Here is a 54,868-nt window from a genome sequence, read left to right on the forward strand (position 1 = left end):
GAGGTCGACCGCGAGTTCGCTCATGTTCTTCATCAGAACGATCGCGTCGACCGCACGCTCTAAGTCGTCGATCGCGGGTTCGACCGGGTCGGGAACCGCGTAGGGCTCGCCCGTGATCGACTCGTAGACGGGCGGGAGGTTCTCCTCGGCCCCTCTGAGGAGCGCGACGTCGCCGGCCTCCAGACTCGTCTCGTGGGTCGGATCGAGCAGCCACTCGCCCCCGCGCCGGATCGCGATCACGCGGACGCCAGTCTCGGTTTCGAAGGTGATCTCGCCCAGCGTGCGCCCGGCAAACCGGGAGTCCTCCCCGACGGTCGCCCGGACGATCGACTCGACGGCCTCGGGCAGCGAGGCCCGCATCGCGTCGGGGAGACCGATCTCCTCTAACACCACCTTCGCGATGTCGCCGGCGGCGTCCGAGATCTTCTCTGCGGCGCCGACGACGCCCAGCACGGGCGCGAGCTGTTCTGCGTCGTCGGTCGTCCGGGCGGCCATCAGCAGGCTCATCCGGGCTTGCATCTGGAGGAGGTCCATCCGCTCTTCCAAGGCGAGGACCTCCTCTGCGACCCCTTCGCTACCGAACAGCACCGCCGAGTACGAGAGGTCGATCAACAGCTCGGCGGTGTCTTTCATCTCCGCGAGCACCTCCTTGACGCTCGCGGGCCGGTACTCCACGTCCGGAGACGGGCTCATACGCCGGGCTTGCGCGGCCGACGAGAAAAGCGTTGTCGCCTCCCGAACCCAAGCCGACCGGAGACCCAACGTTCGTCCGGAACTCCCGGACGGACCGACACCCTCTCCGATCATACCGGGGCGAAAGCGGACGTTCGTCGCCGATCGGCCGCCTCAGCGACCGAACGGCAATACTTTTCCACCCCGGAGGCAACACTGGCGTATGGCCGACGAGATACGGAAAGGGCTCGAGGGGGTACTGGTCGCCGAATCGGGACTCAGTTCTATCGACGGCGACGCGGGCCGGCTCGTCTATCGCGGCTATACGATCGACGATCTCGCGGCGGGGGCGAGCTACGAGGAGGTCCTCTACTTGCTCTGGCACGGCGAGCTTCCCGACGAGGCCGACCTCGCCTCGTTCCGGGAGGCGATGGCGGGTGCTCGCGAGGTCGACGACGCGGTTCTCGACACCGTCAGGGCGCTGGCCGACGCCGACGAGGAGCCGATGGCGGCGCTTCGGACCGCGGTCTCCCAGCTCTCCTCGACGGACCCCGACGCCGAACACGATCCGGCAGACCGGGAGGCGAACCTCCGGAAGGGCCGGCGGATCACCGCGAAGATCCCGACGATCCTCGCGGCGTTCGAACGCGCCCGCCGGGGCGAGGAGCCGATCGAACCCCGCGAGGACCTCGCACACGCCGCGAACTTCCTCTACATGCTAAACGGCGAGGTGCCCGACGACGTGCTGGCCGACGTCTTTGATCAGGCGCTCGTCCTCCACGCCGACCACGGGCTGAACGCCTCGACGTTCTCGGCGATGGTGACCGCGAGCACGCTCGCGGACCTCCACTCGGCGGTGACGAGCGCGATCGGCACTCTGGGGGGTAGTCTCCACGGCGGCGCGAACCAGGACGTCATGGAGGTCCTCAAGGAGGTCGACGCCGCCGAGGCCGACCCGGTCGACTGGGTCACGGAGGCCCTAGAGGAGGGGCGGCGGATCCCCGGCTTCGGCCACCGCGTCTACAACGTCAAGGACCCGCGGGCGGTCATCCTGGGCGAACAGAGCGAGTCCCTGGGCGAGGCCGCCGGCGACCGCAAGTGGTACGAGATGAGCGTCACCATCGAGGAGTACGTCAAAGACGAGAAGGGCCTGGCGCCCAACGTCGACTTCTACTCGGCCTCGACGTACTACCAGATGGGGATCCCGATCGACCTCTACACCCCCATCTTCGCGATGAGCCGGTCGGGGGGGTGGATCGCCCACGTCCTCGAACAGTACGAGGACAATCGCCTGATCCGTCCCCGGTCGCGCTACGTCGGTCCCGACGAACGGGAGTTCGTTCCCGTCGAGGACCGGTAATCCTCGTCAGTCGGTCGCCGTCCCCCGCTCGTCCATCATCCGTGCCGCCTTCTCCGCCCAGCCCCCGTAGCGAAATCCCGCGGCGACGACCGCGAGCGCCCAGACGAAGTTGAGTACGATGCCGACGGCGATCCCGGTCACGCCCCACTCGAGGGAGGTGACGGCGGCGTAGGAGAAGCCGACGTAGAAGATCACGAGCCCGCTGATCCGGGCGACCATCGGCGTGATCGTGTCGCCGGCGCCCTGCAAGGCCCCCGCGAGGACGATGTAGGTGACGAGGAAGGGCGCGCCGATCCCGTAGGCCCGTGCGAAGGTGGCGGCGTACTCGATCGTCTCGGCGTCGTCGGTGAAGACGTCGACGAACCGGTAGGCAAAGCCGGCGAGGACGACGCCGATCAGTCCCACGGTCACGAGCCCGAGGCCGGCGATCGCCCACCCCGAAAAGCGGGCCTCCTCGGGGTTGCCTTCGCCCAACTGCTGGCCGATGACGACGCTCGCGGCGACGTTGTATCCCCGCGAGAGCGGGCCGGTGATCTGCTGGTAGAGCCGGCGGCCGACCTGGTAGGCCGCGTTGACCTCGGTGCCAAGGAGGAGGAGAATCGAGTTGAACGGGAAGTCGAGAGCCGTAGCCATCCCCCCTTCGGCGATCCGGGGGGCGCTCACGACGAGGAGCTGTTTGGTGATTACCGGATCCGTGGGCCGGACGAGCGAGCCCTGGCGCCAGGGGCCGGCGATGACGACGACGAGGACGACCGCGGTGAAGACGTTCGCGACCGCGGTCGCGATCCCGACGCCGACGATCTCCAGTTCGGGGAACCCGAAGTATCCCAGACCGAGGACGACCGAGCCGGCGACGTTGAGCAGGTTCGAGACGACGTTGACGTACATCGGCGAGCGGGTGTCGCCGGTCCCCTGGAGCGAGCGGGCGGCGATCAGCCCGACGTGGCGCGCGGGCGCCGTCGCCATGACCGTCCCGAGGTAGAGCCCGCCCATCCGGGCGACCTCGCTCTCGGCACCCAGAATCGCGATCGCGGGCTCCCCGAGGAGAAAGCCGAAAGCGATGAAGGGGATCCCCGCGAGCGCGCCCAGGAGGAGCGACTGGGTGATCGCCTCGTCGCGGGTCGCGGTCGCACCCGTGCCCGTGTCCTGGCTCGAGAGCGCGATGGCACCCCCGCCGAGTCCGAGGCCGATCCGCAGGGGGAGACGGGCGTAGAGGTCTGCGAGACCGATCGCGGCGATCGCCGCGGGCGAGAAGAGGCCGGTGACGATGATGTCGACGGTCCGCATCAGCGTCCGGGTGGTCTGCTCGGCCATGATCGGCCAGGCCAGTCCGAGTACCTGCTTCCAGGTCGCTATGACGCGGGCCCGGACCGACCGGTCAGCCTCCATACGAACCGACACCCGCCGGGGGGTGTTGACGCTGACGGTAGACGAAAGTGACTGGCCGACGCAGTTCGGGTATGCTCGTCTTCGTCTACGGAACGCTCACCGACCCCGAGCGCGCCGAAGCGGTGCTCGGTCGCGCCTCGGGAGTCGGCGGTCCGACGCCGGGCGAGGGGATCGAGTACGAGTACTTGGGAGAGGCGACCGTCGAGGGCCTTCGGCGGATCGAGGGCGAGTATCCGACCCTGGTCCCCGGCGGGAGCGTCGAGGGGCGACTGCTCTGGACCACGCCTCAAGGAATCGAACGGCTCGACGCCTACGAGGGGGTCGATCGAGGGCTGTACGTTCGCGTTCCGATCCCCCGCGAGAGCGGAGGGCGGGTCCGGACCTACGTCGGCGACCCCGACCGTCTGGAAGTGAACGCCGACTGGCCGGGCGAGGGCCCCTTCCGCAATCGGGTGCTCGCGACCGTAGACGGCGGTGTCACCCTTCACGAGTCGTAGTTTCACTTTCACCGCGCGTGGCGCGGGTTTATCCCCGTAGCGTCCCTCGCTTCGAGCGCACGACCCTGTCACACGCCGTGCACTGTCCTGTACCCTGTCGCTGCCCTCGGGCAGCACACCTTTGGACCCGCCCCCGATACTCGATGGTATGCTCGAGCGTTCGGACGTGCTCGCGGCCGAGGATCGGGTCCGCGAGACCGCACGACACACGCCGCTGACGCACTCGTACACCTATTCGGCGATGACCGGCGCCGACGTCCGTCTGAAACTGGAGAACTTCCAGCGGACCGGCTCGTTCAAGATCCGCGGGGCGACCAACCGGCTGGCGACGCTTCCCGAGGGAGACCGGGAGGCCGGCGTCGTCACCGCGAGCGCGGGGAATCATGCCCAGGGCGTCGCGCTCGCGGCTTCCCGGATCGGGGTCGATTCGACGATCGTGATGCCCGAGAACGCGCCGATCTCGAAGGTCAAGGCGACGAGAAGCTACGGCGCGGAGGTCGTCCTCGCGGGGGTCGACTACGCCGAGGCCGCCGAACGCGCCCACGAGATCGAACGCGAGGAAGGGCGAACGTACGTCCACGCCTTCGACGACGAGGCGGTGATGGCCGGCCAGGGGACGATCGGCCTCGAGATCGTCGAGGACTGCCCCGAGGTCGAGACCGTCGTCGTCCCGATCGGCGGCGGCGGCCTGATCTCGGGGGTCGCGGCCGCGATCAAAACCGAAACGCCCGACGTCCGCGTGATCGGCGTCCAGGCCCAGGGTGCATCGAGCGTTGCCGACTCGCTGGAGAAGGGAGAGGTCGTCGCCCGCGACTCGGTGGACACGATGGCCGACGGGATCGCGACCCGGAGCGTCGGCGAGCGCACCTTCGCCCACATCCGCGAGTACGTCGATGAGGTCGTTTCCGTCCCCGACTCCGAGATCGCGATGGCCGTCGTCTACCTCCTCGAGCGCTCGAAGACCGTCGTCGAGGGCGCCGGCGCGGTCCCGCTTGCGGCGCTGCTGTTCGAGCACTTCGAGGTGAACGAGGGCGAGGTCGTCGTTCCCGTCATCTCGGGGGGAAACATCGACCTCAACACGCTGACGACGGTGATCATGCGCGGCCTGGTCGAGACCGGCCGCTACGTCAAGATCCGGACGGTCCTGGAGGACGAGCCCGGCGCCTTAGAGAAGTTGCTGGCGGTGCTCTCGGCCCACCGGGCGAACATCTACGGCATCCAGCACGACCGGACCTCCCGGGACATCGGGATGAGCGACACCGAAGTCGAGATCGACCTCGAGACCAGGGGACCCGACCACGTCGAGGAGCTGATCGCGGCGATCGAGGAGCGGGGGTACGCGGTCGAGGTGCTGGTGTAGCCCCTATCGGGTGATGCGGTACCGGATCGTCAGGAACTGGCGCCCGCAGAGCCACATCTCGTGGACAGCGACGAGATCGGAGTCCTCGGTGGACGGCCGAACATCCCCGCCGTCCGCCGAATCCAGCGGCAGCACCCGAAAGCGCTGGTCCATCGGAAGTCGAACCGCTCCGACCGGGGTCACGAGATAGAGGCCCCCGTCGCCGGGGCCGCGGGTCGTGAATCTAACCCCCTCCCCGTCGTGTTCGGGACGGAGCACGGTCGAGAGATTCGATCCCGGCAGCGGGACGGCGACGTTCGCGTAGGTGACGTCCTCGCTGGTATGGATCGCGTAGACGGCGACGAACACCGCCCGCCCGTCGGGGTCGGTCCGGGTCCAGACGCGGGACCCCCGTGGGTCCACTTCCCGGGGAACGGCCGCGAGCTCGCTCTCGAGGCTTCGGGTCCGGTCGTCGTTTCGCCCGGGCAGGTTCAGTTGCTCGAGGCGGCTCGTCACGAACGAAGAGAGCCAGGCCCCGAGGCGAAACCGCGGGTGCCACCGGGTCCGATACTCGAGGTCGTAGTCGCCGGTCTCCTCGTAGAACCGCCGAATCTCGGGATGAATCCGTTCGAAATCGAACCCCGGACGGTCGTAGATCGAGAAGCGTTCGACCTCCCCGGCGACCGGTTCGCCCGTGATTCCCCGACGGGCGGCCCAGTCGGCGCCGATCCGGCCGCGGCCGTAGACCGGAGCGAAGGGGATTCCGGCGGCCCGACGGATCCCGGCACGGAGGCCGGCGAGCGCGAGGGCCGGAAGGAGAACCGCGAGCCAGCGACCGACTGCGCGAGCGGCGGGGAGGGCCATCGGGCAACTGTCGGGAGCGGAGCGGCTTGGCTCCGGCGGTCCCGACCGCCCCGGCGGGCGATCGCCGGCTTTAGAGCCGTCCGGGGCCACGACCGAAACGTGATTCCGAGCATCGAGGATCCCGGCGGCAGACGGCTCGCCTCCGCGGCGCTGTGGGGCGCCGTCGGGGTCATGAGCGTCCTGGTCGCCGTCCAGGGGTACGCTCTGCTGGCCGAGCCCCTGCTCTCGATTCCCCGGGCGGCGGCGCTCGCGCTGGCGGTCGGAGTCGCCACCACGGCCGTCGTCTACGCGACCGAACGCCGGGTCGCGGCGTGGGCCGCCTGGCGGGCCGGCCGGAAGTAGCCGGACAGGAGCCATCAGGCCGTCGGCGCCTCCGGCGGGGTTCGCCGCTGTGCCCGGTCGTGTTCTCTCCAGTGACCACGGAGGTCCAGCACCGTCTTGACGAGGACCATCACGACGAGCGCGCCCGCGGGGGCGCCGATCCAGGCGACGGCGAACGCGCCGACGACGATCGTCAGGTGGAGCACGAACACCCGGCGGTAGGGCTCGACCATCAGCGTCACGGGCCCGTTTCGCTCGTACTCACTCTTCCCCACGTAGTTGATCCGGTAGGACGCGACGTGGTAGGCCGCGAGCGCGACGACAGAGCCCGCGACGGCCGACGGGGAGGCGGTCGGCATGGGGAACATCGTCGGGAAGACCAACACGAAGAGGCCGTGGACGACCCAGAACCCCCCGTAGTGGGTGGCGAAGAAGCCCGCGATCGCCCCGTTCGACCGGCCGACGAACGACGCGACCGGCGTGTCGTTGAGCGACAGCGACGGCAGGTCCTCGGGGTCGTCCTCGCCCTCGGCACGGCGGATCTTCGCGACCGACTCGACGCCGACGGCGCCGCTCTCGAGCCAGTAGATCACCAGCAACGAGTGGAGGTTCCAGCCGAGGAAGACGACGCCGACGAGCGGAACGGCGTTGGCGAGGACCAACGCTACGGCGACCGCCCGCGACTCCTCCCACCTCTGGCGCATGGATGACTCTCCGATTCCGTGAGAATAAAGCTATCTGCAGGATCGCGGGTCATAGGGTCGGAGACGAGTCAGTGCGCCGTCGGTCGCGACACGGTACCGCGACCGAACGGTAAATCGTTGTCTCCGACCCTATCAGGGAAACCTGAACGTCTCCAGGTTCCGGGGCTGGTGGGTCCGGACGTCGTACTTCTGGTAGAGCGCCGAGGAGAGCTGGTCGGTCGCCCGGTCGTCGCCGTGGACACAGAGGATCGTCTCCGGGCGGGGGTTCATTTCGCCGGCGAACTTCTCAAGGCCCTCGCGGTCGGCGTGGCCCGAGAAGCCGCTGACCGACTCGATCCGACAGTCGAGGGTGAGCCGATCGGGGCCCCGTCGGCCGCCAAGCGAGACCTCGACCCGGCCGCTCTGGATGCGCCGACCCAGCGTCCCCTCGGCCTGGTAACCGACGAACAGCAGGGTGTTTTCGGAGTCGGGTCCCAGGAGCTCGAGCCAAGACATGATCGGGCCGCCGGTGACCATCCCCGACGTCGAGAGGATGACGCAGGGCTCGCCGCCTGCGATCTCTTCGCGCATCTCGCCGCCGCCGTCGACCTGGGCGAACTGCTCGGCCAGAAACGGGTTCTCGTCCTCGTGGAGGATCCGCTCGCGGAGGCCGTCCCGCAAGTATTCGGGGTAGGCCGTGTGGATCGCGGTCGCCTCGCGGATCATCCCGTCGAGATAGACGGGCATCGTCGGGATCTTCCCCTCGGCCATTGCCTCCTCCAAGACGAGCATGAGTTCCTGGGAGCGCCCGACGGCGAACGCGGGGATGACGGTGATTCCGCCTTCCTCGTGGGTCTCGCGGATGATCTCGTGGACGTTCGCCTCGCTTTCCTCGCTGTCGGTCTGGTAGTCGTTTCGCCGGCCGTAGGTCGACTCCATCACCATCGCCTCCGCGCGCGGGAAGTCGTTGACCGCGCCGTTAAAGAGGCGGGTGGGCTCGTAGTGGACGTCGCCCGAGAAGACGACGTTGTAGAAGCCGTTGCCGATGTGGAAGTGGCTCACCGCCGAGCCGAGGATGTGGCCGGCGTTGTGCATCGTGAGCTTGATGTCCGGTGCGATGTCGGTGACGTCGCCGTAGGAGATCGGGATGGTTCGCTTGATCGCTTCCCGGACCTGGGTGCTCTCGTACGGTGGCGTTCGGCCCTCCTTCGAAGCGACCGAGAGGTAGTCGAGCGTGAGCAGCCCCATCAGGTCCCGCGTCGGCTCGGTGGTGTAGATCGGGCCGTCGTAGCCGTACTTGAACAGGAGCGGGATCAGCGCGGAGTGATCGAGGTGGGCGTGGGTGAGCACGACCGCATCGATGGAGGTGAGGGGTGCGGCCTCGGGCACGTGGAGATAGGGCACCTCGCCCTCGGCGCCAGGCTTGTCGCCACAGTCGATGAGGATCTTCGTGTTCGGCGTGTGCAAGAGAAAACTCGCCCGACCGACCTCTCGACAGCACCCCAGCGTGGTGATCCGGACCCAGTCCACCTCCTCTTCAGGCTCGCGGTGGATCTCCTCGCCGACGTCGGTGAGAAAGTCCCGGCGTTCGCCCCGCTCCTGAGTGAGAAAGCTCCGGACGTTCGCGACCGTCGAGGACTCCATCGGCGGCGTCCGGATCACCTCGGGGTTCCAGCCGACCTCGCGGGTGATCTCGCGCATCGTCCGGCCCCGGCGACCGATCACCAGCCCCGGCTTCTCGGCTTCGATCAGGACCTCGCCGACGGTGGGGTAGAACTCGAGGCTCTGGATCTCGGCGTCGTCGGGAACGATCTGGCGGATCTTCGCGTCGGCTTCGGACTGGCTCGACTGGGTGCCCGGCGCGGGCCGGATCGTCACCCGCTTCTGGAGACTCCGGGCGAGTTGGCCCAGGATGTTGCCGTCGTCGGCGAACTCGCGGGGGGTCTCGGTGTAGATGACCAGATCCGGCCCTTCGTACTGGACGTCGGTGACGTCGAGGTGGGAGGGGACTTCGGTTTCGACGCGTTCGTGGAGAGTGGATGACGTATCGTCGCTCATAGATGTGTGGCTTCGTGGGCAGTCCGGGCGGGCAACGGTCGCGACCGAACGGGGTCACTTCACGGACCGTCGCCCGCCGAGGAAAGGTCTGCCGACGGATCGATATCCGACCTTCGCGGCCCCGAGTTAAAAACTTCTCTCTCTCAGACGAACTCCCGGACCTCCGAGTACCACATGTCGTGGGCGTCGATCCGGCCGACCCGGCGGCCGATCGCGACCGCGAGCACGTGCCAGCACAGCGCCGTGGGATCGTCGGGATCGAGATTGTACTCGCTGTCCTTACACGTACAGCCACCGCCCTCGACGACGTACTCGTCCTCGTAGCCGACGACGACCGTAAAATCTCGATACTCCTTCACCCGACCCTCGCCGACGGCCTCGATCGCCCGGACCCCCCGATCGCCGTGGAGGCGGACGATCCGATCGACGACGTCGGGCGTGAGCTCCCCGGCCTCCGCTAACGCCGCCTGCCAGCGCTCGACGGCCTCGGCGTCGCGGGGGCCGGAACCGGGCTCTCCCTCGGTCACGACCCCACCTCCCCACCGGAGGCCCAAAGCGGTTTGGTTCGGCGCCGACCGCGCCGTTTTTCGGCCTCCCCGTCCCAGCGAGGGTATGCGCGTCACGGAAGGCGGCGTCTCCCTCTCGGTCCCCGGCGAGTCCACCGACGGCGTCGAGGAGGCGGTGTTCTACAACCCCCGCCAGGAACTGAACCGGGACCTGACGGTCGCCGCTCTGCGGGCCTACCGGGAGCGAGAACCCCGCGCGGAGAGCTACCTCGACGCGATGACCGCGAGCGGGATCCGCGGGCTCCGCGCCGCCGCCGACGGCTGGCGCGTTACCTGCTGTGACGCCGATCGCGAGGCGGCCGCACTCGCCCGCGAGAACCTCGCGGACTACGACGGGACCCGCGTGATCGAGGGCGACGCGAACGCGGTGATGCACGCCGAGGCTCCCGTCGACGTCATCGACCTCGATCCCTACGGGACGCCGATGCCGTTCGCCGACGCCGCGTTCGCGAGCGCGCGCGATCTGGTCTGTGTCACCGCGACCGACACCGCACCGCTGTGTGGCGCCCACCTGCAAAGCGGGATCCGGTCGTACTCGGCGGTGCCACGGAACACGGAGTACCACGCCGAGATGGGCGTCCGGATACTCCTCTCGGCGCTCGCCCGGTCTGCCGCCCGCTTCGACGTCGGCGTCGCCCCGCTCGTCACCTACGCCCGGAGCCACTACGTCCGAACGATGCTGGAGCTCACCCACAAGCCGACCGCCGCCGACGCCGCTCTCGAGGAACTCGGTCACATCGCCCACTGCGAGGACTGCCTCTACCGGGAGACGAGCGAGGGGTTGATCGCCGACGCCCCCGACACGTGCCCGAACTGCGGGGGTGAGCGGCTGTTGGTCGCCGGGCCGGTCTGGCTTGGGCCGACCCGTGACCGGGAGTTCGTGGAGGCGGTCCGCGACGAGATCACGGACTCCTTCGGAACCGCCTCGAAACTCGACGACCTGCTCGCCGACCTCGCGGCCGAACGCGACGAGCCGACCCACTACGACCAGCACAAGCTCTGTAAGTCGTGGGGACTGCCCGCGAACGCGATGGACGACTTTCTGGGGGATCTCCGGGCCGCGGGCTTTGCGGCCTCGCCGGCTCACTACGGCGGAACGGCGTTCAAGACCGACGCCGACGTCGCCGAGATCCGGGCCGCGACCGCGCCGAATCTCGGCTAATCGCCCGCGGCGTACAGTCGAACCAGCCCACACTCCGGACACCGGACGGTCTCGAGGCTCGTCGTCGATCCGACGCCGAGTTTCCCGAGCAGTCCCTCGCGTTTCCCCGTCGAAATCGAGAGCTTCATTCCGTCACCGGTCCTGACGGACGTCTCCTCCATCCCCACGCCACAGTCGGGACAGCGCCGCTCGTCCATACCCCTCTCACTCCCCGGACGCGAGAAAAGTCCACCGCCGCGACGACGACAGTGCCGGCGGTCGGTATTTGCGCGTCCGGGCCGAACGCGGGGGCATGTACTCCTCCCGAGATGCCGTTGCCATCGTGACCCGCATGCGCCGGGTCGCAAAGCACCGACAGCTAACGCTTCTGGCGGCCGGCGTCGCCTTCTACGCCTTCTTCTCGCTGGTCCCGCTGGCGCTCCTGGGGATCGTCGTGGCGACGGTCGCCGGTGGCGAGGGGCTCGCGGCACGGGTCACCGAGTCGGTGAGCGACGTCCTGACGCCCAGCGCCCAGTCGCTGCTCGCCGAGGCGATCACCGAAGAGTCGGGTCGTGGAGGCGCGACTGTCGTCGGCACGATCGGGCTCCTCTGGACCGGCTCGCGGGTCCTCCGTGGCCTGGACCGGACCTTCTCGGAGGTCTACGGCACCGTCGCCGCGACCACGATCCTCCGGAGCTTCCGGAACGCGGGGATCGTCGCGGTCGCGATCCTCCTGGGGATCACCACCGTCGCGGTCGCCGAGGGCCTCCTCGCCGCCGCCGCCAGCGGGCTCCTCCGGATCATCGCCCCCGTCTTCGTCTTTCTCACCGTCCTCATGGCGTTCGTCCCGGTGTACCTCGTCTTTCCCAACGCCGACGTCACCCTCCGGGAGGCCCTCCCGGGAGCCGCCTTCGCCGCCGCCGGCTGGACCGTCCTCGGGCGCGCGTTCGGGATCTACGCCGGCCTCGCGTCCACCTACGCCATCTACGGCGCGCTGGGCGCGGTCTTCCTCGTGCTCACCTGGCTCTACGCCGGCTCCGTCCTCGTCGTCCTCGGAGCCGTCCTGAACGCCGTCCTCGCCGGACACGATCGGGAGATCGACCGGATCGACGGCCCGGACGACGACGGTCCGTCGGGAGACCGGCAGCTACAAAGTCCCCGCCCGAGAGAGTCTCGGACGGAAGCGATGACCGACGACGCCACGGGAGTCGAGGAGGAGCCGGTCGACCCGCCCGCCGAGAGCGCCCGCACCCGGGACCGCTCGGGCGACCCCGCGGCGCTTCGCGAGGAGATCGAACGGCTGCGCGACGAACTCGAGAACGTCGAGGAGCGCGTCGAGTCCCGTACGGTTCGAAAGGAGTCCCTCGAGGCCGAACTCGAACGCTACGTCCGGAGCCGAGTCCGCCGGAGCCACGCCCGCGGCTGGGGCCCCTATCTCGTGCTCCTCTATGGTACCGCGATGTCGATCGCCGCCTTCTACTTCCTCTCGGGAGGGTGGGCCGTTCTGGCGATGTTCGTCGTCTGGACCTCGACGCTGGGCGTCTACGGGCTCATGGTGTTGATCGGCGGCGGGATCTCCGCGCTCGGCGTCCCCGGCCGTCTCCGGGACCGGATCGGTGAGTGGCGCTCGTAGCGACTACCCGTCCACCGAGCCGTCGGCGCGGATCGTGAACTGCTCGTAGCCGCCGTAAGCGATCTCGAGTGCGCCCATCCACCAGTTCCATCGCTCGACCGGGCTCGAGCCGGCGGGCGCGTCCCGCAGGTGAGAGAGGATCTCCTTGGCGGTCAGTTCGTGGCCGCGGTCGGCCCCGAGCCGGCCCGAATCGAGGAGGTCGCCGGCCTGCCTGGCGACGACGCGAACCTCGCCGTCGGTCCCGCCGAACTCCCGTCGGAGGCGGGTCGGATCGACGTCCATCGCCGTTCTACGTGCTCGGCCGGCAAGGAGTTCTCGGTCGAATCGCGCTCGAAAAAGACGTGATGGCAGAACGGGTGTGGCGTTAGAACGTCTCGAGGTACCGATCGAGCTCCCACTGGGAGACGTCGACGAGGTAGTCCTCGAACTCCTGGGACTTGGCCTCGACGAACTTGGGGCCGACGTGTTCGCCCAGCGCGTCGTAGACGACCTCGTCCTCCTCCAAGGCCTCGATGGCCTCGCCGAGGTTCGTCGGCAGCGTCTCGATGCCGTACTCCTCGCGTTTCTCCTCGTCGAACTCGTAGATGTTCTCCCGGATCGGGTCGGGCGCCTCGAGATCGTTCTCGATCCCGTCGAGACCCGCCTGGATCAAGGCGGCAAAGGCGAGGTAGGGGTTACACGAGGGGTCGGGGAAGCGCGCCTCGATCCGGCTCGCGGCCGGGATGCGCGCGGCTGGTTTGCGGATGAGCGCCGAGCGGTTGCGGTCGGACCACGCGACGTAGACGGGCGCCTCGTAGCCGGGCACCAGGCGCTTGTAGCTGTTGACGGTCGGGTTCGAGACCGCGGTAATCGCGGGCGCGTGTTCGAGGACGCCCGCGAGATAGGAGTGGGCGACGTCGCTCAGGTTGAACTCGTCGTCCTCGTCGTGGAAGGCGTTCTCGCCGTCTTCCATCAGCGACATGTGGGTGTGCATCCCCGAACCGTTGATCCGCGGGATCGGCTTGGGCATGAACGTCGCGTGGAGGTCGTGTTGGGCCGCGATCGCACGGACGACCATCCGGAAGGTCGCGACGTTGTCCGCGGTCGCGAGGGCGTCGTCGTACTCGAAGTTGATCTCGTACTGGCCCTCGGCGACCTCGTGGTGGCTGGCCTCGATCTCGAAGCCCATCGACTCGAGCCCGTAGATGATGTCCCGGCGGACGTCGCTGGCGAGGTCCTTGGGTGCGACGTCGAAGTAGCCGCCGGTGTCGGCGGTGGTCGTGGTGGCCCGGCCGTCCTCGTCCTCCTCGAACATGAAGAACTCCGGTTCGGGCGCGAAATTGACCTCGTACCCCATCTCCTCGGCGCGCTCGATGGCCTGCTGGAGCACGTACCGGGGGTCGCCCTCGAAGGGTTCGTCCGTCGAGGTGTTGATGATGTCACAGATCATCCGGGCGGCCGCACCGTTCTCGTCGTTTCGCCACGGGAGCACCTCGAACGTCTCGGGGTCGGGTTTGAGCCGCATGTCCGACTCCTGGATTCGAACGAAGCCCTCGATCGAGGAGCCGTCGAAGTAGATCCCGTCGGTGAACGCCTTCTCGGCCTGGCGGGCCGGGATCGCGACGTTCTTTACCGTCCCCAGAATGTCCGTAAACTGGAGCCGGAGGAAATCGACGCCTTTGTCGTCGATCTCGTCTAGTACCCCCTGTTCGGTCGCAGTGAGATTTCCGCTTGTCATCTTCTCGTCGGCGTATCCAACTATCCCCACTATTAAAGCCCTGCTGTTCCGAGCAAATCTTCTCTCCGAACACTGTAATTGGATATTCGTAAACTTATAATGGGTGGAGGCCGTAGCGGGCGTGATGACGTACGAAAATCTCGACGCGAAGCTAGTGAATGCACTTCTGGGCGACGGCCGGGCGAGCCTCCGGAGTCTCGCTGAGGACCTGGACGTCTCGGTCACCACCGTCTCGAATCACCTCTCTGACCTCGAGGAGCAGGGTGTCATTCAGGGCTACACCCCGAAAGTCGATTACGACGCGCTCGGCTTCGACGTCACCGCGGTCATCCAGTTGAAGGTCGAGGGCAACGCCCTCCCCGAGATCACCGATCGCCTGCGCGAACACGACCAGATGACCTCCGTCTACGAGGTCACCGGCGACTACGACGTGATCGCCGTCGGCAAGTTCACCGACACCGACGGGATGAACGGCCAGATCAAGACGCTGCTGACCGACCCCGACATCAACGAGTCCAACACCAGCGTCGTCCTGAACGCCGTCACCGAGAACGAACAGTTCGACCTCGAGATTCTCAACGAGGACTAACGGCGAAGCGACGAGACGCAGTGACGACAGTAGGTGAAGCTGGGATCGATCTCGTTCGGCCCCCCACAATGGGGACAGTGCATCGTCTCGCCGTCGTCCGGTTCCGGCTCCGGCTCCCGGTCGTCTCCCGGCGCCGACCCCTCGACGGGAGGCGAGCCGCGGTCGGCGGCTCCGGCCTCCGGGAGTGCCGTCGACGGACCGTCCCCGCGGTAGACGTAGCGGTAGTACAGTACCGCCTGGAGGAGTGCAAAGAGGACGGCGTACCCCGCGATCCATCCCCACAGCTCCATGCCGTGTGGTACGATCTCAAGGGACTTGGGCGTTGTGTCCGTTCGCAGGCGTTCAGTTCGGCGGCAGACGGTCGCGCTGGAACTCGTCGAACTGCTCTAGGTCGGGCGGGAGGTCGTAGTCGAGATGGCGTTCCTCCTGGCGGTTCTCGCCGGCCTCCTCGATGGGAGTCGCGACGTCCTCCCAGCCGGGTTTGATCTTGACGCTTTTCGCGGGCATCCCGACGGCGATATGGTGGGCAGGAATGTCGTGTTGGACGATGCCGCGGGCGCCGACGATGGCGTTCTCGCCGACCCTGTTGCCCGCCCGGACCATCGAGTCGTACGTCAGGCGGACGTCGTCCTCGACGATCGTGTGGTAGTTTCTGACCTCGGTCTGGTCGACGACGTCGTGGTCGTGGCTGTAGACGTGGACGCCGTCGGAGACGGAAACCCGGTCGCCGATCGTTAGCTTTCCGCGGTCGTCGAGGTGGACCTCGTCGTGGACGACGGCGTTGTCGCCGATCGTAATGTTGTGGCCGTAGGTAAACGAGATCCCCTTGAAAAAGCGACAGCCCTCGCCACAGGACTCGAAGAGGTGGTCGGCGAGCATCCGGCGAAATCGGAGCGCGAACTCGACGTTGTCGGCGATCGGGAGGCTGTCGAACTGGCGCCAGAGCCACTGGAGATGCTTGGACCGGCGGAACTTCTCTTCGTCCTTCTCGGCGTAGTACTCGCTTTCGAGGGTCGTGTTGCAGGGATCGTAGCTCTGGACGCGGACGCGTTCGGCGGGCGACATCGACTCGCCGGCCTGGAACCGCTCGTAGGCCTCTCGGTCGCCCGAGAGGTCGATGAGGACATCCTCGACGACCGAACAGGTGTCCTCGTCGCTCGACAGTCGTCGGTCCACTTCGTCGAGAAAGTCGCGCATGCCGGCTTCGGCCTCGTCGGGGAGCGAGACGTGCCGCTTTGTCATGGTCGATGGCTACTGGTGCCTGCTTCATAGGGGTTCGGTTGTGCGTCCGTCTTGCCCCATCGCCCCTCGGCGACCCCCCGAGTCGGGCATGGACAGCGCCGGAGATCACCGTCCTCGGGGCCGGTCGGTTCCCCCGAACGGGTTCGCGTCCGTGAGGACCCCGCCCACGAGCGCGACGAGCAGCCCGGCGACCACGAACGCAGCCGCGAACCCGGTGAGCGAGAAGCCGACGATCGCGAACAGGACGAGAAGCTGGACGGCGAGGATGGCCCCCAGAAGCGCGGTGATCCGGTCGAGGCGCCGAGCGAGTTCGTCGTCCATGCGGATCGTTCGCCTCGCCGACACCATAAACGTTCGTCCCGAACCACGCGGCTTCCGTATCCGATAAGTGCCCGCGCCCCCAATTCCGGAACATGCACTACCGGGAACTGGGCGACTCCGGAATCCAGGTCAGCGAGATCGGCTTCGGCGCGTGGGTCGTCGGCACCGACTGGTGGGGCGACCGCTCCGAGGACGAGGGTGTGGAGATGGTCCGCCACGCGATCGACCGGGGGATCACCTACATCGACACCGGCGACGTCTACGGCCACGGCCGCAGCGAGGAACTGATCGGCGAGGCAATCGCCGACGTCCGCGAGGACGTGACCCTCGCCACGAAGGTCGGCTACGACTTCTACGACAATCCCCAGGCCGGCCACGGCGAACTCCCCAAGGAGATCGACCCCGACTACGTCCGGACGGCGGTCGAGAAGAGCACGGATCGCCTCGGCGTCAATACCATCGACGTCCTCCAGCTCCACAACGCCGACGCCGACGAGATCACCCCCGACGTCCTCGAGACGCTCGACGAACTCGAGGAGGAGGGACTGATCCGCGCTCGCGGGCTCGCGCTCGGGCCCTCGATCGGCTGGCTCGCCGAGGGCGATCTGGCAATCGAGGCGGAGTTCGACGCCGTCCAACTGGTCTGGAACGTCCTCGAACAGGAGGTCGGCAGCCACTTCCTCGAGACCATCGAGCGAACGGGATCGACCACGAGCCTGATTCCGCGGGTGCCCCACTCCTCGGGAATCCTGAACGAGCAGGTCACCCCCGACACCGAACTCGGCGAGGGAGATCATCGGGGATTCCGGCCCGACGAGTGGTACGAGACGGGCTGGGAGAAAGTCGAGAAGCTCCGCTTTTTGGAGGACCCGAAGCACGCGGACGGCCGGCGCACGATGGGCCAGGCCTCGCTGGCCTGGCTGCTCTCTCACGACGCCGTCGCGACGGTCACGCCGACGTTCCGCACCAAGGCGGACATCGACGAGTGGGCCGCCACGAGCGACGTCCCGAAACTGAGCGACGAGGAGATGGTACGGGTCGAAGAGCTCTACGCCGGTGGCTTCGGCATCGACCGCGACGACGGGATGGACAGTCTGCGATCCTCGCTCGACGGCGAGGACCTCCGGTCGGCGGGGCTTGACGAGCTGGCGGCCGACTGATCGGGCTTACTCCACCTCTTTCCGGAGCCACTCCCCCCACGTAGTCGATCCCACGGCCCGATCCGGACGGGTCGCGGCGCCCGAACGGAAGCCGGACGCCACCGAACCCGGCACCGGGAGCCCGACGACGGGCCGGCGGAGCCCGGCGACCTCGCGGTAGCTCCGGACGAGGTCGGCGGCCGTCCGGACCTCGGGGCCGCCGACGGGCTCGACCCGCCCAGCCGGCTCGACGGTCGCGTGTTCGACGACGGCGTCGGCCGCCTCGCCGGCAGCGATCGGCTGGACCCGGAACCCCGAGGGCACGGGCCAGACCGGCAGCCGCTCGATCGTCCCGCACAGTTCGAGGACGAACTCGTGGAACTGGGTGATCCGGACGACCGTCGCCGACACGTCGCTTTTCTCGAGGGCGCGCTCGGCCGCCAGTTTGTGCTCGTAGTACGACAGCGGGATGGAATCGATGCCGACGATCGAGGGATAACAGACGTTCTCGACGCCGGCTTCGGCGGCCGCCTCGAGGAGCCGTTCGGTCCCGCGGGCGTCGACTGCCTCGCTATCGCCCCGGGGCGCGGTCGCAGCGTGGACGACGACGTCGATCCCCTCGAGGGCCCGTTCGATCCCGGTCCCGTCGGCCAGGTCGAGTTCGACCCACTCGCCGTCGGCGTCGGCGGGTGGGGACCGGTTCGCCGATCGGACGTCGTGGCCCGTTTTTCGGAGGCGGGGGCGTAGCTCGTCGCCGAGCGTGCCGGTCGCGCCGGTGAGCAGCGTTCGTGGTTCGCTCATGGGGATCGGTTCGGTCCCGGCTTCCGAAGCGATGTCGCCGGATCCGTCTGTGGGGTTTAAGTCGTGGACGGCGAGGCAACCCACATGAACCACGTCCGGCTGAGCCTCGACGCGGGCGGCCGGGAGGCCGAGATCCACCCGATGTACGACGTGCTGGTCAACGACCCCGCGGTCGAGCGCGCGACCGCCACCCACTGGAGCTTCACGGGCGACGAACTCGGGATCATGCACTATCTGGAAGGCGACCGCGAGGCGTTTCGCCAGCGCCTCGAGACGATTGCGGAGGTCCGGGAGTTCGAGATAACGCCCGCGGGCGAGGCCTTCTACGCCTACGTCCGGGACGCGACCACCGAACCGCTTCGGGGACTGTTCGGAGCCGTCGCGGAGAGCACCGCGGTCGTGATCCCGCCCATCGAGTACGCGGAGGAAACCGTCTCGTACTCGGTGTTCGGTCCCGGAGAGGAGATCGAGGCGGCGATCGAGCGCGTCCCCGATCCGATCGAGGTCCGGGTCGAGGCGGTCGGGGGCATGCGCGGGGTGGCGGAGCTAGCCGACTCGCTGGTCACCGACCGCCAGCGGAAGGCCCTCGAGGTCGCCCTCGCCGTCGGCTACTACGAGGTACCCCGCGAGGCGAGCCACGAGGACGTCGCGGCCGAGCTCGGCTGTGCGCCCAGTACCGCCGCCGAACACCTCCGGAAGGGCGAGGGCGCCGTCCTCCAGGCAGTTCTTGGGGGTTAGGAGAGCGCCCGTTCGACCGCCGACGCGACGTTCCGCGCCTTCTCCGCTAACTCCTCGTCTACGAGCCCGTCGGCGACCGCCTCGGCGAGTTCGTCCTCGTCCACGACCGCGACCGAGCCGTCGGCCCGTCGGATCACGTCGACGTAGAGGTCGACGTAGCGCGCGCAGTCGGGAAAGAGTTCGACGGGCGTACAGACGTTGACATACGTCCCCTTCGCGACACCCTCCGAATCGCGGTAGGTCGTCGGATACCACCACCGCCCCTCGCGGAGCTTCGTGACCGCGACGTCGCCCGCCTCGATCGGAACCTCGAGGGCGTCGTACGTTCCTCCGGCCGTCATCTCGCGTTCGAGGGAGACGCTGCCGTCCCCGCTCCAGTCGGTGACCGTGCCGGTTCCGAGCGTGATCAGACGCCCGTCGGGCTTGCCGTGGCCGAGCGCGATCCGGTCGCCGGCCTCGGGACCGAACTGGCCGGCGACCGCGCCGAAGGGAAACTCGCCGTCGCCGCCACAGACCGCCTCCGCGAAGTCCACGGCCGAACTCGCCGCCGAGCTTCCGGCCTTGATCCGGTGGTGACCCGCCATCGTCGCCGTCACGGCGCGGCGGGAGTCGTCAAGCGCGAACCGTGACTCCCGGCCGAACCAGCACCAGACGGTTCCCTCGGGTTCGGCGAGGACCCCGGGATCGCCCGGCTCCGCGGGCGCGTCGTCGAGGGTCGCCTCCAACTCCCCCGCCCGGTCGACAGCGTCGGCGACGGCCTCGCCCATCGCCTCGAGGGTGGCGTCGGCCGCGCCCCGCTCCCAGCGCAGGCCCCATCCCTCCGGGACCTCGACCGAGAGAAGGTCGGTGAGGCCAACGAGTTCCTCCCCGCGTTCGCCGCCGACGGCTGCCGATATCCCCGATCGGTCCCGGGAGAGCGAGCAGAGCCCGCCCCCGACCGAGAGCCCGGGCTCGACGCGGGCCCGGTCGTCGCCCCACGGCGAGGCCGGCTCTCGGACCTGGACGCGATAGCGGTCGCCATCTCCGACGTAGCCGGAGACGGCGTCGTAGGGCAGGTAGCCACGCCGGCCGTCGCCGAGATCGACTGTGGCGCTGCCCCCGCCGTCGGTTGCGATCACCTCGGCATCGAAGACGGCACCGTGGGGGGCGTCGTCGGCCCACCGGAAAGCGTCGATCCCCGCGTCGGCGAGACGCGCCGCGACCGCCTCGACGCCGTCGGGATCGCCCGACACCGAGACCCCCTGGCGATCCCGGCTCGTGTCGATCCGGACGTCGGCGGGCACCGTATCGAGTCCGTCCTCGAAGCGCTCGCGGATCGGCGGGGAGGGCTGGACGACCTCCAGACCGTCCTGGCGGAGCAGGCGGGTGAGCGCCGTCGTGTAGATCCCCCGGATCCGGACGGCGGTCATCGCGGCCCCCCGCCGATCACCGGAGGACCTCCCGGTCGGACCCGAAGCGGACCCGGTCGTGGATCGTCGGGCCGAGGGTCAGCTCGACGTGCTCCTCTCCGAGCACGCGGCCGTCCTCGATCGGAACGCCCCACGTATCGAACCGGAGCCAGCCCCGCATCTCCGCCGCGTGGGTCGTGATGTCGGCGTACTCCACCTCGTGTTCGGGGAACTCCGCGGTGCTGTGGGCGAGATCCATGTCCGAGTAGACGACGTCGTGGGCGTCGAAGAAGGTCATCAGGGCGTCGGCGTCGTCGGCGACGCTCGCGACGACCGCCTCGCTCGCCGCCCGCAGGTCGTCCGTCTCGAGGCCGACCGCCCGGAGCGCGCGTTGGGTCCGCTGGTCGAAGTGCATGTCCGGGGGTTGGGCCGCGGGACTTTCAAGCCATCCCTCTCGTGGACGACGGTCGCAGGGACTGTCCGTCGGCCAAACTATTTCCACCGGCCTCTCCCTACAGGAGGTATGTCACCCCTTCGTGACCCGATCGAGCGCTCGGCCGGCGATGGCGTCGATCTCTACGACGTCTCGACCTGGGAGCCCCGCACTCTCGTCGACCGCCTCGCGGTCCGGCTCTACCGCGCGATCAGCTACGGGTTCCGCGGCATCGTCCTCGCGGTCGCCGCCCTGATCACGCTCTCCCTTCTCGTCTCGCCGGCCCTGCTCGTCGTCGAGGAGCCGTTCCTGGGTGCGTTCTTCGCGCTGTCGGCCGTCCCGGCGCTGGCGCTTGCGGCCTACATCTGGTACGCCGACGTCACCACGAGCGAGCCGCTCTCCTTGCTCGTCGGCACCTTCGTCCTCACGATCCTCTTTGCGACGTTCGCCGCCCTGGGCAACGCCGCCGGCGGCGCCGTTCTCCAGTCGATCCCGGTCGTCGGGATGGTCCTCTTTTTCTACCTGATCGTCGGCCCCCTAGAGGAGGCCGTCAAGCTACTGGCCGTCCGCGTCCTCGCCTTCCGGAGCGACTCCTTCGACGCGGTCATCGACGGCGCGGTGTACGGCGCCGTCGCCGGCCTCGGCTTCGCCGCCATCGAGAACGCGATCTACATCTCCGGAGTCGTCGCCGAGGTCGAGGGGTCGGCGGGGCTGCTCGCCGCCGCGACCGGGATCACTACCGTCCGCGCGCTCGTCGGCCCGGGCCACGTCATCTACTCCGCCATCGCGGGCTACTACCTCGGGCTCGCGAAGTTCAACCCCGAGAACGCCGGTCCCCTCGTCGTGAAGGGGCTGCTCGTCGCCGCCGTCATCCACGCCACCTACAACTCGACGGCCCAGGTCGCCCCCGACCTCATCGCGGGCGCGACCGGGATCGGCCCCGGGCTCGCGTTCGTCGGCTACGTTGTCGCGTTCGACGCTACCGCCGGCTACTACCTCTACCGGAAGATCACCCGCTACCGCCGGCGCTACCGCCAGTACCGCGTCGGCGAGGGCGACCCCGCGACCGAGGTCACCGAGATCGATCCGCCCAACCGCTGACTCCCGATTCGAGCAACCCCTCGACGTACTTCGCGAGCACGTCCACCTCGAGATGGACCGGATCGCCGACCGCCTTCTCCGAGAGCGTCGTCAGCTCGTGGGTCGTCGGAACGATCGCGACCTCGACCCGACTGCCCTCGAGACGGGCGACCGTGAGGCTGATCCCGTCGAGCGTGATCGACCCCTTCTCGACGACGTAGCGGTCGTACCCCTCCGGAAGCTCGAAAGCAAACCGCCAGTCGTCGCCGACCGGCTCCCGGGAGTCGAGACGGGCCACCGCATCGACGTGGCCCTGGACGACGTGGCCGTCGAACCGGCCGTCGGCGGGCATCGCCCGTTCGAGATTGATCCGGTCGCCGACCGCCAGATCGCCGAGGTAGGTCCGCGCTACGGTCTCGCTCGCGAGGAAGGCCTCGAACCACGCCCCGTCCTCGAAGCGTTCGACCGTCAGGCAGGCGCCGCTGACGCTGATGCTCTGGCCCTCGACCAGGCCCGCCGCGACCTCCTCGGTCGCGATCCGGAGACGTATCCCGTCGTCGGTCCGCGACCGGGCGACGACCTCGCCGGTTCCCTCGACGATTCCCGTGAACATACTCGACCGTCGGCGGGCGTGGTGAAATGCCCACCGATACCGAAACGCGTCACGAAACCGTGACGGTTCGGTGCGGGACCGTACCCGAGCGGGGTCGGCGCGTTTTTATCGCTCCGGAGCGACCACCGACCGATGGCAAGCATCATCGAGACGCTCTCGCTGGCGGGCGTGCTCGTGTTCGCGATTCCCGCCGCGCTGGCCGGCCTCGAGTTCCTCCTCGTCCGGGGTCAGCCCGTCGTGGGCGCCGTCCTGATCGGGCTCGCGGTCGCGCTCGTCCTCGTCCAGCGATACGTCACCCTGCCGGGGGACGTCCCGGGCATGGTCGCACAGCGCGTCGCCGGCGCGGTGAGCAAGGATCCCGACGAACCGCGCGAGTGACCGTTCCGGCCGGGGTCACCGACCGAACCGATCGACTGCAGTGTCCGCGAGGGCGAGTCAGGGTGCTTCGGCCTCGACCTCCCGCTCCTGGGGCTCGACTGCCGCCTCGATCAGCTCCTCCAGATCGGTCTCGGTCGGGCGGTTGTTGAGCAGGACGTCGATGGGGAGCGTCGGCGCTCCGTCGACCAGGTTCTCCAGGAGCACCAGCCGCTCGCGGGCCCGCGACATCCCGACGTAGAACACCCGGCGTTCGTTGTCGGTGAGGACGGGCACCGGCGAGGTCGTCTTCGTGAACTCCTCTACACCCTCGACTGCGGTGGGGTCGTCGACGGTGGCGACCATCTGCTCGACGACCTTCTCGGTGAGGTCGGTGCCGACGAGGACGTGATCTGCCTCCCGGCCCTTCGCGGAGTGGATCGTGCCGACGCGGACGCGGTCGGTGTCCATTCCCTTGTAGCTGCCCACGGCGAAGTAGGACTTGATGCTCTTCTTCTGGAAGCTGGTGACCTTCCGGACCATGTCCGAAGCGGAGTTCGGCCCCGGCATGAACGGCGCGTGGTCGGTGATCACCTCGGCGGGAATCGAGAGGTCGGTGAGATCCTCGACGCCCGCGGCTTCCTCGCGGTCGTCGATCGTATCGAAGAGCGCGTCGCGGTCGTTGGTGCCGAAGGCCGACTCCATCAGCATGTCCGCGAGCCGGCGGGCCTCGAGTCCGTTGACGTCCTCGCCGTCCTCGACTTTCTCGACGGCGCTTACGTACTGGGAGAGGCGGTCGGTCCACATCCGCTGATCCGTGAGGGCGGTAAAGGGCACCCCCTCGGTGATGAACTCGTCGATGAACTGGAACATCTGATAGCGCGCCCGGAACAGCACCATGATCGTCCCGTCGCCCTCGGCGAGGGTGCGCCGGACCATCCGGACGACGTCGAGCATCGAGGCGTTGCGGTGGCCCTCGACGGCGCCGCCTTCCTTGCGCGGTTCGAGATCCTTGTCCTGGCGGTGGTCGATGTGACGGATCTCGCGGTTGACGGTGTTCAGGACGTTCGAGGGCAGCCGATAGGAGTTCGGGAGGATGATGTCCTCGTCGACCTCCTCGTCGAGGAGGAGCGCGGGATCTGCCCCCTGCCAGGAGTAGACGACCTGGTCGTCGTCGCCCGCGATGAACACCTGCTCGACGTGGGGCTTCCACTCCTCGTAGACGTCGTACTGGAGGGTGGTGATGTCCTGGAACTCGTCGATCACCAGATAATCGACGCTCGGGATCAGCGAGCGCTGTTTGACCCGCTCTAACATGTCCGCGAAGCCGATCTTCCCCTCCCGGCCCTTGTAGGAGCGCCAGCCACGGATCGCCTCGGGGACGTCGATCCGGTCGTCGTCGGAGGGCCACGTCGGCGTGTACTTGTTGCCCTCCTGGGCGTTCGGATCGATCTCGGGGGGGAGTCTGACCTCCTCGACGTCCCACTGGAAGGGGACGTCGTGCCAGTCTTCGACCTCTCGGCGGGTGCGCTGGAGCCACTGGCTCGTCGCGATCACCTTGTTTCCGATCGTCGTCGAGCGGGCGGTCCGCCGACCGGCCCCCGAGTACTCGTCCTCGTACTCGAGGCCGAACTCCTCGCAGAACGCCTCCTTCTCGCTCTCGCCGACGACGTCCCCACGGGAGAGATCGAGCAGGTCGTAGGCCTTCGCGTGCATCGTACAGACGTTGCCCTGGAGCGCGCGGGGACTCTCGTCCAGGCGCTCGGCGAGGCGCTCGCGGATCTCCTGGGCGGCCGCCCGGGTGTAGGAGACGACGAGGATGTCACGGAACGTGACGCCCTCCGGCTCGAGGACCTCCTCGACGTGGTCGAGCAGTGCCGTCGTCTTCCCGCTGCCCGGACCGCCGAACAACCGAGTCACCTGCGTCTCCGTGGGAGCCATTGTCCCCGTTCAGGGACCCGACACTCATAAGTCACGTGGGTTTCTTACGGCGGGAAACGCCGGCTCAGGAGCGGTCGCGACGGGCCCTATCGCGGGGCCCACCCACAGACGTTACAGGAGGTCGCCTCCGAATCGTGAAGCCCCGAACACTCCGGACACTTCTTCTTGTTATAGTCTCGCTCCCACCCTGCTCGTTGTACCTGATGGCCGCGGTCCGTGAGGAATTCGTCAAACAACTCGTCGTCGGCATCGGTGGGGGCTGATGCCATAGTGACGGTATCGCGTACCACGCTAATAAATCGTTGGGTCGTGACAGTCCCTGCCACACACGACCCACGGACTTACGGTCGCTCCCGCCCAGGGTCGGATATGTCCGACCTCGCTCTCGACGCCGATGGCTTGGAACGCTACGCCCGCCACGTCATCATGGACGAGGTCGGTCCCGAGGGCCAGGAACGCCTCCTCTCCGGCCACGTCGTCGTCGTCGGTGCCGGCGGCCTCGGCTCGCCGGTTGTCCAGTACCTCGCGGCCGCGGGCGTCGGCCGGATCGGGATAATCGACGACGACCGTGTCGAGCGCTCTAACCTCCAGCGCCAGGTGATCCACGGCGAGGGAGACCTCGGCCGACCGAAAGTCGAGAGCGCCGCCGAACGCGTCGCCGACCTCAATCCCGATATCCGGGTCGATGCCCACGAGACCCGCCTCACCGCCGAGACCGCTCCCGACCTGCTCGCCGGCGCCGACGTCGTCGTCGACGCCAGCGACAACTTCGCGACCCGCTATCTCTGTAACGACTTCTGTGCCCTCGAGGGGATCCCCCTCTCACACGGTGCGATCTACCGCTTCGAGGGACAGGCCACGACGTTCGAAAACGACGTCGAGGGGCCCTGCTACCGCTGTCTGTTCCCCGACGCGCCCGAACCCGGGACCGTACCGAACTGTGCGACCACCGGCGTGCTCGGGGTCCTCCCGGGCACCGTCGGCACGATCCAGGCGACCGAGGCGGTCAAATACTTGCTCGGCGTCGGCGACCTCCTCGACGGCCGACTGCTGACCTACGACGCGATGGGACTCTCCTTCGAGACGGTCGAAATCGCCCGAAACCCGGCGTGTCCGGTCTGTGGCGAGGACCCCGAGATCGACTCCGTTCGGGACGTCTCCTACGAGGGCCGGTGTACGGTTCCCGCGGACTGACGCTCCCCCCGCCGGTCGAGGTCCTCGAGCGCCGGAAACGGCACCGCGACCGACTCGGGAGGCGACCCGAACCGCTCGGGGTCGAGGACCTCCGCGAGACGTTCGGCGGTATCGACGAGGCGCGGCCCCGGACGGTTGACGTAGTGGTGGCCGTCCATCGCCCAGACCTGTCCGTCCCGAACCGCCGAAAGCTCGTCCCAGCCCTCACGATCGGTGAGATCGCTTCGGTTCTCGGCGGTCTGATCGAGTTCGAACCCACAGGGCGCGACGACCAGGACCTCGGGGTCGTACTCGCGGATCGCCGCCCACTCCCGCGGGGTCGAGCGGTCGCCCGGGTCGGCCATCCCGTACTCGCCGCCGGCCGCGGCAACGAGTTCGGGGGTCCAGTGGCCCGCGACCATCGCCGGATCGGTCCAGTCGAGGACCGCGGCCCGCGGCCCCTCCTCGGGGGTCCGCTCGCGGAGGTCCGTCAGACGGGCCTCGAGTTCGCCGGCGACCCGTTCGGCTCGCTCCTCCCGACCGACCGCGCGGCCGATCCGCCGGAGGTCCGCGAGGACGTCGCCCACGGTGCTCGGATCGGTCGTCAGGATCTCGGGGTCGGGTCCGATTCGGGAGAGGGCGCGCTCGATCACCCGCTCGTCGACCGCACAGACGTCACAGATCCCCTGGGTGACGATCAGGTCCGGATCGAGTTCCTCGAGGGCCTCGCAGTCGATTTCGTAGACGCCCTCGGCGTCCGTCTCGGCTTCGAGGACCTGTCGGTCGATCTCGTCGCTCGACGCCGAGGCGTCGATCCGCGAGCGGGTGATCGCCGGCCGGTCGGCCATCCGGGGCGGGAAGTCACACTCGTGGGAGACGCCGACGGGATCGATTCCGAGGGAAGCGAGAAGCTCCGTCCCCGAGGGGAGGGTCGTGACGACGCGCATGGCGGAGGGACGTGCCGGAGCCTAAAAGGCGTGCGTGCTTATCGGGCGTCGCCGTCCTCGATCTCGATCTCGGTCCACTCCTCGCCATCGGCGCGCTCGTGGCCCATGAGCTCGCCGACCGCGGCTTCGGTCTCGGCGTTTACGTCCCCCACGAGGCGGAGGGCGCCGTCGGCCTCGCGGGCGAGCCGCCGGAGGCGATGGTCCGTCGGGAGTTCGTCGAGGCTGTGGGCGCCCTCCGGATGGAGGTACTGGATCGGGTGCTCGTTGGGGGCTTCCTGGAGGTCGACGTCGATCGACCACAGCAGGGGCAGGAGCTGGATCGCGTACCCCTGGGGCTTGGGCGCTTTCCGTCCGGCGGCGGTGAGCGTCGCGCTGATCGCGGTCGACTCCGCGTCGGTGTCGTAGGAGACGCCGGGCAGTCCGGGAACGGTGATCTTCATGCCTCCATCGAGGTACGCGGGGCGGATGGCTCCATCCCCGGCACACGCACCGCCGTTTTAGGGACTCAGAACTCCGCGAACTTGTCCCGCCGGTAGAGGTCGATCTCGCTGGCCGACGACCGCTCCTGGGAGAGCGCGAAGGCGATCGCCTCGGCGATCTCCTCGGGTTCGGTGACCTCGCCGGGCTCGAACCGTTCGGCAAAGGACTCGCCGTCGCCCCCGCCGAACTCCGAGCGGACCTCCGAGGGGTTGACGACGGTGACGCCGATCCCCTCCTCGCCCACCTGGCCCGCGACGCTGTGGGCGAACCCGCGGACCCACCACTTCGTCGCCGCATACACCGGGTTTCCGGGGCGGGGATAGTGGCCCGCGAAGCTCCCGACGAACAGGAGGTGGCCGCCCGACTCCCGGACGTGGGGGATCGCCGCTCGGGTCGCATAGAAGACGCCGTCGACGTTGACCGCCTGCATCGTCGCGAAGTCGTCGGTGTCCATCGACTCGACGTCGTCGCCCAGCCCGAGGCCGGCGTTGTTCACCAGCCCGTAGAGCTCGCCGAACTCCGAGACCGTTGCCTCGATCAGCGCCTCGACGGCGTCCTCCTCGGTGACGTCGGTCGGAGCGACGAGCGTTTCCGTGTCGTACTCGGCCTCGACGTCGTCGGCGATTTCCTCGAGCGTCTCCCCGGATCTCGCCGCCAACACGACGTTCGCGCCGGCCTCCGCGAGCGCGTGGACCGTCGCCTCGCCGATGCCCGAACTCGCGCCAGTGACGACGACCGCCCTCCCTGCCAGACTGTCGAATGCCATACGGTCCGTTCGGGGGGAGGCCCCTTCCGTATTTCCGTCGGGTCAGTATTTCGGTACGTCGGAGAGTTCGGCGGACGTCGCCGCATACTCGAGGCCGTACGCCGCCGCGTGCGGTTGCCGTTTTCCGTCGATCACCGCTCGTGGCCGACGATCGACCGGAAGCCGCCGTAGGCCATGCGCTCGGAATCGAAGGGCATCTCCTCGTCGAAGGCGTCCGGATCCATCGCGGGATCGTCCATCACCTTCGCGTTGACCTCGTCGCGGTGCTCCCGGGACTCGAAGACGATAAAGGAGAACACGACCGCGTCGTCCTCGCCGGTGTCGGCGAGCTCCGGGAACGTCCGGACCGCCATCCCACCCATGTCGGGCTCCATGTCGTCTCCGACCCCTTCGAAGTACTCGAGCGCGCCGTGGTCGATCCACAGCTCCCCGGCCTCGCTCGCCATGTCGCGGTAGGCGTCCAGTTTCTCCTCGGGCACCGCGAGAACGAACCCGTCTACGTATCGTTCCATGACCTGCAGACGGACGACGCGACGGGAGATAACCGTTTTTCACACCTCCCGATAGCTGTCCCGCCGCGACCTATCGCGGGCTCGTACGGTCCGTCCAACGGTCGATCGGCGAAACCGCGACCGTTCACGGGGTCGCCGGCGCCGATGCGGCCGTCCGTACGAGTAGGCGTCGTCGACGGTCCCCCGGCGGGGGCGGCGACGGCTTCCTCCACGGGATCGGCTGGCGGTTCTCCGCCAGTTCGAGCGCCACATCGCGGGCGTGATCGAGGTCCTCACGAGCTAGTCGTCCTCGGGGTCGGGCGCACGCGTCGGTTCGCGTTCCGGATCGCCCCCGGTCGCCGGTTCGGGATCGGGGCCCGATCCCGCGTCCGGGAGCTCGAGGGGCCCTGCTGGATCGACCGCCGTGCGTTCCGGGATCGTCGTCGGTGCTGGCGGTCTGCGTGCGACCAGTCGTTGAAACCGGGTGAGGTCCCGGGGTTGGCGTGTTTCGATCTCCTCGTACTCGACGACGATCCGATCGCCCTCGGGGAAAATCCGGAAGTAGTTCAGCCGGAACGAGGGGTAGTAGAGCCCGGGCAGCCGGGAGAACCACGTTTCGACGTGCTGGAGCTTCTTCAGCCAGGTTCCGGTGTTGACGACGACGCGGTCGCCCCACTTCGTGAGCGACGCGCGGTGGGTGTGGCCGTAGACGAAGACGGCCACGTCGGGGTGGGACTCGAAAACGTCCCTGGCCGCGTTCAGGAACGGCCGATCGCCCTGGCCGACCCGCACCCCCGACAGCATGACGCCGAAGCGCCCGAGGGTTCGTCGCAGATCCCGCCTGAAAAACCAGAACGGGATCGCGAGCACGAGCAACATGGCGATGACGACGACGTTGATGGCGATGATGAGTTCGAGGAGATAATCGGCGGCACCGAGAGCTCGGATGAGGGGGTTGTCGGTGAACACGTGCGGCGGGAGGAGACCGATCGTCTCGAGGACGGTACCGAACAGGTAGAGGATCGTGATGTTGAAAAAGAGCAACAGGGGGACGACGATCGCTCGCAACAGCGGGCTCATCTCGCGGTAGAAGTAGTTCGAGACCAACCAACGTGGAATCTCCTCCATCGGCGCGACCGACTGGATGTCTCGGAGCCAGTCGCCCCTGGCGTGCTCGGAGTAGCGCCCTGCGGCGGCGACGACCCGCTGGACGACGAAGTAGCCAACTGGCAGTGCGTCTGGGTTGCCCCAGTCGGGCATGCGGTTGTTCGCGTCGTGTTGCTGGCCGTGCTCGATCCAGACCGTTCCGTCGGCGACCTCCCTGGTAATGGCGATCTCGGGCTCGAGGGTCAGGTTGTACTCCGCGAGCCGATCCACGTAGGAGGGGTAACACGCGAGGTCGTAGTCGTGGTTGCCCGGGATCAGCGTGATGTCGATCTCCTCGCCGGTCGCCCGGAACTGCTCGAAGACGCGCGGGTGGTCCTCGATCACCCGCTCGAGCGTGTCGGTGCCCGTCGCCTCGGCGTACTCCCAGAGGCCGAAGGCGTCGCCGTTGATGATCAACTCGACGTCGCCGCCATCCTCCTTCAGATCCTCGAGAAACGAGACGAGTTCGTCCTCGAAGTCGAGCGTGGTGAGTTGCTCGTCGCCGCCCATGTGAAGGTCGCTGATGAAGACGTACTCGGTAGCCATTCGGATCGTGGTTCGACGTCCTACCAGCGCCGACGGGATAGTGGTTTGCCCGTCGTCGCTCCGGTTCACGGTGGGTGTCAGCCCGGTCCGAACGACTGCGAGCGTTCAGTAGTCGGCTTCGACCGGTCTCGGGCAGGCGGGAACACGCCTGCCCGAGATGGGAAACGACGCTCACGGCGTCCGAGAACGGATGGGTCGAGAACCGGCCGGTTTCAGTACGCCTCGAGGTCGTAGAGCTCGCCGTACTTCGCCTTCGCGTACGCGAGGAAGTCGTCGGCGGAGTACGCCTTGCCGGTCGCCCGTTCGATCAGTTCGGGGGTCGTGTAGCGTTTACCGTGGCGGTGGACGTTCTCGCGGAGCCAGCCGTTCAGCTCGTCGAACTCGCCCTCGCGGACCCGGGAGTCGACGTCGCCGACCGCGTCGGTGGCGGCGTCGTACAGTTGAGCGGCCAGCACCGATCCCAGCGAGTAGGTCGGGAAGTAACCGAAGGAGCCGTGAGACCAGTGGATGTCCTGAAGACAGCCCTCGGCGTCGGTTTCGGGGCGAACGCCGAGGTATTCCTCGTACTTGTCGTTCCAGACCTCCGGGACCTCCTCGACGTCCAGATCGCCCGCGATGAGGTCGCGTTCGATCTCGAAGCGGATCACGATGTGGAGGTGGTAGGTGAGTTCGTCGGCCTCGACCCGAATGAGGTTGTCGTCGTACACCTGGTTCGCCGACTCGTAGGCCTCCCGGGGGGTGGCCTCGACCTCGGGAAACCGCTCGCGGACCTGCGGGAGAAACCGCTCCCAGAACGCCTCCGAGCGTCCGACGTGGTTCTCCCAGAGCCGAGACTGGGACTCGTGGACCGTCAGGTCGCGAGCCTCGCCCAGCGGGGTGCCGTAGCCCTCGTCGGGCAAGCCGAGGGTGTAGTTGGCGTGGCCGAACTCGTGGATCGTCGAGGTGATCGATCCCAAGAGGTCCTCCTCGTCGAACCGGGTCGTCACGCGGGCGTCGAACTGCGTCCCCGAGGAGAAGGGGTGGGGGGCGGTGTCGATCCGGCCCCGGTCCCAGTCGTAGCCCAGCGTGTCGAGGGCGTCGCGGGCGAGTTCCTCCTGGGTGTCGTCGTCGAACTCCCCCGAGAACGCGTCGGTCTCGATCTCGGTATCCGAATCGTCGATCGCGGAGATCAGCGGGACCAGTTCCTCGCGCAGGCGAGTCAGGACTCGCTCTGCGGTCTCGAGATCGAGATACGGTTCGTAGTCGGCGAAGAGGACGGCGTAGGGGTCGGCGTCGGGGTCGATGTGCTCGGCGTACTCGCGTTTGAGCGAGACGAGTTTCTCGAGGGTCGGCGCGAACGTCGAGAACTCGTCCTCCTCGCGGGCCTCCATCCAGACGGGATGGGCGTTCGAGGTCGTCTCCGAGATCTCGGTGACGAGTTCCTCGGGGACCGTCGTCGCCCGATCGTACTCCCGGCGGGTCTCGCGGACGACCGCCTCGCGGTCGCCGTCGAGGTCCTCACCCTCGAGTTCGTCGAGATAGTCGCCGGTTTCCTCGGCAGTGAGCAGTTCGTGACTGATCGACGAGAGCGTCGAGAGCTGTTTGGCCCGTGCGGGCGTGCCGCCCTCGGGCATCATCACCTCCTGGTCCCACCGGAGGATTCCGGCGGCGTTGCCGACGTTGCTGATGCGCTCGACGCGTTCCTCGAACTGCTCGTAGGTGTCCTCTCCCGTCTCGGAGGGCTGATCGCTCGCCATGGCGGACGAACGAGGGCCGGTCCCATCAACGCCGGGGTTCCGGCCAGGGAGGTCAGCCGTGGGCCGGCCACGACTCGACGGTCCCGCGATAGATCCGGTAACACCGCTCCAGGACCGCGATCGAGACGCTCTCGTCCTTCGTATGGGCCTCGCCGGGCTCGGAGGGTCCACAGATAACGCACTCGGTCCCCGCCCGCGAGAGCCAGCCCGCGTCGGTCGCGTGAGGTTTGGTCGCGAGTTCGGGAGGGGCCGACTGGGCCTCGGCGGCGGCCGCGAGGACCCGCTCGGCGAACGTCTCGTCGGTGCACTCCATCGGCGGGAGGTCCTGTTCGACCGCCCACTTGATTCCCGGTAACCGTTCCAGACCGTCGAGGTCGGCGCGCTCGCCGGGCACCGTCCGCTCGTCCACCGTCAGCGTACACCGCTCGGGAACGACGTTCATCGCCGAGCCGCCCTCGATCTCGGTGACGACGACGCTTCCGGAGAGCCGGCCGCCGGCGACCGAGACCGGGGAGACCTCCAGGTCGCGGATCGCGTCGATCGCCGCCGTCGCCCGGTAGATCGCGTTCTCGCCGGCCTCGGGCTCGCTGGCGTGGGCGGCGGTCCCGCGGGCGGTGACGGTGCTCCCCCGCCGGCCCCGGTGGGCGACGACGACATCGGTGACGTCCGGCCCCGAGTAGTTCGTCGAGCCCTCGCCGACGACGGCGTAGTCGGGGAGGAAGCCGTCGTCGATCGCGTACCGGGCGCCGACGCCGCCGGTCTCCTCCCCGACGAAGCTCGCGAAGACGAGCTCGATTCCTGGAGGGAGCTCCGCCTCCCGGAAGGCGACCAGCTGCGCCGCGAGCGCGCCCTTCATGTCCGCCGCGCCCCGGCCGTGGATCCGGCCCTCCCGGCGCTCGACGCGGTAGCTGCCGTCCTCGGCGAGCTGGGACCCCTCGGGCGGAACGACGTCGTGGTGGCCGACGAGCGCGACCGAGACCCCTTCATCGTCGCCCCGTCGGGCGATTACGTTCCCGATCCCGTCGCGGCGGACCGCCGCTTCCGTCTCGTCGGCGAGCCACGCCTCGATGCGGTCGCCGGCGGCGGTCTCGTCGTCGTGGCTCGCGATCCCGACGAGGGCCTCGGTCAGTTCGGCGATCGTCGTTGCCATGGCGCCGACTTTCGAGGCCAGGACCGTGAGTGTAGCGGGTCCGGCGGAGCCACGGCTGGAGAGGAAGTACAGGGGGCGGCGGCCAACCGACCCCGTGATGTCAGAGGCACACGATCGAGCGGGTTCGGCGGCCGGCCGAACCGGGGTCGTCGTGCTGCCAGTTTCTGGTACCACTCGGTACGGTCTTACCTTACCCACTGCACTCCCGTTCAGGAGGTGATCGTTTTCGATCTCGAGAACACCCCCTGAAACGGATACGCGACGGCCAACACGGCCGATGGGGGTCGAATCCACCAGATACGCCGCCTTCGACGGATCATGACCGGAAAGCATACGTTCGTCGGTCGAATGGGTTCGGCCGATGGGATACGAGTGGGGAACCGACCTGTTCTCGTCGCCACACCGGTTCGACGTGTTGGGGTCGCTCCACGAGGAACCGACAGACACGCGGGGGCTGACCGAGGAGTTGTCGGCCTCGCGGGTGACCGTCCAGCGCCACCTCAACGCGTGTGGCGAACTCGGCTGGGTCGAGAAGATCGACGGACGCTACGAGCTAACCGCCGTCGGCGACCTGGTCTACCTGTCGGCGAAGCGGTTTCTCGACCGGCTCTCCGCCCTCGAGCGCCACGGTCCGGTCGTCGGGACGTTCGCCGACCGGGATCCCGCGTTCGACCCGCTGTTGCTGGAGGAGGCGACGGTGACCGTCGCCACCCCGACGAACCCCCACGCGCCGATCAGCCACTACCGGACGGCGATGACCGACTCCGAGACGTCGTCGGTCCGCGGGATCTCGCCGATCGTCAGCGACCTCTTCATCGAGGTCCACGGACGGCTCCTGGCCGACGGCGTCGAGACCGAGCTGATCATGCCCCGGTCGGTCCTAGAGCGGGTACCCGAACCCGAGGAGCCCCCGCCGGGGGCGTTCACCCTCCGGACGCTCGAGGACTCCGTCGACTTCGGGCTGACGCTGACCGACGACGCCGCGCTCGTCGGCCGCTACGAGGACGGGACGTTTGCCGCCTGCGTCGAGAACGACACGCCCGCCTTCCGGGAGTGGGTCAAGGACGTCTACGAGCGCTACCGCGAGCGCTCGACGGTCGTCGCCCGCGACTGATAAACTATCGTGAACGTTCCGTAGCCTTATATCCCGAGGAGCGAAAGGGGAGCCCATGTGCGACGAGCGAGGACGTTTTCGAGGGCCGGCGGAGCCCTACGACCGGCCCCACGGGACGGATCGATGAGCGGGCCCCTTCCCGCGCCGACGGTCGTCGTCGGCGTCGGCGACTCGGTGCGCTCGCCGGAGCTCCGGGACGCGCTCCTCGAGGGGCGGGCCACGGAGATTCGATCCCTCGAGCCGGCGGCGGCGGTCGATGCCGCCCGCGATCCAGAGGTGGGGTGTCTGCTGGCCGACCGGCTTCCGGAAACGACCGGCACCGACCTCTGTCGGGAGGTCCGCGCCCGCGACGCCGCGTTCCCGGTCGTCTTCTACGCCGACGACTCCGAGGGAGTCCCCCGGAAACTCCTCAACGCGGGCGCGGACGGCTACTACACCCCCGCCGATCCCCTCGAAACCGTGCGCCACGCCGTGGACGATTGCCTCGAGACGTACGGACGGCGACTGGAGGCCCGCGTCGAACGCGCCGCGCTCACGGCGCTGCTCGAGGGCCCGGAGCCGAACGTCTACGTCAAGGACGGGGAGGGGAGATACCTCCGTGCCACCCCCACCCCCAGGATCGTCGATCCCGAGGACGCGGTCGGGCTGACCGACGTCGACCTCTACGGGGAGACGAACCCCGAGATCGCACGCCGGACCACGGCGGACGACCGCCGGGTCGTCGAGACCGGAGCGTCGATCCGGGGCCAGGACGAACGCTACGACCACGACTCGACCGACCACACCGTCCGGACGACGAAGATCCCCTGGAGCGACGGCGGGCGGGAGGGACTCGTCGGCGTCTCCGTCGACGTCACGGACCTCAAACGAAGCGAGCGGGAACTCGAGGAACTCCGCGAGCGCTTCGAGTCGTTCGCCGGGAACGTCCGCCACGACCTGCGCAACCCCCTACAGGTCGCCGCCGGCCACCTCGAACTCGCCGAGGAGACCGGCGACGACGACCACCTCGCCCGGGCGCGGGCGGCCCTCGATCGGATCGGGGAGATGCTCGAGGACCTCGAGACGGTCGCGAACGGCTCGACCGGCGGTTCCGACGGCGGGGCCGGGTCGCTCGCCGACGTCGTCGAGGACGTCTGGAGCGTCTACCCCGGGGAGGCGACCCTGGAGAACCAGCTCCCCGCGGCGACGAGCATGCCCGTCGACGAGGAGACGATCCGGCCGGTCCTCGAGAACCTGTTGACGAACGCCGTGGAACACGGTTCCACGAGCCACTGCTCGCAGATTCGCGATGACGCCGTGGAACACGGTTCCACGAGCAATCGCTCGCAGGCTCGCGATGACGCCGTCGCCAACAGTGGCGAGGACGTGACCGTCCGGATCGGAGCCCTCGACGACGGGTTCTACGTCGAGGATACGGGCCGGGGAATCCCCGAGTCCGAGCGCGAAACCGTCCTCGAGCCGGGGTACACCACCGACCCGGAGGGGACCGGCGTGGGGCTCGGCCTCGTCTCCGGGATCTGTGACGCCCAGGGATGGGGACTGGAGATCGGCGAGAGCGCCGAGGGCGGCGCCCGCTTTTCGTTTCGGAACTGTCCGCTCGTGTCGGCACCGACCGCCGACGAGCGCACGGACGTCGGGCGCGGCGACCGCCGCGAGCTCGATTCCGACGCCGAGATCGGCGACCTCGAGGCCGGCGGGACCGTCGCGTTCGACCCGGGCGCAAACCGGTGGACGGTCGCCGCCGACGGCGACGACGTCCGGGACGACCTGAACGACCTCCAGTTCGTCTACGCGACCGCCGACGGCGACGTCACCGTCCGGGCCCGGCTCGTCGCCCTCGAGGGCGTCGATCCGTGTAGCAAGGCGGGCGTGATGATCCGGAGCGGGCGCGATGGGGCCTCGACATACGGCTACGTCGGCGATACCCCGGAGTTCGGCACGGAGCTACTGTGGCGGACCCGCCCGGGCGAGGCGGGCGTCAGCCACCAGCTCGAGGGGATCGGAGCCGAATGGCTCCGGGCCGACCTCCTCGGCGAGCGCCTGACCTGTTTCGTCTCTCCCGACGGCAACCGGTGGACCCCGGTCGACCAGCGCCCGATCGAGCGAACCGGGCCGGTCCACGCCGGGATCGTCGTCTGTAGCGCCGTCCCCGGTCGTCGCTGCGAGGCGGTCTTCGAGGACGCCACGGTCGCCTCCCTCGAGCGAACGGCCGACGAGTAGACGGGGGATCGGCCCGCTCTCGATTCTGGCAGCCAAACCCGTCACCTGCGTTCCGCAGCCTTATACCCGCGAGGGCCGAATCCGCCGGCATGAACGTCGTACCGGACACGAGCGTGGTCATCGACGGCCGCGTCTCGGCCGCGATCGAGGGCGAAGAGGACGTGGAGGTGACGTTCGAGGGAGCGACGGTCTCGGTGCCGGAGGCGGTCGTCGCCGAACTCGAGGCCCAGGCCAACGACGGCCTCGAGAGCGGCTGGGACGGCCTCTCGGAGCTCCAGACGCTGGCCGACCTCGCCGAGGGCGGACGGATCGACCTGGAGTACGTCGGCGACCGCCCCGACGCGATCGAGCGGGGCCACGCCGCCGAGGGCGAGATCGACGCGCTGATCCGCGACCTCGCCGAGGAGCTCAAGGCCACCTTCGTCACGAGTGACATCGTCCAGGCCGAAGTGGCAGAAGCGAAGGGCCTGGAGGTCGCCTACATCTCGCCGAAGTCCCGCGAGGTCGGCACCCTTGCCCTCGAGGAGTTCTTCGACGACGAGACGATGAGCGTCCACCTGAAGACCGATACCCGCCCGATGGCAAAGCGGGGCGCACTCGGCGAGATGCGCTACGAGGCCATCGCCGACGACCCGCTCTCCGAGGAGGAGATGGACGAGTACGCCCGCGAGGTCGTCGACGGCGCCAAGGAGGCAAGCGGCGGCTTCGTCGAGCTCTCGGAACCCGGCATGAAGATCGTCCAGTTCCGGGACTACCGGATCGCGATCGCCAGACCGCCCTTTTCCGACGGCATCGAGATCACCGCGGTCAAGCCGATCGCACAGACCGACATCGAGGACTACGAACACGCAGAGGAACTCAAGGACAGACTCGGCGAGCACCAGCGGGGCGTGCTCATCTCGGGGGCGCCCGGCGCGGGCAAGTCTACGTTCGCCCAGGCGGTCGCCAGGTACCTGAACGACGAGGAGTACGCGGTCAAGACGATGGAGAAGCCCCGCGACCTCCAGGTCGGCCCGGAGATCACCCAGTACACCGAGTTGGGCGGCGAGATGGCGAAGACGGCCGACGCCCTGTTGATGGTCCGGCCCGACTACACCATCTACGACGAGGTCCGCAAGACCGACGACTTCGAGGTCTTCGCGGACATGCGCCTCGCCGGGGTAGGGATGATCGGCGTCGTCCACGCCACCCGGGCGATCGACGCCCTCCAGCGCCTCGTGGGACGGGTCGAACTGGGGATGATCCCCCAGGTCGTCGACACGGTCGTCTACATCGAGGCCGGCGAGGTCGCGAAGGTGTACGACGTCACGACCGAGGTGAAGGTGCCCGCGGGGCTCACCGAGGAGGACTTAGCCCGGCCGGTGATCCTCGTCTCGGAGTTCGAAAGCGGCGAACCCGAGTACGAGATCTACACCTTCAACCGCCAGGTTGTCACCGTCCCCCTCGACGACGAGGACGGCGGCCCCGGCACGGAGTCGGGCGTCGATCGCCTCGCGAAAGGCGAGATCGAACGCGAGATCCGCTCGGTCGCCAGAGGCTACGTCGACGTCCAGCTCTCGGGCCAGGACCGAGCGGTCGTCTACGTCGACGACGACGACATCTCGACGGTGATCGGGAAAGGCGGCGGCCGGATCACCGACATCGAGAACAGGCTGGGGATCGACATCGACGTCCGGACCCACGACGAGAACCCCCACTCCGGCGGGGCTGCTTCGGACGGCTCGAGCGGATCGGGCGCCGCCGGCGGCGGGAGCGCCGGCCAGCCCGAGGGCCGGATCACCACCCCCGAGATCACCTCCAGACACGTCGTCGTCCCCGTCGAGGGCAACCAGGGTGAGACCGTCGAGATCCGTGCCGGCGGCGACTACCTGTTTACCGCGACGGTGAGCCGCGGGGGAGAGATCCAGGTGTCGCGGGGGAGTGCGATCGCCGAGGAGTTAGAGGACGCGATCGACCGCCAGGAGCCGATCACGGTCGTGCCGTCGTAACCGGTCGACCCTGAAATCCCTTAGTGTGTGTCGTCCTCCCGGTAGAGTTCCGTATTGCGCCACCAGAACAGACCCCAGGCGAGGAGAAAGCCCGCGAGCATCGCGATCACGTCGGTCGCGAGCCGCGGGATCCCGACGTCGATCAGCGCGGCGATGGCGAAGCCGGCGCCGAGCAGGGCCCCCAGAAGGGTAAAGACGGCGTCGCCGACGATCTTCGGCCGCGAGTTGGTCCAGTAGGCCTGGCGCTCGTCGTCGTGCCAGAGCCCGACGTAGATGAGCACGGGCGCCATCAGCGCGATCGTGGTGACGACGTCGTAGGACTGGGGGAGGCCGATCGGCCGGAACAGCGCGACGTTCGCGAGCGACGCCGTGATCGCGGCGGCAAAGAGCGCGGCGAGCAGCCAGCCCCAGCGGGGCAGGGTGTCCTTGTCCATACACGAACTCCCCGAGCGCCGGAAAATAACTGTGGTGCTACTGGCCGCCCGCACAGCAGGCGTCCTCGCGCTTCTCGTCGGCGCCGTAGCCGTCGGCCGCGACCGGCTCGTCGATCCGATAGAGGCTCTGTCGGGCGTCCGCGAAGTAGATGTCCTCGTCGACGATCCCGATCCCCTCGAGGCGTTCGAGAGCGTAGCGGACCGTTCGCGCCGACAGCATCGATTCCTCGACGATCTGTTTCTGGGTCAGGGGCCCGTCGTACTCGAGCACCTTGAAAACGAGTTTGGCGCTCGGCGGCAGGTCCGTCATGTCCTCCCCGTCGGTGTCGGCCATCGTTGCGAATCGAAACGTCCCAGCAGTATAAAAGTTGAGTCTACCTGGGTCGGGGATCAGAGCTGTTCCCAGGCGTCGTCGTCGTCGGGATCGGGCAGCGAGTCGTCGTCGGAAGCCGGGTCGGTCCCGCCCGGAACGGACGCGGAGCCGTCGCCCTCGAGGGCCGGGCTCCCGCCGTCGATTTCCGGGGGCCTCGCGGTCCGCCCTCCGGCGTCGTCGGGCATCGGCGGGCGCTCCCCGCTTTGCAGGTCGAAGTCGGGCCAGGCGGTCTCCTCCCAGAGGCCCCGTTCGCTGTAGTAGTAGACGACGTCGTCGCTGACGACCGCGAACAGCTCCCGGTCGCGGTCGTGGACCACCCGCTCGTTGGTGTCGATCGCAACGTCGACGACGTCCTCCAAGGTGTCCAGTGCGACGTGGTGGTCGCCGATCCACATCGGGATCGTCCCGTGGGAGATCCACTCGGCGTGTCGGCGCTCGTGGAGCCGGCGCCGGGCGACGTCGGGGTCGACCGTTCCTCGCCGGGCGACGATGGCCGCGACGCCGAACGCCGCGAGCGCGAGCAGGCCGAATCCCGCGACGAGCGTGCTCCGGGGCTCGGTGGTCTCCGCTCCGGCCGCCCGGTCGTGGCTCACCGACTCCGACATCGATTCCTCGAACCAGTAGGCCTCCTCGTCCATCGCGAGGGGCGTGGAGAGTTCGTAGCCGCCGTCGAGGTCGCCCGAGTACCGGACGTCGACGACGACCGAGAGCGCGACCGTCCCGACGTCGCCGAGGTCCGCTTCGATCGCCTCGCGGCGGTCGGCGACCGACTCGACGTCGATCTCGGCGCTCGAGGTCGCGACGCCGCCCTCGGCGGTCACCGTCTCGTTCAGCACCTCCTCACCGTCCTCCCAGAAGACGGTCTCGTCGCGGACCGCCTCGTAGCGGATCGAAACGACGTGATCGACCGTCACCTCGCTGTCCTCGGGAACGGTCGTCCGGGGTTCGACGGCGACGACGGGGGTGTCGTTGCGGGTGTAGAGGGGGTTGTCCCGGAGTTCCGTTCCCGACTCCCAGAGGCCGTCCCGGACGACCTCGGCGCTCGTGGCGACCTCGGTCTCGACGCGATCCTCGGCGACCCCGGCGGGCGCGGTCGTCGTCTGTGGGTTCGCGGCCGCCCAGCCGGTCGCGAGGACGGCGAGAACGCCGACGGCGACCGCGGCGATCGCGATCGCTCGCCCGTGTCTGGCGACCAGGAGATCGATCCGCGGGTTGTCGATCACGTGTCCTCCCTCCCGAATCGGGGGAGTCGGTCCCCCGAACCAGTATACTCAATTACAGACATTCACGAGATATAATACTAGTGTTTCGCCGACGGCGCTTCAGCGCCACTTCCGGAGTTTGCGCTCGAGGCGGCGCCTGGCGGGGACGTTCCCGCCGGGCCGGCGAAATCGGAGGTCACCCGATCCCAGGAGCGCGACCATCGTCACGACGACGACGGCGACGACGACGGCGTCGACGGCGGCGATCGCGACGAGCGGGTGGACGCCGTGGAGCGCGGCGAGGACCGACGGCGGGAGGACGAGCAGGTAGCGGTACTCGCCGACGTGGCGGACGTACTCGCCTTCCTCCTCGGGCGCGGTCAGCGTGACCGTCGTCTCGGCCTCCCCCCGGGCGCCGACGGTCAGGCGGTCGGGCTCGGAGGCGATCCCGGGGCTCTGCGGTTCGACGATGGCGACGGTCGGAACGAAGCCCGCGTTGTCGACGGTCCGGGCCAGCTCGCCGGACTCGCCCGGTGCGAGCACCTGGGGATCGTCGGTCGGCTCGGTCGTGCTCACGACCTCGTACTCGTAGACCCCCGCGGGGACGACCATCGCGACCGTCGCGACGGCGACGAAAACGACGAGGACGGCTGCGATCGCGACCCGGACCGCGAGCACGTTCTCCCGGGCCGTCGAACGGCCGACGTCCCGGCCGGAACCAAAGAGGGCGCCGAGGCCGACTAGAACGACCCCGAAACCGACCAGCACCGCCCCGCCGCCCTCGCCGTCGGGCGTCGTCGTGAAGCCGAGCGTCGAGGCGACGGCGGCGTATCCGGTCTCGAGGACCGACCCGATCCCCATGACCGCGGTCCCGAGGTGGGGGATCGTCACAACGGTATCCCCGACCTGGAGGGCGCTCGCGACGATCTGTCCCTCAGTAACGGGCGGCTCCCCGCCGTCCTGATCGGTGAAGGGGTTGGCGTCGCCCTGGGTGACGTACCCTCCCTCGGCCTCGCCGACGATCCGGTGGGTCGTTAGCCCGCCGTCGTGGAGTTCGGTCGCCTCGAAGGTGACGACGTCTCCGGGTTCGGGCTCGCCCGTCACCGCCGCCGGGATCGCGACGAAGCCGTCGCCGGCGTCGATCGTCGGCTCCATGCTCCCCGTCGTGACGTATCCAAGGAGTATCGGCTGGCCCAGCACCTGCCCGACGACCAGCGAGAGGAGAACGATCGCGAAAACGATCGTGAGCAGTTTTCCGAGGAGGCTTCCGCCGCTCATCGCCGCCCCCGGTGCTCCCCGTCCGGCACTCTCCGCCCGGCGATCGGCCGCGACGATTCGTCTCCTCTCAGTCCGTCCATCCGTCTGCTCCGGCGATGGCTACCGTGTCAGGTCGGATGAACGTTTCGGCCGCTATCACGGGAGCACGGGCCAGAGATCCTGGCGACGGCGGACGAGCCCGGCGACCGAGAGGAGCCCGACGGCGATCGGAATGGCGACCAGCGCGGTCAACCGATCCGTGAAGATCCGGCTGCCGACGGCGTAGGTCGGTGCCGCGGACTCGCCCTCGACGTAGACCGTGAACGTCCCGCCCTCGGGGTCGGCGTCGGCCGTCTCGACGACCACCCCCACCGGGACGGTCTCGCCGGCCTCGAGCCGGAGGGGTTCCTCCGGTGCGATGGCTTGCCCATCCCGATGGAAGGCGACGCCCTCGACGTCGGTCTCGAGGCGGATCGCTCCCGCTTCCCGGGCGGTGATCGTGAAGACGCCGTCGAACCGCGAGGTCGCGTCCCTGTTCACACTAGCGAGTTCGACGACGAGTTCGTCCCCTGAGAGTCCGGCGTGGTCGGAGGTGGGCTCGAGCGCGACGGCTCTCGACCGACCCTCGTCGGGCGCTCCCGAAACGATCGCTCCCGTCGGCACCGCCAGACCGAGCACGATGAAGGTGGTGCCCGTCACGACGGCGAGCAGGGCCAGGAAACGAGTGTTTCGGGACATTGGATGTGTTATCCGATCGATCTCGCGGTCGGTTCACCGACGAAGGAAGTCGGTGACGGGAGGCTCAGTTGCTCTGGGCCTGGGCGTTGAACGTGATGTCCTGGTCGCTCGGCTCGGAGTTGTCGACCAGATCGATCTCGATGTCGAAGTTCGCGCTGTTTCCGCCGGACGGTATATCCACGCCGTTCGCGAGATCCGTTCCGTTCGCATCCGTAAACGTGATCGCGGCCGGGACGTTCGAGGCCGAGAGCGACACGTCGTCGCTCCCGTTGTTGGTGACGGTCAGCGCGCCCTCGAAGGTCGTCACTGCGTCCTGGTTGATGTCCTGGAACGTGAGGGCGACTACCCCGTCACCAGTGTCGTCGATCCCGTTGTAGCTGTCGTCGACGTCGAACTGGAGGAGTGCGCTCCCGTCGCCCGCCGTGGTGACGCTCACCGATCGATCCGCTTCCACCTGGCTGAACGCGCCCGACGCGAGGGCGCCGCCGCCGGCAACGACCGTCATACCGATTCCCGCGAGCACGTTCCGTCTGTTCATCCTCATGGTGTATCCCCTCCTTGGGACCCACTCCCCTTTGTATTGAGTCGCCAGAACGTCGTCTGGCCGGGCCAGAGCCGTTTCAAGCCGGCCTTTCTCCGACAACTGTTGTCGAAACGGTGCCGGAACGGTCGCTAGACTTATACCTCTCCCGTCTGATTTTCACGAAAAGGGAGGAGTCGATGGCGCTGACAGAAGGGAAGGAGAAGGGTGAAAACGAATCGGCCCCGGGCCCGGAGTCCGAGACGGACGACCGGCCGACCCGCGGCGAGATCTTCGACCTGCTCAGCAACCACCGCCGGCGGTACGCGATCCACTACTGCAAACAGCAGGACGACCCCGTGGAACTCGGCGACCTCGCCGAGCACGTCGCGGCCTGGGAACTCGACAAGGAGGTCGCGGAACTCACTTCCGCCGAGCGAAAGCGGGTCTACACCTCCCTCCAGCAGACCCACCTGCCGACCCTCGAACGCGCGAACATGGTCGAGTTCGACGACCGGACGATCGCACTCACCGACTCCGCCGCCGACCTCGACGTCTATCTCGACATCGTTCCCGGCGACTCGATCCCCTGGGGCGTCTACTACCTCGGACTCTCGGCGGTCGCGGGCGCCGTGATCGCCGGCCTCTGGCTCGAGGTCGTCCCCACCGAGACCGTTCCGACCCTCGGCTGGGCGACGCTGCTCGTCGCGCTCTTCGGGATATCGGCGGCCGTCCACACCGTCGAGAACCGCCGGAGCCGGCTCGGAGCCGGCGATCGGCCGCCGTAGTCCGACGTTCGAACGGGAAAACCGAGCGACTACGGCCAGTCGATCGTCTCGTTCGAGCCCGATTCGATCGTGACCGTCCCCGAGTCGACCGTGACCCCGCTGGGTCGTTCGACGGCGACGGTCACCTCGTAGGTCGAGCCGACGGTGCCGTCCCTCGTGTGGGTCACGGTATCGCTCGACCCCTCGCCGTAGATCGTCTCGTCGGCCCAGTGTCCGCCCGGATCGGCGTCGGTGTCGAACTCGACGCGGACCGACCCGAACCGGTCGGGATCGGCGACGGCGGTCTGGTACTCGACTGCCAGCGTCGTCCCGTGCTGGGGGCTGCTGTCGTCCTCGACGGCGAACCACTCGAGCTCGGGGTCGTCCGCGCCGCCGATCCCGTCGTCGTCGTCGTCGCTCTCCTCGCCGGCGACCCGTTCGGTGCTTCGGGTGAGCACTACCCCGTTCGAGTCGTAGACCCGGAACGTGAACGTGTAGGTGTGGCCCTCGGCGCCGCCGTCGTGGCCGCTCGAGGGATAGGAGAGCACGCCCTCGGGGCTCTCGCGGACGAACGACTCGCCCGCGATCCAGCCGACGCTCGCGTTCTCGACGTCCAGTTCGAGGCGGTCGAAGTCGGCCACCGATTCGACGTCGTACTCGATGGTGAACGCGGCGTTGGTGTTCTTCGTCTCGTCGATAATCTTCCGCTTGAGGGTCGGCCCGCCGGGCTCCTCGCCCGCCTCGACGTCCGCCCGCCGTTCCATCGTGGCGTGAAAGGAGTCGTCGCCGGTCGCCTCGATATCGAACGGGAGCGCCTTCTCACCGGTATCGATGCCCCGGGCGACTGAAACTGAAAACGTGTGCTCGTCGTCGGGCCCGATCGTCGCCGCCGGCTCTCCGACCTCGCCGTCCTCGGGGTCGGCAAGCGTCACCGTGACCGAGAGCTCCCGGCCCGCGTTGTTCGTGATCGTCGCCAGTTCCTGGTCGTCCTCCCCGGCGACGACGGACGCGACCGCGACCCCGACCAACGCCTCGTCGTCGCCGGCAGAGTCGATGCTCGCCTCCCGGGTCGCAGTGCTCTGTGAGAACGCGCCCGAGCGGGCCACGAGTCCGGCCCCACCGACGGCGACCACTCCGCCGCCGAGAAGGGCCCGGCGGGAAAGGGCTCCCCCGCCCCCGCGCGACCGCGACCGGGATCTCCGCACCATTGTACGACTAATTGAACCTTCACGGCCATAAAGGGGACGGTCGCGTTCCGTCGGCGCGGGAGGGCTCGCCAGCGAACCCGAACGGCTTTTGAACGCCCGGGTCGGACTCACGGACATGGCGACCGAATCGCTCAGCGACCGACGCGAGCACGTCCGCTCGATCGGCGTGACGTCGTTCGCGGCTCTGCTCGGCATCGGGGCGGCGATCGCCTCCTCGATCATCACGGGCGACGCCGCGCCGGCGACGGCCGCGACCGACACCCGGGCGCTCCTGATCGTCGTCGGGACGATCGTCCTCCAGTTCCCGCTGATCCAGGCGCTCGGAATCTACGGCGACGACGAGTTCGGGGTCAAACACTACCTCTTCATCACCCTGATGACCTTCTCGCTGTGGTTCATCACGTGGGGAATCCTGCTCACGACGGAGTACACGGGCTGATGGCCGACGACAGCATCGCCGTCGTCGATCTCGACCGGTGTCAGCCCGACCGGTGTAACTACGAGTGCAAGAACTTCTGTCCGCCGAATCGAACGGGCAAGGAGTGTATCACCCTCCGGGGCGAGGAGACGGCGGAGGGCCAACCCGACCAGATCCGGATCAGCGAGGAGATCTGTCTGGGCGAGACCTGCGGGATCTGCGTCGAGAAGTGTCCCTTCGACGCCATCGAGATCCTCAATCTCCCCCAGGAACTCGACGACCAGCCGGCCCACCGCTACGGCGAGAACGCCTTCGCGCTCTACGGGCTTCCCGTCCCCGAGGAGGGGAAGGTGACGGGCATTCTGGGACCCAACGGCATCGGGAAGACGACCGCCGTCCGGATCCTGGCGGGCGAACTCGAGCCCAACCTGGGCGAACACGAAGAGCCGCCGGGCTGGGACGCGGTTCTGGATGCCTATCGAGGGACCGAACTGCAGGACTACATCGAGTCGATCCGCGACGGCGAGATCACCGTCGCACGCAAACCGCAGTACGTCGATCAGATCCCCGAGCAGTTCGAGGGCAACACCCGCGAGTTGCTCGAAAGGGCGGACGAACGCGGCGTCTTGGAGGAACTCGCCTCCCGGCTCTCGATCGAACCCGTACTCGACCAGGCGATCGATGACCTCTCGGGCGGCGAACTCCAGCGGGTCGCGCTCGCCGCGACCCTGGCGCGGGACACCGACTTCTACTTCTTAGACGAGATCACCCCCTACCTCGACATCGGCCAGCGGGTGATCGCCGCACGGCTGATCCGGGAACTCGCCGCCGAGGAGGACAAGTCGATGCTGGTCGTCGAACACGACCTCGCGATCCTCGACCTGCTCGCGGACACCCTCCACGTCGCCTACGGCGAACCCGGCGCCTACGGCGTGATCACCTCGCCGAAATCCGTCCGCAATGGAATCAACGAGTACCTCGGGGGCTACCTCGACAACGAGAACATGCGGATCCGCCCCGAGGCGATCGGGTTCGAGGAACACGCCCCCCGGACCGTCGAACGCGGCGACACTCTGGTCTCCTACCCCGATATCTCGAAGTCCTACGGCGACGGCGAGTTCTCCCTTACCGTCGAGGGCGGCGAGATCCACGAGAACGAGGTCCTGGGGATCGTCGGCCCGAACGGGATCGGGAAGTCCACGTTCGCCCGGTTGCTGACGGGAGAGCTGGAACCCGACGAGGGAGACGCCGACCTCGATCTGGACATCTCCTACAAACCCCAGTACGTCACGATCGACCAGCGGATGCGGGTGGACGCCTTTCTCTCCTCGATCACCGACCAGTTCGGCTCCTCGTACTGGAACACCGAGATCGCCCAACCGCTCCAGCTCGAGCGCATCATGGAGCAGAACCTCTCGGATCTCTCGGGCGGCGAGCGCCAGCGGGTCGCGATCGCGGCCTGCCTCTCGGAGTCGGCCGACCTCTACCTGCTCGACGAGCCCTCCGCCCACTTGGACGTCGAACAGCGGGTCCAGGCGACCCGCGCGATCCGGCGGTACGCAGAACAACAGGACGCGACCGTGCTGGTCATCGACCACGACATCTACATGATCGACCTGCTCGCAGATCGGCTGATGGTCTTCGAGGGCGAACCCGCCGTAGAGGGTCACGCGGGCACTCCCCAGGCGATGCGTTCGGGGATGAACGACTTCCTCGCGAACCTGGAGGTGACTTTCCGCCGGGACGAGCGGACGTCCCGACCCCGGATCAACAAGCCCGGCTCGCAACTCGACAGCCAGCAGAAACGCGAGGGCGAGTACTACTACGCGCCCTGACCGGACGGGAATCGCGCCACGCGATAGCAACGTTTAGGGCGGTGGTATGTGGATCCAGGGCATGACGAGGATCGCCTTCATCGGCGCCGGCAGCATCACCTTCACGCGGACACTCATCCGCGACCTCCTCTCGTTTCCCGCGCTCCAGGACGCGACGCTTGCCCTGATGGACATCGACGACGACCGGCTGGCCGAAAGCGAGGCGATGGCCCGCCGGCTGGTCGAGGCGAACGACCTGCCGGCGACGGTCGAGGCGACGACCGATCGGCGCGAGGCGCTCGCGGACGCCAACTACGTAATCTGTGCGATCCACGTCGGCGGCGAGGAGCCGTTTCGCAGCGAGATCGAGATCCCCAAGGAGTACGGCGTCTACCAGGCCGTCGGCGACACCCTGGGTCCGGGCGGGGTCTTTCGAGCACTTCGGACGATCCCGACGATGCTCGACATCGCCCGGGACATGGAGGAGTTGTGCCCCAACGCCCCCCTGCTCCAGCATACGAACCCGATGGCGATGGTCTGCTGGGCGGTCGCGGCGGAAACCGAAATCGACGTCTACGGCATCTGTCACAGCGTCCAGGGCACGGCCCACGACCTCGCGAGCTACGTCGGGGTTCCGTCTGACGAGATCGAGTACTGGGTCGCCGGCATCAACCACATGGCGTGGTTTCTCGAACTCGAACACGACGGCAGAGATCTCTATCCGGATCTCGAGGCGGTCCTCGCCAAGCGGGGCGAGGCGTACGCCGACGACGTCGTCCGCTTCGAGACGATGGATCACTTCGGCTCGTTCATCACGGAGTCGAGCCAGCACCTCTCGGAGTATCTCCCCTATTTCCGGCAAAGCGAGGAGGAGATCGACGACCTCATCGAACGGAGCAGCTACCGGGCGGACCCCGAGGAGTACGAGTACTCGCCGGTCTGCTGGCTGCCGACGGGCGAGTACTTAGAACAGTGGAGTTCGATCGACCCGGGCGAGGCGTTCGACCCCGAGGCGATGGACACCCAACTCGACCGCAGCGACGAGTACGCCGCCCGGATCGTCCATTCCTTGGAGACCGGCTCGGTCCGCCGGATGAACCTGAACGTTCCGAACACGGCCGGCTCGCGGGCGGGTGCGCTGATCTCGAACCTCCCCAACGACGCGCTGGTCGAGGTGCCCTCTCTCGTGGACGGGACCGGCGTCCACCCGTGTTCGGTCGGCGACCTCCCCGCCCAGCTCGCGGCTCTCAACCGGACGAACGTCAACGTCCAGGCCCTGGGAGTTCAGGCGGCCACGGAGGGCGACGAGGCAGCACTCCGTCGGGCCATCAAGCTTGACCCGCTGACGAGCGCGGTCTGTACCTTGGAGGAGGCGGACGCGATGGTAGACGATCTGCTGGCGGCAAACGGGGAGTATCTGCCGGCGCTGTCGTAGTCGGATCGGACCGTGTTCGGGCGGCCGCTCCGGTCGTCGGGCCGGGACGACGAGCGGGTCGTCCTCGATTCCGGTAGGGATGGCGGCCCCGAAGGCGGCGGACACGCGATCGACACCCTCTTTTTGCCCCCCTGTGAGGTACGGCCATGCCAACCGAGATCGCCGTCATTTCCGGCGACGGGATCGGCCGGGAAGTGACCCCCGCCGCAGTGTCCGTCCTCGAGGCGACCGGCCCCGACTTCGAGTTCGTGGACGGGAAGGCGGGCGACCGCATCGCGGAGGAGACGGGCGAGGCCCTTCCCTCCGAGACCTACGACCTCGCGGCCGAGGCGGACGCGACGCTGTTCGGAGCCGCGGGCGAGACCGCCGCCGACGTCATCCTCCCGCTCCGGGAGGCCGTCGGCTCGTTCGTCAACGTCCGGCCGGCCCGCGCGTACCCGGGGGTCGATTCCGTCCGCCCCGAGACCGACCTCGTCTTCCTCAGAGAGAACACCGAGGGCGTCTATTCGGGCCACGAGAGCCGACTCTCCGGCGATCTCTCGACGCTGACCAGGGTCGTCACGACCTCGGCCTCCGAGCGCCTCGCCGAGTTCGCCTGCGAGTACGTCGACGAGGGAGAGTACGAGGGGTTTCACGTCGCCCACAAGGCGAACGTGATGCGCGAGACCGACGGCCGCTTCCGGGACGCCGTCATCGGGGTCGCCGACGACCGAGGGGTCGACTGCGAGGAGGTGCTGATGGACGCCTTCGCGACCCGAGTCTGTCTCGAGCCCGACGAGTTCGACGTCGTCGTCTGCCCTAACCTCGCAGGCGACGTGCTCTCGGATCTGGCGGCGGGGCTGGTCGGCGGTCTCGGAATGCTCCCCTCCGCAAACGTCGGCCCCGACCGGGCGCTGTTCGAGCCCGTCCACGGCTCGGCACCCGACATCGCCGGCGAGGGCGTCGCCAACCCTGCCGCGGCGATCTTCTCGGCGGCGATGCTCTTAGAATACCTCGGCCACGACGAGGAGGGAGGCGCAGTCCGGGAGGCGATGGAAACGGTCCTCTCGGAGGGACCGCGAACGCCCGACCTCGGCGGGGACGCCTCGACCGACGACGTGACGGAGGCCGTCGTCTCCCGGCTGGACTGACGCGGTCGGAAGCTCCGGATCGTCAGACCGTATCGAGGTCCCCGCGGTCCGCGCCCGCGAGCGAGACCAGGCCATCGGCCTCGATCGGGTGGCACTTTCCGGGAATCACGAGCAGATGAAGGGGGTCGCCGAACTCGCGGTCGGCGAGCTCGGCGAGGGGTGCGGCGACGACCAGGGGATCGGGGCTGCCCGCGCGGGCGACGGCGACGCCGACGACCTCGGGGTACGCCGCCGCGAGCAGGGAAGCGGCGACATCGGCCGTCATGTATTCGGCGAGTTCCTCGGCGCCATCGCCGTCCCCGCCAGTGACGTTCGGCGACCGACGCGCCTCCTCGCCGACCTTGATGTCGAGGTAGACGACCGTGTGCAGCCCTCGCTCGCGGTTGTCCGCTATCGGGGCGGTGACGCTCTCGGGCAGGCCGTCGGCGCCGTGGGCGTAGGGAAAGGGGAGAGTGGTCGCCCGGCCGAAGCGGTAGTTCTGGAGGCCCGTGAGCGCGCTCGCAGCGGTCTGTGCCGTGACGCCGTGGATCACTCGCGTGTCGATCCCGCGGTCGTGAGCCCGCAGACGGAGGTCGACGTGGGTCGTCGAGATCATCGTGTCGCCCGCGGTGAGGAAGGCGACCTCCCCTCCATCGGCGGCCGCGAGGATCGGTTCGGGGTCGCGCTCGACGCCCTCGCGGCCGCGGACCTCGATGGGCGTGCCGTGGTGAGCCTCGAGATCCGCCATGGAGGCGCCGACGAGGTGGCTGGTGTAGCGTTCGGCGAACGCCCGGTCGGCGTCCCTGAGCGCCTCCCGGCCCTCGACGGTGATCGAACGCTCGTCGTAGAGTCCGAGGCCGATGAAGGTGAGCATGCCCCCGATTGCGCCCGGAGGGCCATATACCGCCCGGGACCGTTCGGGACCGCCGGGGACGAAGCGTTTTTGCGAGCGCCCGCGGGAGAACGACCATGTCGCAATCCACGCGCGCCCACCACGTCGGCATCACCGTCTCGGACCTCGATCGCTGTCTCGGCTTCTACCGGGACGTCCTCGGCCTCCCCGTGCTCGATCGCTTTACCGTCTCGGGAGAGGCCTTCGCGACCGCAGTCGGCATCGAGGGCGCGACCGGGCGCTTCGTCCACCTCGACGCCGACGGCGCCCGGGTCGAACTCGTCTCCTACGACCCCGCCGGCGAGGAGCGCTCTCGCGAGCGCGTCGATCAGCCCGGCGCGAGCCACCTCGGCCTCGCCGTCGAGGACGTCGCGGCCTTCTATGCCGACCTGCCCGACGACGTCGAGACGGTGAGCGAGCCACGGACGACCGAGACCGGGTCGACCATCCTCTTCGTCCGGGATCCCGAGGGGAACCTCGTCGAACTGATCGAGGCCTGATGCGTCAGCGTTAGGGTCGGCGATCCGGTACTCGAGATATGGACTCGGGGGCCCCGAACGGAGACGGAGACGAAAACGACGCCACCGGCGGCGAGGCGGAGACGCCCGTCGCCTGCGTCCGGGTCCCCCGCGCCGAGGGCGAGGCGACCCGTCGTGAGCTCGCCGAGGCGGAGCTGATCGCCGAGAGCTACGAGATCGCCGGTGAGGACGGCCACCTCTACATCCCCGTCACCGACCCCGCTGCTGTCCCCGAGGGCCTCGAGCTCGCCACCCACGCGGTCGGGGAGCGCGAGCGCCAGACGACCCCCGCGGACCTGCTCGGCTCCGAGCCCTCCTACGAACGCATCGGCGACGTCGTCCTGATCGACGAGGACGACCCCGAGCGGGCCCGCGCGATCGCTCGCGCGGTCGTCGAGTCGGATCTCCCCGTCGAAACCGTCCTGAACAAGGCCTCGAAGGTGAAAGGCGAGAAGCGGGTCCGGGAGTGGGAACTGCTGGCCGGGGAGGGAACCGAGACGGTCCACCGCGAGTACGGCTGCGAGTACCTCCTCGACCTCGCTGCGGTCTACTTCTCGCCGCGGCTGGCGACCGAGCGCCATCGTGTTACGGAGCAAATACGGGAGGGCGAGCGGGTCTTCGACATGTTCGCCGGCGTCGGCCCGTTCGTGATCCCGGCCGCAAAGCGGGGGGCGACGGCCGTGGGCTGTGACGTCAACGGGCGCGCGATCGAGTACCTCCGGGAGAACGCCCGGCGAAACGGGGTCGCCGATCGGGTGACGGCGATCGAAGGCGACGTCCGCGAGGCCGCCGACGACTACGGGAACTGGGCCGACCGGATCGTGATGAACCTCCCCCACAGCGCCGACGAGTTCCTCGAGACCGCGATCGCGCTGGCGGGCGACGACTGCGTGATCCACTACTACGACATCCAGCACGAGGAGGACCCGTTCGGCCCCGGCGAGCGGGCGATCCGAGCGGCCGCGGGCGGGGAGTACGAGGTCACCGTCGAAACCCGGCACACGGTCCGGTCGTACGCGCCCCACGAGGAGAACATCTGTCTCGACGTCCGCCTCGAGCGGTGATCGCCGCGTAGCAGGGGGGATTCGCAATCCTTATGCCCAGCGTCGGGCGTATGTTCGGATGCGCCGGTGTAGCTCAGACTGGCAGAGCGAATCCTTCGTAAGGATTAGGCCGAGGGTTCAAATCCCTCCACCGGCTTGCGACCTCAGGTTCGAACAGCCTCGATCCGGAAGCGGTGAGGCGACGAAAGCCCGTATCGGTTTTTCTTACCCCACACGATTATCGTCTCGAAATCGACTGAACGGCCGCTAGCGCCGAAACTCACCCTATCTAACCATTGGTAATTGGGCAAAGCCATCTGCTATCGTGGTTATTAACTGGGAACGATCCGACCGTCGGCTCGAATGTTACCGTTTATTGAGAAACGCACGACCGAGATCGGTTCGAGGACGTCGGCCGTCCGGTCGGCTCCCGAGTCGTCGCGCCGGCGGTTTCTGGCCGGAACTGCCGGCGTTCTCGCCGGAGTGGGCGGAGCTGCGGGCACTGTGAGCGCATCGGAGTCGTGTTCGGTCTCGAGCTTTGCCTACACCATCCAGGCGAACACGCCGTACGAGACGACGGTTCACGTGATCGACGGGAGACGGGCCGGACCGACAGCCGTCGTGGTCGGCGGCATCCATGGCGACGAGGCCGCGGGGTACGAGGTCGGCGCCCGGATGCTCGACTGGGGACTCGAGCGGGGCCGACTGGTGGTGATCCCCGAGGCCGACGCGGACGCGATCCGGCGGGGAACCCGCCACGGGAGGGTCGGACACCTGAACCGGCAGTTCCCGACCGGGAGCGAGCCCCTCTCCGGTCTCGCCCGCGACGTCTGGGAGGTCGTCGAGATGCACGACCCGGGGGTCGTGATCGACATGCACAGCTCCCGGGGGATCTGGGGCGCCGAGACCGCGTTCGACGGCTACGGACAGGCGATCTTCTCGGCGCCGTCGACCGCCGCGCTCGAGCCGGCCGAGCGGACCGTCGCCGCGCTGAACGGGGGCGTTCGCGACGCGTATCCCGAGTCCTACGAGTTCACGGTCGGAGCGACGATCGACGGCTCGGAGCCGATGCTGGCCCACAAGGTCGTCGGCGAGCTCGACCGGCCCGGATACATCGTGGAGGTCACCGAGGACGACACCGACCTCCCGACGCGAATCGGATGGATGGAGTCGGCCGTGAGCGGGCTGTTGGGCGAGTGCGGCCTCGAGACGAACGGCGCCGGCCGGCGATAACACGCGGGGCGACGGCCGCTCTCTCGGGCCCCGTGGCCGTCTCCAATCCTCGACTCCTCGAGGCCGGCTCCGGGAGGGCGGCCGACCCGAGCGGCTCCGGCGGGTAGCCGTCGTCCCCGCCGGGCGTCGCCCGGACGCCGCCCGACGCCGGGACCCTCACTGGTTAGGTGGCGCGCTGATGCGGTGGAGGGGCGACGTTCGAGCACGAACAGTGAACGGATCGCACCCCGTCCCGTGTCGGGAGCGAAGTCGAGCCGTCCGGACGGCGAGGGCGGCGAGCTGATGGTCGGGCTCTGTTGGGCGTACGGCCACGACCGCCCGCCGGTGGCGCCGGTCGTCGACGGGCTCGGTTCCGGGGCGAGAGTCTCCGTCCGGGAACCGTTCGCGAGCGTCGCGGGCCGCGTGCGCCGTCGGGAGGACGATCCGGCGGCCGTTCCCGGTGGAGACACCACTCTCCACGTCGTCGGGCCGGTCTACAGCCGGGAACGGGGGGACGGCTACGAGCGCCGGCCACCCGGGACGTCGACCGGGGAGTTCTGTGCCGAGCAGTACGCCGCCGACGGGCTCGACGGGCTCGCGGGGCTGAACGGCGAGTTCGTCTGTCTGGTCGTCGACCGCGAGCGCCGTCGGCTCCACGTCGTCACCGACCGTCTGGGGAGCCGGCCCGTCTACTGCTACCGGGGGGAGGGCTGGCTGCTCTGTGCGACCGCGATCCAGCCCCTCGCCCGCCACCCGGCGGTCGAGACGGCGTTCGAGCCCGCACCCCTCGCCGAGTACCTCGCCACCGGCACCGTCCGGGGGATCAGGACGCCCCTCGAGGGAGTCGAGCGGCTTCCGCCGGCATCGGTGACGACGATCGGACCGGAGGGAGTCGAGAGCCGGCGCTACTGGGAGCCGACCTACCGGCCCGTCGACCGGCCGATCGGGGCGTTCGTCGACCGGTTCGTCGAGCGGTTCCGGGCGGCCCTCGCCGATCGGCTCCGACCCGGTCGCGATCACGGCCTGTTGCTCTCGGGAGGGAGCGACTCGCGGCTCCTGGCGGCACTGGGAGGGGTCGAGCGGGCCTACGGCTTCGACGACGGCTCGAGGGAGGTCGCCGTCGCGAGCCGGGTCGCAGCCCGGGCAGGCCTGCGGTTCGCGCGCCTTCCCGCCGGCAGCGACCGCTACCGGACGTTGCTGTCCGATATCGCCCCCCACGCGAACTTCGTCGGCTGGTTCAACGAGGGTCGAACCCTCGGCGTCGCCGACCGCCTCCGGGAGGAAGTCGATGC

General features: G+C 68.5%; 57 protein-coding genes and 1 tRNA gene (2 of these 58 only partly in view). 25 read left to right on the top strand and 33 right to left on the bottom strand.

Annotation, left to right across the window (positions count from 1 at the left end; translation table 11 throughout):
* Positions 1–693: the 5' portion of a potassium channel family protein gene (locus DVH23_RS10740; RefSeq protein ID WP_114577424.1), read on the bottom strand. It extends 513 nt beyond the left edge of the window; 693 of the gene's 1,206 nt are visible here — the first part of the coding sequence; the start codon lies at positions 691–693; its stop codon lies off the left edge, out of view.
* A 202-nt stretch (positions 694–895) separates the two neighbouring features.
* On the opposite strand from DVH23_RS10740, the gene citZ reads away from it, so the two are divergent.
* On the top strand, positions 896–2,032 hold the full coding sequence (gene citZ / locus DVH23_RS10745; RefSeq protein WP_114577425.1) for a citrate synthase: 1,137 nt from the start codon (positions 896–898) through the stop codon (positions 2,030–2,032).
* Positions 2,033–2,038: 6 nt separating this feature from the next.
* Here citZ and DVH23_RS10750 read toward each other — a convergent pair whose 3' ends face one another.
* Positions 2,039–3,421 carry an MATE family efflux transporter gene (locus DVH23_RS10750; protein WP_232833745.1) on the bottom strand — a complete coding sequence of 461 codons (1,383 nt, stop codon included), beginning with the start codon at positions 3,419–3,421 and terminating at the stop codon, positions 2,039–2,041.
* A 71-nt stretch (positions 3,422–3,492) separates the two neighbouring features.
* On the opposite strand from DVH23_RS10750, the gene DVH23_RS10755 reads away from it, so the two are divergent.
* Both DVH23_RS10755 and ilvA read left to right on the top strand, forming a co-directional pair.
* Positions 3,493–3,918, top strand: coding sequence for a gamma-glutamylcyclotransferase (locus DVH23_RS10755; RefSeq protein ID WP_114577426.1), 426 nt, complete (start codon positions 3,493–3,495; stop codon positions 3,916–3,918).
* A 148-nt stretch (positions 3,919–4,066) separates the two neighbouring features.
* Positions 4,067–5,278, top strand: a complete 1,212-nt coding sequence (ilvA, locus tag DVH23_RS10760; RefSeq protein ID WP_114577427.1) for a threonine ammonia-lyase — start codon at positions 4,067–4,069, stop codon at positions 5,276–5,278.
* Between the two features lie 3 nt (positions 5,279–5,281).
* Here ilvA and DVH23_RS10765 read toward each other — a convergent pair whose 3' ends face one another.
* Positions 5,282–6,121, bottom strand: a complete 840-nt coding sequence (locus DVH23_RS10765) for a hypothetical protein (RefSeq protein WP_114577428.1) — start codon at positions 6,119–6,121, stop codon at positions 5,282–5,284.
* A 99-nt stretch (positions 6,122–6,220) separates the two neighbouring features.
* On the opposite strand from DVH23_RS10765, the gene DVH23_RS10770 reads away from it, so the two are divergent.
* Positions 6,221–6,463, top strand: a complete 243-nt coding sequence (locus DVH23_RS10770) for a hypothetical protein (protein WP_114577429.1) — start codon at positions 6,221–6,223, stop codon at positions 6,461–6,463.
* Between the two features lie 14 nt (positions 6,464–6,477).
* On the opposite strand, the gene DVH23_RS10775 is transcribed toward DVH23_RS10770, so the two are convergent.
* From DVH23_RS10775 to DVH23_RS10785, 3 genes are all read right to left on the bottom strand, one after another.
* Positions 6,478–7,146: a DUF6498-containing protein gene (locus tag DVH23_RS10775; RefSeq protein ID WP_114577430.1), complete on the bottom strand. Its 669-nt coding sequence runs from the start codon at positions 7,144–7,146 to the stop codon at positions 6,478–6,480.
* 132 nt (positions 7,147–7,278) lie between these two features.
* Entirely contained in the window at positions 7,279–9,183 is a 1,905-nt protein-coding gene (locus DVH23_RS10780) for a beta-CASP ribonuclease aCPSF1 (protein WP_114577431.1), read from the bottom strand.
* Positions 9,184–9,326: 143 nt separating this feature from the next.
* Positions 9,327–9,710 (bottom strand): hypothetical protein, encoded by a 384-nt coding sequence (locus DVH23_RS10785; RefSeq protein WP_114577432.1) that lies wholly within the window; start codon positions 9,708–9,710, stop codon positions 9,327–9,329.
* An 85-nt stretch (positions 9,711–9,795) separates the two neighbouring features.
* Here DVH23_RS10785 and DVH23_RS10790 point away from each other — a divergent pair, with 85 nt between their 5' ends.
* Complete coding sequence (locus tag DVH23_RS10790; RefSeq protein WP_114577433.1) at positions 9,796–10,911, top strand: tRNA (guanine(26)-N(2))-dimethyltransferase; 1,116 nt, start codon at positions 9,796–9,798, stop codon at positions 10,909–10,911.
* Here DVH23_RS10790 and DVH23_RS10795 read toward each other — a convergent pair.
* Positions 10,908–11,108: a hypothetical protein gene (locus DVH23_RS10795; RefSeq protein WP_114577434.1), complete on the bottom strand. Its 201-nt coding sequence runs from the start codon at positions 11,106–11,108 to the stop codon at positions 10,908–10,910. The two genes, DVH23_RS10790 and DVH23_RS10795, sit on opposite strands and share 4 nt — an antisense overlap.
* Positions 11,109–11,203: 95 nt before the next feature.
* Between DVH23_RS10795 and DVH23_RS10800 the strand changes: the two genes are divergently transcribed.
* Positions 11,204–12,523 (top strand): YihY/virulence factor BrkB family protein, encoded by a 1,320-nt coding sequence (locus tag DVH23_RS10800; RefSeq protein WP_114577435.1) that lies wholly within the window; start codon positions 11,204–11,206, stop codon positions 12,521–12,523.
* Between the two features lie 3 nt (positions 12,524–12,526).
* Here DVH23_RS10800 and DVH23_RS10805 read toward each other — a convergent pair whose 3' ends face one another.
* Together DVH23_RS10805 and glnA are read right to left on the bottom strand one after the other, a co-directional pair.
* Positions 12,527–12,805, bottom strand: a complete 279-nt coding sequence (locus DVH23_RS10805; RefSeq protein WP_114577436.1) for a hypothetical protein — start codon at positions 12,803–12,805, stop codon at positions 12,527–12,529.
* Positions 12,806–12,887: 82 nt separating this feature from the next.
* Entirely contained in the window at positions 12,888–14,240 is a 1,353-nt protein-coding gene (gene glnA, locus DVH23_RS10810) for a type I glutamate--ammonia ligase (protein ID WP_114577488.1), read from the bottom strand.
* Positions 14,241–14,364: 124 nt separating this feature from the next.
* Between glnA and lrp the strand changes: the two genes are divergently transcribed.
* On the top strand, positions 14,365–14,829 hold the full coding sequence (lrp, locus tag DVH23_RS10815) for an HTH-type transcriptional regulator Lrp (protein WP_114577437.1): 465 nt from the start codon (positions 14,365–14,367) through the stop codon (positions 14,827–14,829).
* Here lrp and DVH23_RS10820 read toward each other — a convergent pair.
* The 3 genes from DVH23_RS10820 to DVH23_RS10830 all read right to left on the bottom strand — a co-directional run bounded on the left by DVH23_RS10820 (position 14,826) and on the right by DVH23_RS10830 (position 16,392).
* Positions 14,826–15,119 carry a hypothetical protein gene (locus DVH23_RS10820; protein WP_114577438.1) on the bottom strand — a complete coding sequence of 98 codons (294 nt, stop codon included), beginning with the start codon at positions 15,117–15,119 and terminating at the stop codon, positions 14,826–14,828. The genes lrp and DVH23_RS10820 overlap by 4 nt on opposite strands.
* A gap of 52 nt (positions 15,120–15,171) precedes the next feature.
* Complete coding sequence (locus tag DVH23_RS10825; protein WP_114577439.1) at positions 15,172–16,071, bottom strand: acyltransferase; 900 nt, start codon at positions 16,069–16,071, stop codon at positions 15,172–15,174.
* Positions 16,072–16,176: 105 nt separating this feature from the next.
* Positions 16,177–16,392: a hypothetical protein gene (locus tag DVH23_RS10830; protein ID WP_114577440.1), complete on the bottom strand. Its 216-nt coding sequence runs from the start codon at positions 16,390–16,392 to the stop codon at positions 16,177–16,179.
* A gap of 92 nt (positions 16,393–16,484) precedes the next feature.
* Between DVH23_RS10830 and DVH23_RS10835 the strand changes: the two genes are divergently transcribed.
* Positions 16,485–17,552: an aldo/keto reductase gene (locus tag DVH23_RS10835; RefSeq protein WP_114577441.1), complete on the top strand. Its 1,068-nt coding sequence runs from the start codon at positions 16,485–16,487 to the stop codon at positions 17,550–17,552.
* A gap of 6 nt (positions 17,553–17,558) precedes the next feature.
* Here DVH23_RS10835 and DVH23_RS10840 read toward each other — a convergent pair whose 3' ends face one another.
* Positions 17,559–18,332: an SDR family oxidoreductase gene (locus tag DVH23_RS10840; protein ID WP_114577489.1), complete on the bottom strand. Its 774-nt coding sequence runs from the start codon at positions 18,330–18,332 to the stop codon at positions 17,559–17,561.
* Between the two features lie 63 nt (positions 18,333–18,395).
* On the opposite strand from DVH23_RS10840, the gene DVH23_RS10845 reads away from it, so the two are divergent.
* Positions 18,396–19,070 (top strand): helix-turn-helix domain-containing protein, encoded by a 675-nt coding sequence (locus DVH23_RS10845; RefSeq protein ID WP_232833746.1) that lies wholly within the window; start codon positions 18,396–18,398, stop codon positions 19,068–19,070.
* Here DVH23_RS10845 and DVH23_RS10850 read toward each other — a convergent pair.
* Together DVH23_RS10850 and DVH23_RS10855 are read right to left on the bottom strand one after the other, a co-directional pair.
* On the bottom strand, positions 19,067–20,479 hold the full coding sequence (locus DVH23_RS10850) for a DUF402 domain-containing protein (protein ID WP_114577443.1): 1,413 nt from the start codon (positions 20,477–20,479) through the stop codon (positions 19,067–19,069). The genes DVH23_RS10845 and DVH23_RS10850 overlap by 4 nt on opposite strands.
* 16 nt (positions 20,480–20,495) lie before the next feature.
* Entirely contained in the window at positions 20,496–20,873 is a 378-nt protein-coding gene (locus DVH23_RS10855) for a hypothetical protein (RefSeq protein ID WP_114577444.1), read from the bottom strand.
* A gap of 108 nt (positions 20,874–20,981) precedes the next feature.
* Here DVH23_RS10855 and DVH23_RS10860 point away from each other — a divergent pair, with 108 nt between their 5' ends.
* Positions 20,982–21,992, top strand: a complete 1,011-nt coding sequence (locus DVH23_RS10860; protein WP_114577445.1) for a PrsW family intramembrane metalloprotease — start codon at positions 20,982–20,984, stop codon at positions 21,990–21,992.
* On the opposite strand, the gene DVH23_RS10865 is transcribed toward DVH23_RS10860, so the two are convergent.
* Entirely contained in the window at positions 21,964–22,584 is a 621-nt protein-coding gene (locus DVH23_RS10865; protein ID WP_114577446.1) for a riboflavin synthase, read from the bottom strand. The two genes, DVH23_RS10860 and DVH23_RS10865, sit on opposite strands and share 29 nt — an antisense overlap.
* Positions 22,585–22,716: 132 nt before the next feature.
* Here DVH23_RS10865 and DVH23_RS10870 point away from each other — a divergent pair, with 132 nt between their 5' ends.
* Positions 22,717–22,962 (top strand): hypothetical protein, encoded by a 246-nt coding sequence (locus DVH23_RS10870; RefSeq protein ID WP_114577447.1) that lies wholly within the window; start codon positions 22,717–22,719, stop codon positions 22,960–22,962.
* Between the two features lie 57 nt (positions 22,963–23,019).
* Here DVH23_RS10870 and DVH23_RS10875 read toward each other — a convergent pair whose 3' ends face one another.
* Positions 23,020–24,879 carry a UvrD-helicase domain-containing protein gene (locus DVH23_RS10875; RefSeq protein WP_114577448.1) on the bottom strand — a complete coding sequence of 620 codons (1,860 nt, stop codon included), beginning with the start codon at positions 24,877–24,879 and terminating at the stop codon, positions 23,020–23,022.
* A gap of 86 nt (positions 24,880–24,965) precedes the next feature.
* Complete coding sequence (locus tag DVH23_RS10880; protein ID WP_114577449.1) at positions 24,966–25,148, bottom strand: HVO_0416 family zinc finger protein; 183 nt, start codon at positions 25,146–25,148, stop codon at positions 24,966–24,968.
* Between the two features lie 100 nt (positions 25,149–25,248).
* Here DVH23_RS10880 and DVH23_RS10885 point away from each other — a divergent pair, with 100 nt between their 5' ends.
* On the top strand, positions 25,249–26,073 hold the full coding sequence (locus DVH23_RS10885) for a molybdopterin-synthase adenylyltransferase MoeB (protein WP_114577450.1): 825 nt from the start codon (positions 25,249–25,251) through the stop codon (positions 26,071–26,073).
* Here DVH23_RS10885 and DVH23_RS10890 read toward each other — a convergent pair.
* The 7 genes from DVH23_RS10890 to DVH23_RS10920 all read right to left on the bottom strand — a co-directional run bounded on the left by DVH23_RS10890 (position 26,040) and on the right by DVH23_RS10920 (position 33,314).
* Entirely contained in the window at positions 26,040–26,999 is a 960-nt protein-coding gene (locus DVH23_RS10890; RefSeq protein WP_114577451.1) for an ABC transporter substrate-binding protein, read from the bottom strand. The two genes, DVH23_RS10885 and DVH23_RS10890, sit on opposite strands and share 34 nt — an antisense overlap.
* A 38-nt stretch (positions 27,000–27,037) precedes the next feature.
* Positions 27,038–27,439, bottom strand: coding sequence for a hypothetical protein (locus DVH23_RS10895; RefSeq protein ID WP_114577452.1), 402 nt, complete (start codon positions 27,437–27,439; stop codon positions 27,038–27,040).
* A 65-nt stretch (positions 27,440–27,504) separates the two neighbouring features.
* Positions 27,505–28,245, bottom strand: a complete 741-nt coding sequence (locus DVH23_RS10900) for an SDR family oxidoreductase (protein WP_114577453.1) — start codon at positions 28,243–28,245, stop codon at positions 27,505–27,507.
* Between the two features lie 131 nt (positions 28,246–28,376).
* The gene (locus DVH23_RS10905; RefSeq protein ID WP_114577454.1) at positions 28,377–28,757 is read right to left on the bottom strand and encodes a DUF1428 domain-containing protein; all 381 of its coding nucleotides are present in this window, start codon (positions 28,755–28,757) and stop codon (positions 28,377–28,379) included.
* A gap of 279 nt (positions 28,758–29,036) precedes the next feature.
* Positions 29,037–30,428 (bottom strand): metallophosphoesterase, encoded by a 1,392-nt coding sequence (locus DVH23_RS10910; protein WP_114577455.1) that lies wholly within the window; start codon positions 30,426–30,428, stop codon positions 29,037–29,039.
* 212 nt (positions 30,429–30,640) lie between these two features.
* Positions 30,641–32,164 carry a carboxypeptidase M32 gene (locus tag DVH23_RS10915; RefSeq protein WP_114577456.1) on the bottom strand — a complete coding sequence of 508 codons (1,524 nt, stop codon included), beginning with the start codon at positions 32,162–32,164 and terminating at the stop codon, positions 30,641–30,643.
* A gap of 52 nt (positions 32,165–32,216) precedes the next feature.
* Positions 32,217–33,314, bottom strand: a complete 1,098-nt coding sequence (locus DVH23_RS10920) for a M20 family metallopeptidase (RefSeq protein WP_114577457.1) — start codon at positions 33,312–33,314, stop codon at positions 32,217–32,219.
* Between the two features lie 361 nt (positions 33,315–33,675).
* On the opposite strand from DVH23_RS10920, the gene DVH23_RS10925 reads away from it, so the two are divergent.
* The 3 genes from DVH23_RS10925 to DVH23_RS10935 all read left to right on the top strand — a co-directional run bounded on the left by DVH23_RS10925 (position 33,676) and on the right by DVH23_RS10935 (position 38,636).
* The gene (locus tag DVH23_RS10925; RefSeq protein WP_114577458.1) at positions 33,676–34,428 is read left to right on the top strand and encodes a winged helix-turn-helix domain-containing protein; all 753 of its coding nucleotides are present in this window, start codon (positions 33,676–33,678) and stop codon (positions 34,426–34,428) included.
* A gap of 123 nt (positions 34,429–34,551) precedes the next feature.
* Entirely contained in the window at positions 34,552–36,648 is a 2,097-nt protein-coding gene (locus tag DVH23_RS10930; RefSeq protein WP_114577459.1) for an ATP-binding protein, read from the top strand.
* Between the two features lie 89 nt (positions 36,649–36,737).
* Positions 36,738–38,636, top strand: a complete 1,899-nt coding sequence (locus DVH23_RS10935) for a PINc/VapC family ATPase (RefSeq protein WP_114577460.1) — start codon at positions 36,738–36,740, stop codon at positions 38,634–38,636.
* 20 nt (positions 38,637–38,656) lie between these two features.
* Here the strand turns inward: DVH23_RS10935 and DVH23_RS10940 are convergent, their stop codons facing one another.
* The 6 genes from DVH23_RS10940 to DVH23_RS10965 all read right to left on the bottom strand — a co-directional run bounded on the left by DVH23_RS10940 (position 38,657) and on the right by DVH23_RS10965 (position 43,178).
* Positions 38,657–39,070, bottom strand: coding sequence for a hypothetical protein (locus DVH23_RS10940; RefSeq protein WP_114577461.1), 414 nt, complete (start codon positions 39,068–39,070; stop codon positions 38,657–38,659).
* Between the two features lie 37 nt (positions 39,071–39,107).
* The gene (locus tag DVH23_RS10945) at positions 39,108–39,404 is read right to left on the bottom strand and encodes a helix-turn-helix domain-containing protein (RefSeq protein ID WP_114577462.1); all 297 of its coding nucleotides are present in this window, start codon (positions 39,402–39,404) and stop codon (positions 39,108–39,110) included.
* A 56-nt stretch (positions 39,405–39,460) separates the two neighbouring features.
* A complete protein-coding gene (locus DVH23_RS10950) occupies positions 39,461–40,666 on the bottom strand; it encodes a DUF5305 domain-containing protein (protein WP_114577463.1) in 1,206 nt (401 codons plus the stop codon).
* A gap of 99 nt (positions 40,667–40,765) precedes the next feature.
* Positions 40,766–41,923: a S26 family signal peptidase gene (locus DVH23_RS10955; protein ID WP_114577464.1), complete on the bottom strand. Its 1,158-nt coding sequence runs from the start codon at positions 41,921–41,923 to the stop codon at positions 40,766–40,768.
* Positions 41,924–42,058: 135 nt separating this feature from the next.
* On the bottom strand, positions 42,059–42,640 hold the full coding sequence (locus tag DVH23_RS10960; RefSeq protein WP_114577465.1) for a hypothetical protein: 582 nt from the start codon (positions 42,638–42,640) through the stop codon (positions 42,059–42,061).
* 64 nt (positions 42,641–42,704) lie between these two features.
* Entirely contained in the window at positions 42,705–43,178 is a 474-nt protein-coding gene (locus DVH23_RS10965) for a hypothetical protein (protein ID WP_157972389.1), read from the bottom strand.
* Between the two features lie 182 nt (positions 43,179–43,360).
* On the opposite strand from DVH23_RS10965, the gene DVH23_RS10970 reads away from it, so the two are divergent.
* A complete protein-coding gene (locus tag DVH23_RS10970) occupies positions 43,361–43,948 on the top strand; it encodes a hypothetical protein (RefSeq protein WP_224827060.1) in 588 nt (195 codons plus the stop codon).
* 29 nt (positions 43,949–43,977) lie between these two features.
* Here the strand turns inward: DVH23_RS10970 and DVH23_RS10975 are convergent, their stop codons facing one another.
* Positions 43,978–45,135, bottom strand: a complete 1,158-nt coding sequence (locus tag DVH23_RS10975; RefSeq protein ID WP_157972390.1) for a hypothetical protein — start codon at positions 45,133–45,135, stop codon at positions 43,978–43,980.
* A 115-nt stretch (positions 45,136–45,250) separates the two neighbouring features.
* Here DVH23_RS10975 and DVH23_RS10980 point away from each other — a divergent pair, with 115 nt between their 5' ends.
* The 4 genes from DVH23_RS10980 (at position 45,251) to DVH23_RS10995 (ending at position 49,932) form a co-directional block, all read left to right on the top strand.
* Positions 45,251–45,574: a hypothetical protein gene (locus tag DVH23_RS10980; protein WP_114577468.1), complete on the top strand. Its 324-nt coding sequence runs from the start codon at positions 45,251–45,253 to the stop codon at positions 45,572–45,574.
* Entirely contained in the window at positions 45,574–47,388 is a 1,815-nt protein-coding gene (locus DVH23_RS10985) for a ribosome biogenesis/translation initiation ATPase RLI (protein WP_114577469.1), read from the top strand. The genes DVH23_RS10980 and DVH23_RS10985 overlap by 1 nt, the downstream gene beginning before the upstream one ends.
* A gap of 61 nt (positions 47,389–47,449) precedes the next feature.
* Positions 47,450–48,802 (top strand): alpha-glucosidase/alpha-galactosidase, encoded by a 1,353-nt coding sequence (locus DVH23_RS10990; RefSeq protein WP_114577491.1) that lies wholly within the window; start codon positions 47,450–47,452, stop codon positions 48,800–48,802.
* Positions 48,803–48,948: 146 nt separating this feature from the next.
* Positions 48,949–49,932, top strand: a complete 984-nt coding sequence (locus DVH23_RS10995) for an isocitrate/isopropylmalate dehydrogenase family protein (protein WP_114577470.1) — start codon at positions 48,949–48,951, stop codon at positions 49,930–49,932.
* Between the two features lie 22 nt (positions 49,933–49,954).
* On the opposite strand, the gene dph5 is transcribed toward DVH23_RS10995, so the two are convergent.
* Positions 49,955–50,785: a diphthine synthase gene (gene dph5 / locus DVH23_RS11000; RefSeq protein ID WP_114577471.1), complete on the bottom strand. Its 831-nt coding sequence runs from the start codon at positions 50,783–50,785 to the stop codon at positions 49,955–49,957.
* A gap of 95 nt (positions 50,786–50,880) precedes the next feature.
* On the opposite strand from dph5, the gene DVH23_RS11005 reads away from it, so the two are divergent.
* From DVH23_RS11005 to DVH23_RS11025, 5 genes are all read left to right on the top strand, one after another.
* A complete protein-coding gene (locus DVH23_RS11005; RefSeq protein ID WP_114577472.1) occupies positions 50,881–51,303 on the top strand; it encodes a VOC family protein in 423 nt (140 codons plus the stop codon).
* 38 nt (positions 51,304–51,341) lie between these two features.
* Positions 51,342–52,385, top strand: a complete 1,044-nt coding sequence (locus tag DVH23_RS11010) for a class I SAM-dependent methyltransferase family protein (protein WP_114577473.1) — start codon at positions 51,342–51,344, stop codon at positions 52,383–52,385.
* A gap of 62 nt (positions 52,386–52,447) precedes the next feature.
* Positions 52,448–52,521, top strand: a tRNA-Thr gene (locus tag DVH23_RS11015).
* Positions 52,522–52,868: 347 nt separating this feature from the next.
* Positions 52,869–53,597 (top strand): succinylglutamate desuccinylase/aspartoacylase family protein, encoded by a 729-nt coding sequence (locus DVH23_RS11020; RefSeq protein ID WP_157972391.1) that lies wholly within the window; start codon positions 52,869–52,871, stop codon positions 53,595–53,597.
* A 234-nt stretch (positions 53,598–53,831) separates the two neighbouring features.
* On the top strand, positions 53,832–54,868 hold the 5' portion of the coding sequence (locus DVH23_RS11025; RefSeq protein ID WP_232833747.1) for an asparagine synthase-related protein. The gene runs 790 nt beyond the window's last position; 1,037 of the gene's 1,827 nt are visible here — the first part of the coding sequence; its start codon is at positions 53,832–53,834; the stop codon falls past the right edge of the window.

The sequence above is a fragment of the Saliphagus sp. LR7 genome, assembly GCF_003344565.1.
GTDB classification, from domain to species: Archaea; Halobacteriota; Halobacteria; order Halobacteriales; family Natrialbaceae; genus Saliphagus; species Saliphagus infecundisoli.

Excerpts from the sequence above, each read along its gene's own strand:
- DVH23_RS10915 (WP_114577456.1), bottom strand. The coding sequence starts at position 32,164 with ATGGCGAGCGATCAGCCCTCCGAGACGGGAGAGGACACCTACGAGCAG.
- DVH23_RS10820 (WP_114577438.1), bottom strand. The coding sequence starts at position 15,119 with ATGGAGCTGTGGGGATGGATCGCGGGGTACGCCGTCCTCTTTGCACTC.
- DVH23_RS10775 (WP_114577430.1), bottom strand. The coding sequence starts at position 7,146 with ATGCGCCAGAGGTGGGAGGAGTCGCGGGCGGTCGCCGTAGCGTTGGTC.
- DVH23_RS10980 (WP_114577468.1), top strand. The coding sequence starts at position 45,251 with ATGGCGACCGAATCGCTCAGCGACCGACGCGAGCACGTCCGCTCGATC.
- DVH23_RS10830 (WP_114577440.1), bottom strand. The coding sequence starts at position 16,392 with ATGGACGACGAACTCGCTCGGCGCCTCGACCGGATCACCGCGCTTCTG.
- DVH23_RS10835 (WP_114577441.1), top strand. The coding sequence starts at position 16,485 with ATGCACTACCGGGAACTGGGCGACTCCGGAATCCAGGTCAGCGAGATC.
- DVH23_RS10800 (WP_114577435.1), top strand. The coding sequence starts at position 11,204 with ATGTACTCCTCCCGAGATGCCGTTGCCATCGTGACCCGCATGCGCCGG.
- DVH23_RS10970 (WP_224827060.1), top strand. The coding sequence starts at position 43,361 with ATGGCGCTGACAGAAGGGAAGGAGAAGGGTGAAAACGAATCGGCCCCG.
- DVH23_RS10855 (WP_114577444.1), bottom strand. The coding sequence starts at position 20,873 with ATGCACTTCGACCAGCGGACCCAACGCGCGCTCCGGGCGGTCGGCCTC.
- DVH23_RS10995 (WP_114577470.1), top strand. The coding sequence starts at position 48,949 with ATGCCAACCGAGATCGCCGTCATTTCCGGCGACGGGATCGGCCGGGAA.
- DVH23_RS10935 (WP_114577460.1), top strand. The coding sequence starts at position 36,738 with ATGAACGTCGTACCGGACACGAGCGTGGTCATCGACGGCCGCGTCTCG.
- DVH23_RS10880 (WP_114577449.1), bottom strand. The coding sequence starts at position 25,148 with ATGGCATCAGCCCCCACCGATGCCGACGACGAGTTGTTTGACGAATTC.
- DVH23_RS10765 (WP_114577428.1), bottom strand. The coding sequence starts at position 6,121 with ATGGCCCTCCCCGCCGCTCGCGCAGTCGGTCGCTGGCTCGCGGTTCTC.
- DVH23_RS10865 (WP_114577446.1), bottom strand. The coding sequence starts at position 22,584 with ATGTTCACGGGAATCGTCGAGGGAACCGGCGAGGTCGTCGCCCGGTCG.
- DVH23_RS10965 (WP_157972389.1), bottom strand. The coding sequence starts at position 43,178 with ATGAACAGACGGAACGTGCTCGCGGGAATCGGTATGACGGTCGTTGCC.
- DVH23_RS10755 (WP_114577426.1), top strand. The coding sequence starts at position 3,493 with ATGCTCGTCTTCGTCTACGGAACGCTCACCGACCCCGAGCGCGCCGAA.
- glnA (WP_114577488.1), bottom strand. The coding sequence starts at position 14,240 with ATGACAAGCGGAAATCTCACTGCGACCGAACAGGGGGTACTAGACGAG.
- DVH23_RS10990 (WP_114577491.1), top strand. The coding sequence starts at position 47,450 with ATGACGAGGATCGCCTTCATCGGCGCCGGCAGCATCACCTTCACGCGG.
- DVH23_RS10920 (WP_114577457.1), bottom strand. The coding sequence starts at position 33,314 with ATGGCAACGACGATCGCCGAACTGACCGAGGCCCTCGTCGGGATCGCG.
- citZ (WP_114577425.1), top strand. The coding sequence starts at position 896 with ATGGCCGACGAGATACGGAAAGGGCTCGAGGGGGTACTGGTCGCCGAA.
- DVH23_RS10825 (WP_114577439.1), bottom strand. The coding sequence starts at position 16,071 with ATGACAAAGCGGCACGTCTCGCTCCCCGACGAGGCCGAAGCCGGCATG.
- DVH23_RS10795 (WP_114577434.1), bottom strand. The coding sequence starts at position 11,108 with ATGGACGAGCGGCGCTGTCCCGACTGTGGCGTGGGGATGGAGGAGACG.
- DVH23_RS10780 (WP_114577431.1), bottom strand. The coding sequence starts at position 9,183 with ATGAGCGACGATACGTCATCCACTCTCCACGAACGCGTCGAAACCGAA.
- DVH23_RS10840 (WP_114577489.1), bottom strand. The coding sequence starts at position 18,332 with ATGAGCGAACCACGAACGCTGCTCACCGGCGCGACCGGCACGCTCGGC.
- DVH23_RS10900 (WP_114577453.1), bottom strand. The coding sequence starts at position 28,245 with ATGGCATTCGACAGTCTGGCAGGGAGGGCGGTCGTCGTCACTGGCGCG.
- DVH23_RS10805 (WP_114577436.1), bottom strand. The coding sequence starts at position 12,805 with ATGGACGTCGATCCGACCCGCCTCCGACGGGAGTTCGGCGGGACCGAC.
- DVH23_RS10905 (WP_114577454.1), bottom strand. The coding sequence starts at position 28,757 with ATGGAACGATACGTAGACGGGTTCGTTCTCGCGGTGCCCGAGGAGAAA.
- DVH23_RS10925 (WP_114577458.1), top strand. The coding sequence starts at position 33,676 with ATGGGATACGAGTGGGGAACCGACCTGTTCTCGTCGCCACACCGGTTC.
- DVH23_RS10895 (WP_114577452.1), bottom strand. The coding sequence starts at position 27,439 with ATGAAGATCACCGTTCCCGGACTGCCCGGCGTCTCCTACGACACCGAC.
- lrp (WP_114577437.1), top strand. The coding sequence starts at position 14,365 with ATGACGTACGAAAATCTCGACGCGAAGCTAGTGAATGCACTTCTGGGC.
- DVH23_RS10875 (WP_114577448.1), bottom strand. The coding sequence starts at position 24,879 with ATGGCTCCCACGGAGACGCAGGTGACTCGGTTGTTCGGCGGTCCGGGC.
- DVH23_RS11010 (WP_114577473.1), top strand. The coding sequence starts at position 51,342 with ATGGACTCGGGGGCCCCGAACGGAGACGGAGACGAAAACGACGCCACC.
- DVH23_RS10870 (WP_114577447.1), top strand. The coding sequence starts at position 22,717 with ATGGCAAGCATCATCGAGACGCTCTCGCTGGCGGGCGTGCTCGTGTTC.
- DVH23_RS10750 (WP_232833745.1), bottom strand. The coding sequence starts at position 3,421 with ATGGAGGCTGACCGGTCGGTCCGGGCCCGCGTCATAGCGACCTGGAAG.
- DVH23_RS11005 (WP_114577472.1), top strand. The coding sequence starts at position 50,881 with ATGTCGCAATCCACGCGCGCCCACCACGTCGGCATCACCGTCTCGGAC.
- DVH23_RS10910 (WP_114577455.1), bottom strand. The coding sequence starts at position 30,428 with ATGGCTACCGAGTACGTCTTCATCAGCGACCTTCACATGGGCGGCGAC.
- DVH23_RS10940 (WP_114577461.1), bottom strand. The coding sequence starts at position 39,070 with ATGGACAAGGACACCCTGCCCCGCTGGGGCTGGCTGCTCGCCGCGCTC.
- DVH23_RS10930 (WP_114577459.1), top strand. The coding sequence starts at position 34,552 with ATGAGCGGGCCCCTTCCCGCGCCGACGGTCGTCGTCGGCGTCGGCGAC.
- DVH23_RS10790 (WP_114577433.1), top strand. The coding sequence starts at position 9,796 with ATGCGCGTCACGGAAGGCGGCGTCTCCCTCTCGGTCCCCGGCGAGTCC.
- DVH23_RS10975 (WP_157972390.1), bottom strand. The coding sequence starts at position 45,135 with ATGGTGCGGAGATCCCGGTCGCGGTCGCGCGGGGGCGGGGGAGCCCTT.
- DVH23_RS10985 (WP_114577469.1), top strand. The coding sequence starts at position 45,574 with ATGGCCGACGACAGCATCGCCGTCGTCGATCTCGACCGGTGTCAGCCC.
- DVH23_RS10860 (WP_114577445.1), top strand. The coding sequence starts at position 20,982 with ATGTCACCCCTTCGTGACCCGATCGAGCGCTCGGCCGGCGATGGCGTC.
- ilvA (WP_114577427.1), top strand. The coding sequence starts at position 4,067 with ATGCTCGAGCGTTCGGACGTGCTCGCGGCCGAGGATCGGGTCCGCGAG.
- DVH23_RS10885 (WP_114577450.1), top strand. The coding sequence starts at position 25,249 with ATGTCCGACCTCGCTCTCGACGCCGATGGCTTGGAACGCTACGCCCGC.
- DVH23_RS10955 (WP_114577464.1), bottom strand. The coding sequence starts at position 41,923 with ATGAGCGGCGGAAGCCTCCTCGGAAAACTGCTCACGATCGTTTTCGCG.
- DVH23_RS10945 (WP_114577462.1), bottom strand. The coding sequence starts at position 39,404 with ATGGCCGACACCGACGGGGAGGACATGACGGACCTGCCGCCGAGCGCC.
- DVH23_RS10960 (WP_114577465.1), bottom strand. The coding sequence starts at position 42,640 with ATGTCCCGAAACACTCGTTTCCTGGCCCTGCTCGCCGTCGTGACGGGC.
- DVH23_RS10890 (WP_114577451.1), bottom strand. The coding sequence starts at position 26,999 with ATGCGCGTCGTCACGACCCTCCCCTCGGGGACGGAGCTTCTCGCTTCC.
- DVH23_RS10850 (WP_114577443.1), bottom strand. The coding sequence starts at position 20,479 with ATGACCGCCGTCCGGATCCGGGGGATCTACACGACGGCGCTCACCCGC.
- dph5 (WP_114577471.1), bottom strand. The coding sequence starts at position 50,785 with ATGCTCACCTTCATCGGCCTCGGACTCTACGACGAGCGTTCGATCACC.